The organism is Nocardiopsis sp. NPDC058789, from assembly GCF_042745575.1.
Classification (GTDB): Bacteria; Actinomycetota; Actinomycetes; order Streptosporangiales; family Streptosporangiaceae; genus Nocardiopsis; species Nocardiopsis eucommiae.
In genome coordinates, this window is sequence record NZ_JBHYOW010000017.1 from 1 (window position 1) to 54676 (window position 54676).

Sequence of the window (54676 nt, forward strand, 5' to 3'; positions counted from 1 at the left end):
TTGTTTTTCTGCCCTGGGCGGGGGGGCGCTGGCCCCCCGCCATCTACCCCCCCCCCCCCCCCCCCCTTTCGCCCGGAACCCCCCTCACCGCCAGCCCCGGGGGGGGGCCCGCCCCCCGCCCCCGCCACACCCCCGCGGCGTCGCTCGCACGGCACGCGCCGCCCGTGACCCGGCCAGTGTCAACCTGACAGGAGGTGCCCGTGAGCACCGATCCCTTGAGCAGCCAGCAGGGGAAGACCCCCTCCCCGGACCGGACCGAGGGGGTCCACTCCGCGAATTCCAATCCCACCACCTGGTGGCTGACCGGCGGCTCCGTGCTGCTGGTCGGCGCCGTCGTCGCCTTAGTGGTGTTCTTCTTCGGGAGCGGGGACGACCAGGTCACCCCGGACCCGGCCCGGGTGGCGGAGCTGGAGGCCTCCGCCGACACCCGCCACGTGGACCAGGTGTCCAGCCTGATCGGCCACACCAGGGCCGCGCACGAGGAGCTGGTCCCGGCCCTGGAGTCCCTGAACGGGGTCCTGCCCGCCGACGGCTCCGCGCCCTCCGAGGACTTCCCGGACGAGGAGGAGATCGACGGCTGGCTCGGCACCGTCCGCGACGCCGGGGCCCACTTCGCACTCGACGACTCCGGCCGGACCGACTTCAACGTCACCCTCGCCGGGCTGGACGGCTCGGTGGACCTGCTCGGTTCGGCGGTGAGCGCCTACCAGGCCGCCGCGCAGGCCGACGGGGACCAGCGGACCGAGCTGCTCGACCTCGCCGCGGACCTCCGCGACCAGGCGGTCACGGCCTGGTCGGTGGCGGCCACCCAGCTCGACATGGTCAGCGTCGACGCCGGGCACGGCCACATCCACCTGTACCTGCCCTCCGAACCCGGCAGCGGAGCCCTCCAGCCGGACGAGGCCGAGGAGGGCGAGGGGGCGACCGGGGACGGTCCGCCGCCCGGACACGACGGCCACTGACCCGAGGTCCACCGGGACGAGCACGACAACCATCAGGGGAGCACATGACACGCATCGGAGTGTGGTTGGTCGGGGCGCGCGGTTCGGTCGCCACCACGGCCGTCCTGGGCGCGTTGGCCGTGCGGGCGGGCGCCGCCGAGCGGACGGGGTGCGTGACCGAGCGCCCGGAGTTCGCCGAGGCGGGCCTGCCCGGCCTCGGCGACCTGGTCTTCGGCGGACACGACGTCGCGGACACCCACCTGTCCAAGAGCGCGGAGCCGCTGGCCAGGTCGGGTGTGATCCCGCCGCACCTCCCGGAGGCCTTCGCTGAGGAGCTCGACGCCGTGGACCGGCGCGTCCGCCGGGGTGTGGATCCGCGTCCCGAGGGGTTCTCCCGCCGCGACACGGACCGCCTGGAGCGGGACCTGCGCGCCTTCGCGGAACGCGAGGCCGTGGAGCGCGTCGTGGTGGTCGACCTGTCCAGTACCGAGCCCCCTCCGGAACGGGTTCCCGAGCTCGCGGCGCCCGATCTGCTGGAGGCCGCCCTGGAGGCGGGGACCGCACGGATCCCGGCGAGCTCGGTCTACGCGTACGCGGCCCTGCGGGCGGGGTGCTCCTTCGTGGAGTTCACCCCGAACGCGGGGCCGCGCCCGCCCGCGCTCGCGGCCCTGGCCGAGGAGCTGGGGCTGCCGTGGGCGGGCTCGGACGGCAAGACCGGGGAGACCCTGGTCAAGAGCGTCCTGGCGCCGATGTTCGCGGCGCGGGCGCTGCGTGTGCGCTCGTGGTCCTCCACGAACCTCCTGGGCGGCGGTGACGGGGCGACCCTGTCCGACCCCGCCAGCAACGACAGCAAGACCGCCTCCAAGGCCCGGGGCCTGGAGCACCTGCTGGGGCATCCGGTGGACGGGCCCCTGCACATCGACTACGTGCCCGACCTGGGCGACGCCAAGACCGCGTGGGACCACGTGTCCTTCGAGGGGTTCCTGGGTGCCCGGATGAGCCTCCAGTTCACCTGGTCCGGCTACGACTCGGCGCTGGCCGCGCCACTGGTCCTGGACCTGGCCCGGCTGGCCGCCCACGCCCACCGGACGGGCCGCGCGGGTCCCGTCCCGGAGCTCGGGTTCTTCTTCAAGGACCCGGCCGGGAGCGACGTGCACGGGCTGGCCGCGCAGTGGGAGGCGCTCACCGCCTGGTGCGCCGGTCCGGCGGAGGGGGTGGGGCGCGGATGAGTCGGAAGCTGAGGTCCCTGGCGCGGCTGGTGCGCCTGCCCGCCGCGTTGACCGTGCTCGGTGACTCCCTCACCGGTGCCGCCGCGGCCGGTCGGCTGGGCCGGCCCCGCGCCTGGGCGCTGCCCGCCGCCTCGGTCTGCCTGTACTGGGCCGGGATGGCCCTCAACGACTACGCCGACCGCGACTTGGACGCGGTCGAGCGCCCCGAACGCCCGCTCCCTTCGGGGGAGGTGACTCCGGGTGGGGCCCTGGCGGTGGCGACCGGGCTCACGGCGGCCGGGGTGGGGATCGCGGCGCTGGCCGGGGGCGGTCGGTCCGCCCTGGTGGCGTCCGCGCTCGCCACCACCGTGTGGACCTACGACCTCGTCCTGAAGCCCACGCCGCTGGCCCCGCTGGGCATGGCGGTCAACCGGGGGCTGGACGTGCTGCTGGGCGCCGGTGACCGGACCGGCGCGGCGATGCTGCCCGCCGCCGCGATGGCGGTGCACACCTACGGGGTGACGACGCTGAGCCGGGGCGAGGTCCACGGCACCCGACCGGAGGTGGCCGCCGGGGCACTGGTCTGCACCCTGACCGGCGCCCTCGTGGCGGCGTACCCGTCGCGCACGGCTCCCGCCACCGCGCGCGGCTCGGTGGGCGAGCTGGCCGCCGGCGCCTTCGCGGGCTCGTTCGCGACCACGGTCGGGCTGGCCCAGGCCCGGGCGCTGGCCGAACCGAGCGCCGACCACGCGCGCGAGGCGACCGGGACCGGCATCCGGGGGATGATCCCGCTCCAGGCGGCGCTGCTGTCCCGCTACGGGGCGGTGGGGACGGCCTGCGCGCTCGCGGCCGGGGCCCCGGTCACCGCGCGGGCGGCCCGGGCGGTGTCGGTGACATGAGCGAACACCTCAGGCTGGGGTACGGGACGAACGGGTTCTGGGACCACCGGCTGGACGACGCCCTGGCGATCATCGCGGACCTCGGGTACGAGGGGGTGGGGCTGACCCTGGACCACCCGCACCTGGACCCGTTCTCGTTGGACGTGAACGCCCGCGTGGCGGCGGTGGCCCGCAGGCTGGACGCGCTGGGACTGGCGGTGGTCGTGGAGACCGGTGCCCGGTACCTGCTGGACCCGCGCCGTAAGCACGAACCCACCCTGGTCTCCGACCGGGACCGCGACGTGCGGGTGGACCTGTTGCGCCGGGCGGTGCGCGTCGCCCACAGCCTCGGGGCGGAGGCGGTGTCCTTCTGGTCGGGAATCCTGCCCGCCGGTGCCACGCGGGAGCAGGGGCGCGACCGGCTCCTCTCCGGGGTGGAGAAGGTCCTGGTGACGGCGGACGAGCTCGGCGTGGACCTGGCCTTCGAGCCCGAGCCCGGCATGTTCGCGGAGCGCCTGGAGGACGTCCTGGAGCTGCGGCGCGCACTGGGCGACCCCGCGCGGCTCAGGGTGACGCTGGACGTGGGGCACGGGGTGTGCAACGAACCCGACGGCCCCGAGGGCACGGTGGCCCGGGCCGGGGGCCTGATCGCCAACGTGCAACTGGACGACATGCGCCCGCACGTGCACGAACACCTGGAGTTCGGTGAGGGCGACCTCGACCTGGCCGGGGTACTGGGCGCCCTGGACCGCGCCGGGTACACGGGGCTGGCCTCGGTGGAGCTGCCCCGGCACGGACACGCGGCGCCGCTGGTCGCGGAGCGCTCCAAGCGAGCGCTGGACGCCGCCTGGGCCCGGGTCGTGACGGATCGGGGTGCGCCGGAGTGAGAGGCACGGGGCGCACGGGAGTGAGCGGCACGGGTGGCCGGACCGGAGGGAGCGGGACCGTGGTGGACGTCGGAGACCTGTTGGCGGAGGGGGCCCGCGCCGAACTGGCCGCGCTCCGCACCGAGCTGGTGGAGCGCCCGGGGCGCGTCGCGGTGCTCTTCCCCGCCGCCGCACGCCGGGTGGCGCGCGGCGCCGGACCCTCCGGCGACCCCTCGGGGACGGAGGGCCCCACACTCGACGACCTGGTGCGCGCGGACCTGCTGCGTGAGCTGGCCCGGGTGCTGCCCCCCGCCGAGCTCGCCGGGGAGGTGGAGGCCCTCTACGAGTACGGCGACGCCGAGGAGCGCCGCGCGGTCCTGCACGCGCTCGGTCACCTCGACACCCGGGAGCACGAGGTGGCCGCCGCCGCCCGCCGTCTGCTGGCGGACGCCCTGCGGACCAACGACACACGGCTGGTCGCGGCGGCGGCCGCCAGCGCGGCCCAGGCCCTGTTGGACGACCACTCCTGGCGCCAGACCGTGCTCAAGTGCCTGTTCGTCGGGGTGCCGTTGCGCCTGGTGGCGGGGGTGGACGAGCGAGCCGACACCGAACTGGCCCGCATGTGCGCGGACTTCGCCCGGGAACGCGAGCGCGCGGGCAGAGCGGTACCCGCCGACGTCCACCGGGTGCTGGACCGCCTTCCCGGAACCACCGGCCCGGACCGCCCTCACCGTCCGGACCCCCGCTCATAGGAGGCGTCATGCGTATCTTCGACCCGCACATCCACATGACCTCGCGGACCACCGCCGACTACCAGGCCATGTACGACGCCGGGGTGCGCGCCCTGGTGGAGCCCGCGTTCTGGCTGGGGCAGCCGCGCACGAGTGTGGGCTCCTTCCGCGACTACTTCGACGGCCTGGTCGGATGGGAGCGCTTCCGGGCCGCCCAGTTCGGCATCCGCCACCACTGCACCGTCGCGCTCAACCCCAAGGAGGCCAACGACCCGCGCCTGGCCGGGGTCCTCGACCTCCTCCCCCGCTACCTGGCCAAGGACGGGGTGGTGGCCGTGGGCGAGGTGGGGTTCGACTCGCGCACCTCCGAGGAGGAGAAGGCCTTCCGGCACCAGCTGGACCTGGCCCGGGAGTTCGCCCTGCCCGTGCTGGTGCACACCCCGCACCGGGACAAGGTCGAGGGCACCCGGCACACCCTGCGGCTGGTCGAGGAGTCGGGGATCGCGCCGGAGATGGTCCTGGTGGACCACCTCAACGAGACCACCGTGGAGATGGTGCGCGACTCCGGGTGCGTGCTGGGCTTCTCCATCTACCCGGACACCAAGATGTCGCCGGAGCGGATGGTGCGCGTCCTGTCCGAGTGGGGCCTGGACCGCATGGTGGTGAACTCGGCGGCCGACTGGGGGCACAGCGACCCGCTGACCACCCTCCACACGGGACTCCGGATGCTGGACGCCGGGTTCACCGAGGACGACGTGGACCGTGTGCTGTGGCGCAACCCGGTGGAGTTCTACGGACGCAGCGGACGCCTGCTGTTGGAGGACGGTACGGGTCCGGCGGCCGGGGCCACCTTCTCCGGCAACTCGATCCTGCGCGGCGAGCGACCGGAGGCGGAGCCGCCGGAAGGCGCGGCGGAGGACCCGCGAGGGGGCGCCGCGTGAGGTTCCGGCACCCCGACGGCACCGTCGTCCACCTCGCGTACTGCACGAACGTCCACCCCGCCGAGGACCTGGACGGCGTCCTGCGCCAGATCCGGGTGTTCGGCGGCGGGGTCCGCGCCGCCTTGGGCGCCGACCGGCTCGGGCTGGGCCTCTGGTTGCCCGCGCCCCTCGCCCGCGAACTGGCGGCCTCTCCCACGCTGACCGACCGCCTGCGCGCGGGGCTGGCCGCGGCCGGTCTGGAGACCGTCACCCTCAACGCCTTCCCCTACACCGGGTTCCACGCGCCCGTCGTCAAGCACGCCGTGTACTCCCCGGACTGGACCGAGCGCGCCCGCCTGGACTACACCGTGGACTGCGCGCGGGTGCTCGCCCGGATCATGCCCGACGACGCCGCGCGGGGCAGCGTCTCCACTCTCCCCCTGGCCTGGCGGGAGCCCTGGGACGCCGACCGCCTCGCCACCGCCAGGGCCCACCTCTCCGAGCTCTCCGCCGTGCTGGACGGGCTGGCCGACTCCGGGCGGCCGGTGAGGGTCGGGCTGGAACCCGAACCCGGCTGCGCCATGGAGACCACCCGGGACGCCGCCCTGCTGCTCGCGGACCCGCCGCCGCACGTGGGCGTGTGCCTGGACACCTGCCACCTGGCCGTGGGGTTCGAGGAACCCGGAGCGGCGCTGGACCGCCTGGCCGCCGCCGGACTTCCGGTGGTCAAGACCCAGGCCTCGGCCGCCGTGGAGGCGCCCGACCCGGCCGACCCGGCGACCCGCGCCGCCCTGGCCGCGTTCACCGAGGACCGGTTCCTGCACCAGACCCGTGAGCTGGCCGACGGCCGCCTCCGGGCCCGCGACGACCTGCCCGAGGCCCTGGCCGGGCCCCGCCCCCTCGACGGCGGAGGCCCCTGGCGCACCCACTTCCACGCGCCCCTGCACTCCCCCGCCGCCGCGCCCCTGCGCGGCACCACCGACCACCTCGACCACACCCTGTCCCTCCTCCTGGGCCCCGGCGGCGCCCGCACCGACCACCTGGAGGTGGAGACCTACACCTGGACGGTGCTGCCCGAGAACCGGCGGCCCCACGGCGAGGAGGGGCTGATCTCCGGAATCGCCGCCGAACTGGCCTGGGCCCGCGACCGGTGCACCGCCCTCGGGCTCACCCCGCTCTGACGGCCGCCACCGCGCGCCAGGGACCACCTAGGAAGGGAACGCTCCCATGACCAGCCGCCTCCTCGTCGTCAACGCGGTCGGGCTCACCCCCCGCCTGCTCGAACACGCCCCGCGCCTGCGCGCCCTGGCCGAACGAGGATGGCGGGCGCCGCTGGACACCGTCCTGCCCGCCGTCACCTGCACCGTGCAGTCCACGTTCCTGACCGGGTCCGCCCCCGCCGAGCACGGCGCCGTCGCCAACGGCTGGTACTTCCGGGACCTGGGCGAGGTCCACCTGTGGCGCCAGCACAACCGGCTGGTCCAGGGGGAGAAGGTCTGGGAGACCGCCCGCCGACACCGCCCGGACTTCCGCACCGCCAACGTCTGCTGGTGGTACGCCATGGGTGCCACCACCGACTGGACGGTCACGCCCCGGCCGGTCTACCACGCGGACGGCCGCAAGTCCCCGGACTGCTACACCCGGCCGGTGGAGCTGCACGACGAGCTCACCTCGGAGCTGGGCCCCTTCCCGCTCTTCAACTACTGGGGGCCGACCGCGTCGATCCGCTCCACGGAGTGGATCGTGGCCGCCACCCGCAGACTCCTGCCCCGTGCCGACCTCACCCTCTGCTACGTCCCCCACCTGGACTACGACCTCCAGCGCTTCGGGCCGGACTCCGAGGAGGCCCGGCGGGCCGTCCGCGACCTCGACGCCGCGGTCGCCCCGCTGCTGGACGACGCCGAGGCGGCCGGGGCGGCCGTCCTGGTGCTCAGCGAGTACGGGATCACGCCCGCCGACCGTCCCGTGCACGTCAACCGGCTCCTGCGGCGGGAGGGGCTGCTGGAGGTGTACACGCAGGAGGGCATGGAGTACCTGGACCCGTGGACCTCGCGGGCCTTCGCGGTCTCCGACCACCAGTGCGCGCACGTGTACGTCCGCGACCCCGCCGACCAGCCGAGGGTGGCGGAACTGCTGCGGGGACTCGACGGGGTCGACCTCGTCCTGGACCGTGAGGCCCAGGCAGGGTACGGGCTCGGCCACGAGCGCTCCGGGGAACTGGTCCTCTTCGCCGAGCCCGGGGCCTGGTTCACCTACTACTACTGGCTCCGCGACGGGTCGGCCCCCGACTTCGCGCGCGGCGTGGACATCCACCGCAAGCCCGGGTTCGACCCGGCCGAGCTCTTCCTGGATCCCGCCGACCCCCTGGTCAGGGCCCGGGCGGCGGCCAACCTGGTCCGCAAGAAGGCGGGCCTGCGCTACACGATGAACGTCGTCCCCCTGGACCCGGGCTGTGTCCGGGGCACGCACGGGCGCCCCCACGACGACCCGCTGGACGGTCCCCTCGTGCTGTGCACCGACCCCTCGCTCTCCCGTGACCGCGTCGCCGCCACCGAGGTGCGCGACCTCATGCTCGGCCTCGTCGGTGTGCCGGCACCGGCGGGGCCGACCCCGCGCTGATCCGACCGGCGCTCCGGGGCCCGGTCGTCCTGCCGGGCCCCACCCCGACACTCTGGAGGCAGCACGATGACCCGACCGGTCACTCTCTTCACCGGCCAGTGGGCCGACCTGCCCTTCGAGGAGGTGTGCGCGCTCGCGTCCTCCTGGGGCTACGACGGCCTGGAGATCGCCTGCTGGGGCGACCACCTGGACGTGACCCGCGCCGCCGTGGACGACGCCTACGTCCGGGAGCGGCGGGAGATCCTCGAACGGCACGGCCTCGGCGTGTGGGCTATCTCGAACCACCTCCTCGGCCAGGCCGTGTGCGACGACCCGATCGACCACCGGCACCGGGACGTCCTGCCCTCCCGGGTCTGGGGCGACGGCGAACCCGAGGGGGTGCGCCAGCGCGCGGCCGAGGAGATGAAGCTGACCGCCCGGGCCGCCGCGAGGCTGGGCGTGTCCACGGTGGTGGGCTTCACGGGTTCGGCGATCTGGAAGTACGTGGCGATGTTCCCGCCGGTCGGCGCGGACGTGATCGAGGCGGGCTACCGGGACTTCGCGGACCGCTGGAATCCGATCCTGGACGTGTTCGACGAGGTGGGCGTGCGGTTCGCGCACGAGGTGCACCCGTCGGAGATCGCCTACGACTACTGGTCCACCCAGGCGGCGCTGGAGGCCGTGGGGCACCGGGAGGCCTTCGGGTTGAACTGGGACCCCAGCCACATGGTGTGGCAGGACATCGACCCGGTCGGTTTCCTGTGGGACTTCCGCGAGCGCATCTACCACGTGGACTGCAAGGACGCCCGCAAGCGCGTGGGCAACGGCCGCAACGGGCGTCTGGGCTCCCACCTGCCGTGGGGCGACCCGCGCCGGGGGTGGGACTTCGTGTCCACCGGTCGCGGTGACGTGCCGTGGGAGGCGTGCTTCCGTGTGCTGAACTCGATCGGGTACGCGGGGCCGATCTCCGTGGAGTGGGAGGACGCGGGGATGGACCGTCTGGCCGGGGCCGCCGAGGCGGTGCGGTTCGTGCGGGCCAACGCGTTCGACGCGCCCGAGGCCTCCTTCGACTCCGCCTTCGGGTCGGACTGACCCCCGGGAGGGTGTCCGGTGCCACGGCGTTCCCGTGGCACCGGACTCACATCATCGGCGCGATGACCACTCTGTAGTGTCCGCCGTCGGCGGTGACCACGTCGTGGCGGAAGTCGTTGATCCGATTGACCGAACGCTGCACCGCGTCACTTCCGAAGGCACTGGTGTCCACCGAGGGGAGGTGCTCCCGGAGGGCGTGGACCGCCTCGTCCACGGACAGGGCGGTTCCCCGGTGTTCGGGGGTGATGCGTCGACCCTCGTCGGTGAGCCGACTGATCGCGATCCGGAACATACCGGGTCTCCCTGCACTGCTGGGGGAAGGTCACCGGCATTCTCCCCCATACTCGGCGGGCTGGCCAGTGGGATCAGAGCCAGGAGACCTTGGAGTCCTCCAGGCCGTAGCGGGCGGACACGATCTCCAGCTTGCCCTCACTGACGAACCCGCCCAGTTCGCTGTCGTCGCGCAGGCGCTGCGCGATGTGCTCGGCGTTGGCCCGGACGCAGTCGTCCAGGAAGTCCGTTCCGTCGTCGGGGGTGGACTCGACGACACCCAGGATCTCCCCGACCAGTCCGCCGATGTGGCCGTGCGGGAGCTGGCCGGTGCGGTGGGCCTCCACCGCGGCGTCGACGGCGCCGCAGGTCTGGTGGCCCATCACGACGATGAGCGGCGTGTGCAGGTGCTCCACGGCGTAGGTGAGGCTGCCGAGCACGGACCCGTCGAGGACCTGGCCCGCCGAGCGGATGGTGAAAAGGTCGCCCAGCCCCTGGTCGAAGACGAGCTCCGGGGGGACGCGGGAGTCCGAGCAGCCCAGGATGGTCGCGAAGGGGGCCTGGCCCTCGACCATCTGCTCACGGCGCGCTCTGCCCTCGTTGGGGTGTCTGGACAGGTACCGGGACCAGCGACGGTTGCCCTCCTTGAGGAGGCGCAGGGCCTCCCGGGAGTCCCGGGCGACGGGGGGAACGGGGGGTGCGTCCGCCCAGGCGAGGGAGGCGGGGATCGTGGTGGCGACGGCGGCACCGACACCACCGAGCAACGACGCCTTGAAGGCGCCGCGACGGGTTATGGCCATGTGGGGCTCTTTTTCCGTTTCACGAAGAAAGTGACTTTTGCCAGCAAAGCGGGTAAAAGCTACTCCCGGTGCACGGAGCCTCACAAGGGGATTGACGGCTTCCTAACGGGTTCTGGCCACATTCAGCCATCCGGGAATCAGCCGGGCCTCGGGGCGGACCCGCTGGGCGGGGTCCGGGGTGACCGACCGAACGATCGTGCTGTCCACGCGCTCCGACGCGGCCGCCCGGGCGGCCCCGCGCACGTCCGCCCCCGTCACGAGGTAGATTCGACAACCGTGTCCCGATCTTCCGCACCCGAACCAGCCACCCCGAGACCGACCGGCAGGCGCCGCTCCGGACGTCCGGGGCACGACGCCGACTCCGTGCTCCGGGTGGCCGCTCGCGTGTTCAACGAACGCGGCTACGACGGAACGAGCATGGAGGACCTGGCCCGCGCCCTCGGCGTGACCAAGTCCGCGATCTACCATCACGTCACCGGGAAGACCGAACTCCTGCGCCAGTCCCTGGACCTGGCCATGGACGCGCTGTTCGAGGTCACCCGCGAGGAGGGCGCGACCACCGGACCGGCCATCGCGCGACTCGAACACGTGATGCGCGGCAGCGTCCGGGTGCTCGTCGAGGAGCTGCCCCACGTCACCCTGCTGCTGCGGGTGCGCGGCAACACCGAGGTGGAGAAGCACGCCCTGGAACGGCGCCGCAGGTTCGACCACCTCATCGCGGACCTGGTCCGCGAGGGCGTGGTCGACGGTGACATCCGCAGCGACGTCGACCCGGCGGTCGCCTCCCGCCTCCTCTTCGGCATGGTCAACTCGGTGGTCGAGTGGTACAAACCGGACCGCGGGATGTCCTGCGAGGAGATCGCTGACTCCCTGTGCCACATCGCCTTCGAGGGGTTGCGGTCCCACCGGGACTGACTCGCCCCAGCCGCCCCACTGGCCACATCAGGCCAGCGGATCGGCGGCGCAACCCTGGCCATGGGTGACGAAGGTCCCTACGCTCCATGAACAGAGGTCACGAAAGTGACCCACATCATGGAAAGCAGAGAACAGGGACCGTGTCCGAACTCCTCCCCCAAGGCTGGATGACTCCCTCGATCGCCTACGCCATCTCGGCGGTCGGTGCCTTCCTGGGCCTCTCCTTCGCCGCCAGGGCCCGCCGAACGACCGGCTTCTTCCGATGGCAGTGGCAGGCCCTGGCCGCACTCGCCCTCGGCGGGATGGCCGTGTGGGCGATGCACTTCGTCGCGATGCTCGGCTTCACCATCCCCGGAACGCCGCTGCGCTACGACGGCCTCCTGACCGCCGTCAGCGGTGTGATCCCCATCGTGGTCGCGGCCCTCGCCCTCCAACTGGTGCTCCGCACCGCCACCGCCGTCCGTGTCCTGGCCAGCGGCCTCCTGCTCGGTGTCGGCATCGTCGCCATGCACCACGTCGGCGTGGCCGCCATGAACCTGCACGGCACCCTGCACCACGACCCGTTCACCGTGGCGCTGTCCGCCGTCATCGCCGTGGTCGCCGCCACCGTCGCCCTGTGGTGCGCCGTCCAGCTGTCCGGTCCGACCGCGACCGTGCTCGCCTCCCTGGTCCTGGCGGGCGCGGTCACCGCGACGCACTACACGAGCATGGCCGGGACGCACGTCGTCCCCGCCGACTTCACCCCCGTGGCCGCGCCCGACGGCGCCAAGGCGTGGGACCTGCTGCTGCCGGTGATCACCGGCCTGTTCGTCCTCCTGCTGATCTGCAGCCTCTTCCTCCTGCTCGGTGACGACGAGTACGAGCGCGGGAACCGTTCCCCCCGTCGGGCGACGGAGGAGCGGGAGGCCGGGGAGACCTACACCCCCCGCCACGGCGTCCCGGTGGTGCCCAGGCCCGGGGACGACGTGTGGACCCGTCGCCGCTGAGCGGCGGCCACGAGAAAACCACTGGCACCGCACCGAGGCCCCGTCCTAGAGTCGGTGCGTGCCGTGCGGTCCGCGCCGGCCGCTGACGAGAGGAGCACGCCATGGCCCGCCTCATGCCTGGCCCCGGTTTCCGAACTTCCATCGTCAGCGAGCCCTAGGTCGCGTCCAGCGGCGGCTCGCGCTCCTCAGAGAGAGCACTGTGAGTCACCCCAGCACGAACACATCCGAAGAACTCCCCGCCCACCCGCTCGCGGGTCTGGGCTGGAACGCCCGCGTCGAGGCGGCCTTCGACGCCGTCGCCCTCGACGGACCGGACGTCCTGCTTCCCGCACGGGTCTCCGAGGCACGTCGCGGCGCGGTGGGCGTCCGCATGCCGAACCACGAGACCGCCACCCTGTCACCCACGGTGCGCAGGGCGGCGGAGGCCGACCCCTTCACCGCCCCGACCAGCGGGGACTGGGTGGCCGTCCGCCGGTCCGGCGACACCTGGCTGGTGGAGGCGGTCCTGGAGCGGTCCGGAACCCTCGTCCGCCAGGGCGTGGCCAAGGACTCCCACGACCAGGCCCTGGCCGCCAACGTCGACGCCGTCCTGATCTGCGAGGCCGCCGACCAGGGTCCCAACGTCGGGCGTCTGGAGCGGTTCCTCAGCCTCGCCTGGACCAGCGGCGCCGCCCCGGTCGTGGCCGTCACCAAGGCCGAACTCGCCGGTGACCGTCTCCCCGAGGTGGTCGAACTGGTCGCGTCGGTCACCACCGGGGCCGAGGTGCACGCCGTCAGTGCCCACACGGGCCTGGGGCTGGAGGCGCTGGCCGCCCAGCTGCGTCCCGGGGCCACCTGGGTCCTGCTCGGTACCTCGGGTGCCGGGAAGTCAAGCCTGCTCAACGCGCTCGCGGGCCGGACGGCCATGGAGACCGGCGAGATCCGTGACGACCGGCGCGGCCGTCACACCACCACCCACCGCCAGCTGATCCCCATGCCCGGGGGCGCGCTGTTCCTGGACATCCCGGGGGTGCGCCGCATCGACGTGCCCGGGGACGGGACCGGCGTGGACCGCACCTTCTCCGACGTCAACGAGCTGGCCGATCGGTGCCGGTTCCGCGACTGCTCCCACGGCACGGAGCCCGGGTGCGCGGTCAGGTCCGCCGTGGACGAGGGGGAGCTGGACTCCGGGCGCCTCGAACGCTGGTTCCGACTGCGCCGCGAGGCCGAGTGGAACCGGTCCCGGAGCGACGCCCGCGTGCGCGCGGAGCGGCGCAAGGAGTGGAAGCGCAACACCCGCGAGGGCCGGGAGGCGGGCCGACTCAAGCGCGGCCACTGATCCCGGTCAGTCCCGTCCCAGCTCCGCACGGCGCGGGTTCTGACCGGTCCTGGCCGGTCAGAACCCGAAGGCCCGGCGGGCGTTGTCGGCGACGATCCCGGCCAGCTCGTCCTCGCCGAGGCCCTTGGTCTCGGCCAGCACCCGCAGTGTGAGCGGGATGAGGTAGGGGGCGTTGGGGCGGCCCCGGTAGGGCTTGGGGGTGAGGAAGGGGGCGTCGGTCTCCACCAGCACCAGTTCGGGTGGGGCGACCTTCGCCGCCTCACGCAGGGGCTCGGCGCTGGCGAAGGTGACGTTCCCGGCGAAGCTCATGAAGTAGCCCCGCTCGGCGCACACCCGGGCCATGTCGGCGTCGCCGGAGAAGCAGTGGAAGACCACCCGCTCCGGTGCGCCCTCCTCCTCCAGGACGCGGAGGACGTCCTCGTGGGCCTCGCGGTCGTGGATCATGAGCGCCTTGCCGTGCCTCTTGGCGATCGCGATGTGGCGGCGGAACGACAGCTCCTGCGCGCGGGCACCCTCGGGACCGGTGCGGAAGGTGTCCATCCCGGTCTCTCCGACCGCCACCACCTGCGGCAGCGCCGCCAGCGCGTCGATCTCGGCCAGCTCGGCCTCCAGGGCCTCGATCCCCCCGGCGGGGCGAGCCTTCCCCGCCCAGTCGGTGTCGTCGGCCTCCACGCCCTCGGCGCCGTCGCCGTGCACCACGCGGGGCGCCTCGTTCGGGTGCAGGGCCACGGCGGCCCACACCCTGCCGGGGTGCTTCGCGGCGGTCTCCGCCGCCCAGCGCGAGGAGGACAGGTCGACGCCCACCTGCACGAGCGGGGTCACTCCCACGGCCTCCGCCGCCGCGATGACCTCCTCGACCTCGGGGGTCTGCATGTCCATGTGGGTGTGGCTGTCGGCCACCGCGACCCGCAGCGGCTCGGGTGCCGGTGGCGGGGTCTGCGCGTTGCGCTCCCTGACCGCACTGCCCTTGCGTCTGCCCATGTCATGCCCCCATCACGTGTACTGCGTGCGCCGTGGAGATTCTAGGCGGCCCCGGCCGTCGGATCGGCCGGTCACGACCCGGCGGCCGTCGCCCCGGCCCGCAGCCGAACGCTCGCGGCTCCCGGTACACGCCGGAGGAGGCAGCACGGGCCCCGGAGCGGGCCTGACCGGGGCCCGGCCCCACGAAGGCGGGCACCGGTCCGCGTGGACCGGTGCCCGGGCGTCGGGTCGGAACCTACTCGGCGTCACCGGCCAGGCGGGCCAGCTCCTCGTCCACCACGGACGGGTCGAGCTTGGTGAACAACGGGGTGGGGCGGCTCAGCGGGGTGCCCACAGCGATCGGCACCGACTCCCAGCGGGCCGCGTTGTCGGCGTAGTCCCCGGTGATGACCGGGTAGTCCACCTTCTCCTCGGAGCCGCCGATGGTGTCGTGGCCGGACTCGATGCGCGGCATCCCGGTCCAGGTGCCGGTGCCGCCGAGCATCGCGTACACCTTGTTGGCCGACTCCGGCAGGAACGGCGTGAGCAGGGTGTTGGCGTCGCTGACCAGCTGGAGGGCGACGTGCAGGACGGTCGCCATCCGCTCCGGGTCGGTCTTCTTGAGCGCCCACGGAGCCTGGTCGGAGATGTACTTGTTGGCCTCGGCCACCGTACGCATGGCCTCCTGGAGACCGGCCTTGAACTGCGACCTCTCCAGACGGGCGCCCACGGTGGCGAACGCCTCCCGGGAGGCGGCCAGGACCCTGCGGTCCTCGTCGTCGAGCTCGCCGGCGGCGGGGATCTCACCGAGGTTCTTCGCCGCCATGGAGACGGAGCGGTTGACCAGGTTGCCCCAGGCCGCCACCAGCTCGTCGTTGTTGCGGCGGACGAACTCGGCCCACGTGAAGTCGGTGTCCTGGTTCTCCGGGCCCGCGGCCATGATGTAGTACCGCAGCGCGTCGGCGGAGTAGCGCTCCAGGAAGTCGCGCACGTAGATCACGACGCGGCGCGAGGAGGAGAACTTCTGCCCCTCCATGGTGAGGAACTCGCTGGAGACCACCTCGGTGGGCACGTTCAGCTCACCGAACGGGCCGACCTCGCCGCCCTGGTCGCCCCTGCCGCTCGCGCCGAGCAGGATGGACGGCCAGATGACCGAGTGGAAGACGATGTTGTCCTTGCCCATGAAGTAGAAGGACTCGTTGTCCTCCCCCTGCCACCAGCGGCGCCAGGCCTCGGGCTCACCGACGCGCTGGGCCCACTCGATGGACGCGGACAGGTAGCCGATCACCGCGTCGAACCACACGTAGACGCGCTTGGCCGCGTTGTCGCTCCACCCGTCCAGCGGGATCGGCACGCCCCAGGTGAGGTCACGCGTGACCGCGCGCGGCTGGAGGTCCTCCACCAGGTTCAGGGAGAACTTGAGGACGTTGGGACGCCACTCGCCCTCCTTGCCCTTGAGCCACTCGGTGAGGACGTCCGCGAAGGCGGGCAGGTCGAGCATGAAGTGCTCGGTGTCCACGAACTCCGGCGTCTCGCCGTTGATCCGCGAGCGGGGCGAGAGGAGGTCGATCGGGTCGAGCTGGTTCCCGCAGTTGTCGCACTGGTCGCCGCGTGCGCCGTCGAAGCCGCAGATCGGGCAGACGCCCTCGATGTAGCGGTCGGGCAGCGTGCGGCCGGTGGACGGGGAGATCGCGCCCTTGGTGGTGCGCGTGAAGACGTAGCCGTTCTCATAGAGCGTGGTGAACAGCTTCTGGACGACGGAGTAGTGGTTACCGGTGGTCGTGCGGGTGAACAGGTCGTAGGACAGACCGAGCGCGACCAGGTCCTCCGCGATGATCCGGTTGTAGCGGTCGGCCAGCTCCCGGGCGCTCACGCCCTCCTGGTCGGCCAGCACCTGGATCGGGGTGCCGTGCTCGTCGGTGCCGCTGACCATCAGCACGCTGTTCCCCGACATTCGCTGGAAGCGCGAGAAGACGTCGGAGGGGACTCCGAAGCCGGAGACGTGGCCGATGTGGCGCGGGCCGTTGGTGTAGGGCCAGGCGACCGCGGTCAGGATGTGGCGATTCGACGACATGCCTCAAGACTAAAGGTGGCACGGGGCGTCCGAGCACCAAACGGCGCCCGGGTGCCGGCTCGTCCACAGGGGCGACCACGTGATTCCCCCGGGAGGGTACCTACCCGTATGCTCTGCTGGATGGAGCCGCGTGCCCCCGGGGCACCGGCCCAAGCCAGCACGACCCTCCAACCCGGCTCCGAGGCGGTGGTCACCACGGTTACCCGTGCCCTACCCCGTCCTGCCCTGCGGACCGGGTCGCTGATCACCAGCGTGGTCCTGCTGGTCATCCTGTCCTTCCCGGTGGCCTCCGGCCTCTCCGGAGAGAGGGACACCGTCGCCCTGCCCTCACACGGAGGGCACAGCGCCCCCGAGCGCGACGCCGCGCACGCCTCCTCCGACGACCCCTCGGGTCCGTCGGAGGAGGCGCAGCCCTACCGGGGGACCGAGACGGTCTCGCTCGGGCCGCCCGTCTCCGTCTGCGACCAGCGGTCGGTGCTGCGGGACCTGCCCGACGCCGTCCCCACGTGCGCACTGCGCCTGGCGGTGTGGGACCAACCCTGGTGGCCGCTGCCCCCGCCGCACCACGATCCCGTTCCCGAACGGGTCGACGCGGAGGAACTGCCGCCCACCCGGGCACCGCCTCTCACCGCGCACACCCTCGTCTGACCATCCCGGTCGGCCGCCTCCCGGAGCCCGACGGCGCCGGGACCGGCCCCACGCACCCCCCGCCCGGCGCCGCCGGGCACGCGACCGGTACCCACCATCCGCAGTGAGAGGTTCACCCCTTGTCCAGTCAAACGGGAGCAGGGGCGCGCTGGACACGCGCGCTCATCTCCCTCCTCGTCATCCTCGTCGCGTTCGGCGCGGCGTGGTTCATCCCACCGCGGTTGGGTCTCGACCTCAGCGGCGGCACGCAGATCGTCCTGGAGACCCAGGACGGCACCGACGGCACCCAGGCCAACTCGGAGAACACCGACAAGGTCGTCGAGGTGCTGCGCCAGCGCATCGACCGCCTCGGTGTGGCCGAGGCGACCATGTCCCGTTCCGGTGAGAACCGGATCATCGTCGAGCTCCCCGGCGTGCAGGACCCGGCGGAGGCCGCGCAGATCGTCGGCCAGACCGCCCAGCTGTCCTTCCACGAGGTCCTGGGCGTCGGTGAGCAGGGCGGCCAGGGCGTCCAGGCCCCTGGCGGCGGCGACTTCGCCAACGCGCCGGCCGACGAGGCCCGTGCCCCGTCCGACGGCCAGGAGGGCGCCCCCGAGGGCGGCGGCGAACTGCCCGAGGGCATGGAGGGCCTCGAGGGCATGGAGGGCCTGGAGGACATGCTCGGCGGCCAGGGCGGGATGCCCCAGGCTCCCGCGGGCCCGTCGGCGGAGAACCCCGAGGACGTCGCCCTGACCCTGCCCGACGAGCAGGGCACCATGCTCCAGCTGGGTGAGACCTTCATCCAGGGCGACCGGGTCTCCACCGCCGACGCCGGCCTGGACAGCGCCAACCGCGCCCAGTGGGTCGTCAACGTCAGCTTCCGTGGCGAGGGCCGCGACCAGTGGCGCGAACTCACCGGCCAGGCCGCCTGCTACAACGACGGCGACCCCCGCCGCCGCGTGGCGATCGTGCTGGACGACCAGATCATCTCCGCCCCGCAGGTGGGCCTGGAGATCGGCTGTGAAGCCGGGATGTCCGGTGGACAGACCACCATCAGCGGCAACGACTTCACCAGCGAGAGCGCCAACGAGCTCGCCGTGCTGATCGAGGGCGGTTCGCTGCCGCTGCCGGTCACCGAGGTCCAGCGCCAGACGGTGGGCCCGACCCTCGGTGCCGCCGCCATCGAGGCCAGCGCCATCGCCGCGCTCCTCGGCATCGCCTTCACCGCCCTGTACATCACGGTCGTCTACCGCCTGGTGGGCTTCCTGGCGTCGATCGCGCTGGCGTTCTACACGCTGATCGCGTACGGAGCGCTGGTCGCCTTGGGGGCCACGCTGACCCTCCCGGGTCTGGCCGGTTTCGTGCTGGCGATCGGTATGGCCATCGACGCGAACGTGCTGATCTTCGAGCGCGCGCGTGAGGAGTACCAGCGCCAACAGCGGACGTACGAGGCGAACAAGTCCGCCGGGATGAAGGACGCGGGCGACTCCGAGGGGACCAAGGCCGAGGGCGGAGCCCTGGCCCGCCGTCGGCGCCGCGCCATCGCACCCAACCTGGAGAAGGCGTTCGTCCAGGGCACCCAGAAGGCCTGGAGCGCGGTCCTCGACACCAACGTCACCACGTTCCTCGCCGCCGGTCTGCTGTTCTTCTTCGCGTCCGGCACGGTGCAGGGCTTCGGCGTCACGCTGAGCATCGGCACCATCGCCTCGATGATCTCCGCGCTGATCATCGCGCGCGTGTTCGTCGAGTGGGCCGTGCGGCGCGCGGTCATCAAGAAGCACCCGTCGATCACGGGGCTGGACCGCATCGGCCCGGTGCGCACCTGGCTGGTCCAGAAGAACCCGCAGCTGATGGACCACCGCCGCACCGGTCTGATCGTCGCGGCGCTGATCGTGCTCGTCGCGATCGCCGCCCCGCTGGTCCGCGACACCAACCTGGGCGTCGAGTTCACCGGCGGCCGGGTCCTGGAGTACGAGATCACCGGCGACGAGTCGCTCTCGGTGGACGAGGCGCGCTCGCTCATCTCCGGCCTGAACTTCCCGGGTTCGGACACGGCCGTGGTGCAGGAGTCGGGTGACGGCGACATCGCCGTGCGCACCGGAGACATCTCCGACCCCGAGGCCGCGACCATCGCCGACGCCCTCGCCGAGGAGACCGGCGGCGTGGAGCTGGTCAGCGACGAGCTGATCGGCCCGAGCATGGGCGACGAGCTGCGCAACCGGGCCCTGATCGCCCTGGGCGCGGCCCTGGCCCTCCAGATGATCTACCTGGCCTGGCGCTTCCGCTGGTCCTTCGGTGTCTCCACCATGTTGTCGCTGGCCTTCAACATGCTGCTGGTCATCGGGCTGTTCATCTGGCTGGGCAAGCCGATCGACGGCGTCTTCCTCGCCGCGATCCTGAGTGTCATCGGCTTCACCGTCAACGACACGGTGGTGGTGTTCGACCGTGTCCGGGACGAGTGGGCGAGGGACGAGAAGTCCTCGTTCAAGGAGATCGCCAACCGCGCGGTGCTCAACACCCTGCCGCGTACGGTCAACACGACCGTCGGCGCGTGGATCATCCTGGGCTTCCTCACCTTCCTCGGTGGGTCCTCGCTCCAGGACTTCTCCATCGCGATGCTGGTCGGTCTGACCACCGGTGTGGTCTCCACGGTGTTCGTCGCGGTGCCGCTGGCCATCTGGCTCCAGAAGTGGGACCGGACCCCGGCCCCGCACGTGCTCAAGGAGCGCAAGGCCAAGGAGAAGGTGGCCGCCAAGGCCGCCCGCGACGCCGACGACGGCGCCGTGGTCTGACCCGCTCCACAGGCACGGGAGGGGCCCCGGGCCGCGCGATGTGCGCGGCCCGGGGCCCCTTCCCGTTTCGGGGGTTCGACCGTCTCCCCCGGGGCCAGCAGCGGCGCCTCGGGGGTCCAGACGGTGTCCGGAGGCCGCCCTGGTCAGCCCTGGGGCTGCGGCACCGGGGCGCCCTCCGAGGCCTGTACCAGCACGAAGCCCTGCCCCTCCAGCGAGAGCTGGAAGGCCTCACCGCTGCCGCGCCCGATGATGGCCCCCGCCTTGGCCGTGCGCCGGATGCCGGTCCGCAGCGTGCTGGACCACGCCACGGCGGCGTCGGTGTCGACGAAGGTGGGCTGGTCGATGTTGAGCAGCACCGGTGTGCCGTGGCAGGCGACCGCCACCCGTCCGTGTCCGCTGAACACCGTGTTGAACAGGCCCCCGGCCATCATCCCGGCGCCCTGCACGCGGCGGATGTCCCAGTCCAGGCCCGGCTCGAAGGCCAGCACGTTCTCCCCGCTGACCGTGATGGAGTCCCCCTCCAGGTCGATGAGGTGGACGTCCCAGGCGTCCCGGGCCAGGAACACGTCGCCCCGCCCGGTGACCCGCATCAGGGGCATGCCCTCCCCGGTGAAGGCCTTCTTGAAGAACTTCCCCACGCTCCCCGCGCCCTGGTAGGAGAAGTCGATGTCGCCCTGGTAGGCGACCATCGAGCCCTGCCTGGCGAGGAACTCGCCGTTCAGGCCCACTCTCAGCATCTTGTGGTTCTGGAGGTGCATGCCGGGCCGCTGGGTCTCCTGGGCCTGCTGGAAGAGTTCGCTGCGCATGGTCGGATTCTCGTTCCTGTCGCCGGGTACTGACAGGTTCGACGCTCTCCGCCCCAGAAGGTTCCCACCCGGGACGAAGGTCTCACTCCGCCTCGACGACCCCGTGCACCAGGTCGTACACGCGGCGCTTGGGCACCCCGGTCTCCTTGGCGACCCGGGTGATCGCCTCCTTGCGGCGCACGCCCTCCTCCTCCAGGGCGGCCACGGCCTCCACCAGGTCCGTGTCACTGGTGCGCTCGGCCCGGGGACGGGCACCCTCCACGACCACGGAGATCTCGCCGCGCACGCCCTCGGCCGCCCAGGAGGCCAGCTCTCCGAGGCCGCCCCGGCGCACCTCCTCGTAGGTCTTGGTGAGCTCACGGCACACCGCTGCCCGGCGGTCCGCGCCGAAGGCCCCGGCCATCGCCTCCAGGGTGGCGGCGACCCGGTGCGGGCTCTCGAAGAACACCATCGTGCGGCGCTCGTCGGCCAGCTCGGTCAGGTACCCCTTCAGCCCCTTGCGCGGCGGGAAACCCTCGAAGCAGAATCGGTCGGTGGGCAGTCCGGACACCACCAGGGCGGTGGTCACGGCCGACGGGCCGGGGATGGCCGTGACCGGGATCCCCTCGTCCGCGCAGGCGGCGGCCAGGCGGTAACCGGGGTCGGAGACCCCGGGCATCCCGGCGTCGGTGACGACCAGGACCTCCTCGCCGTTCCGGAGGTCGTCGAGGAGCTCCTCGCTCCGGCGGGTCTCGTTCTGGTCGTAGTAGGAGACGATCCGGGCACCGGTCGCACCGCCCAGCCGGAACCCCACACGGGAGGCGAACTGCTTGAGCCGACGGGTGTCCTCGGCCGCGATCACGCGCGCGTTCTCCAGCGCGCGCAGCAGTCGGGGCGGCGCGTCCTCCTGGTTTCCGATGGGAAGGCCCGCCAGCACGAGCCTCCCGACGCGCCGCGTCCCGTCAACGTCCTCAACCACTGTGATCCCCGTCCTGTCGCGCTACGGTTGGCTCTATCGCGCCACCCGAAACCCGGTTTCGCGGCCCGTCCGCAACGGACCCCATCTCTGACCCCAACCTACGAGCCGAGATGACCACCACCGCACTTCACAGCGAGGTACCGCCCTCGAACCCCCCGGCCGCGGCCCAGCCGCCCACGCTCCGTTCCCGTTTCTCACCCCGCCTCCCCAGCCCCTGGTGGCTCGGCTGGCTGGGTGCCCTCGTCGTCGCGGGCTTCGCGGGCGCGCTGAGGTTCTTCAACCTCGGTCAGCCGGACCGCATCTACTTCGACGAGACCTACTACGCCACGGACGCCCACTCCCTGTGGAGGTTCGGGTACGAGCACGACACGTCGGAGAACTCCGACGACCTGCTGAGCAACGGCAACCCGGACATCTGGACGGGGGCGGGTGACTTCATCGTCCATCCGCCCGTCGGCAAGTGGATGATCGCGCTCGGTGACTGGCTGTACTCGATCATGCCGTTCGGCTCGGCCGTGACGCCCGAGGGGTGGCGCGTGGCCTCGGCCGCGGCCGGGGTCCTCTCGGTGCTCATCCTGGTACGGCTCGCCACCCGGATGACCCGCTCGGTGCTGCTCGGGTGCACGGCCGGGCTCATCCTGGCGCTGGACGGCCTGCACTTCACCCTGAGCCGCATCGCCATGGTGGACATCTTCCTCACCCTGTGGGTCCTGGCCGGGTTCGCCTGTTTGGTGATCGACCGGGACAAGACGCGGGAACGGCTGGTGCGGCTCGCGGAGGCCGGGGCCGACGTCACCACTGTGGGCTGGCTCGGGATGCGCTGGTGGCGGCTCGCGGCGGGGCTGTGCTTCGGTCTGGCGATCGGCACCAAGTGGTCGGCGCTGTTCTTCGTGGCCGCCTTCGGCCTGCTCACCGTGGCGTGGGACTACGGGGCCCGCCGCAGCGTCGGCCAGCAGCGCCCGCTGGGCCGGTGGTTCGGCTTCGACGCCGTCCCCGCGTTCGTGCAGACCGTGGTGGTGGCGGGCGCCGTCTACCTGGTCTCGTGGTCCGGGTGGCTCCTCACCCGTGGCGGCTACAACCGGGACTTCGCGGACGGGCTGCTCCCCGGCTGGATCCCCGGGTTCCTGCGCTCCCCCATGGAGGCGCTGTGGAGCCTGTGGGACTACCACGGCCGCATGATGAACTTCCACTCCAACCTGAGCAGCGACCACTCCTACATCTCCGCGCCGTGGGAGTGGTTGGTCATGCGCACCCCGGTGCTCTTCCACTACAACGGCCAGGCCGTGGGGTGCGACACCGGGAACTGCGTGACCTCGGTGGTGTCCATCGGCACGCCGGTCGTCTGGTGGCTCAGCATCATCGCCGTGACCGTGATGTTCGGCTGGTGGATCACCTTCCGGGACTGGCGCGCGGGCGCGGTGCTGCTCGCGGTCGCCGCGGGCTGGCTGCCGTGGTTCGCCTACCCCGAGCGCCCCATGTTCCTGTTCTACGCGCTGCCGATCCTGCCCTTCCTGGTCCTGGCGATCGTGCTGGCGCTGGGGCTGGTCATGGGAGCGGGCGAGGACAGTCCCCGGTTCGCCCCGTACCTGCGGGCGTTGGGCGGGGTGGTCTTCGGCGTGGTGGTCCTGCTGACCATCGCCCACTTCGCGTATCTGTACCCGGTGTTGTCGGCGTATCCGATACCCGAGGAGACCTGGCGGGACCGGCTCTGGTTCGACGTGTGGGTGTACGGCCGGGACGCTTCCTGACCCCCTCCGGGGAACGGGGTAATACCGTTCCCCGGAACACATCTCCATTAGTGGCAGAAGGGCTGGAAAGCAACAGTTTCGAGTTGCCGAAACAGGACACTCCGGAAACGCGGATTCCTGCCGGAAAGGCCTCGGCAGGGCCCCACTCCCCCTGGTACTGTCTGCAACTGGTTGCTGTTGTTGTTTCCATGGATGCCCAAGGCGCCTCGCGGAACTTCACGTGGGCGCTTGTCGATTCGGGATTACCCTTCGTCGGTCGGCGCCCGGCGACCCGGGACCAGCAGGGTGCGGTCCCGCCGTAGTCCCCAAGGGAGAGCACATGGCTCAGGGCACCGTGAAGTGGTTCAACTCTGAGAAGGGTTTCGGGTTCATCGCCGTCGAGGGTGGTCAGCCCGACGTGTTCGTGCACTACTCAGCGATCGCGGGCACCGGCTTCCGGAACCTGGAAGAGGACCAGAAGGTCGAGTTCGACATCATCCAGGGCCCGAAGGGCCCGCAGGCGGCGGACGTTCGCGCGGTCTGACCGTCACACGTGCGTCTTCCCAGCCCTCCGCTCTCCGAGCGGGGGGCTGGACCGCGTTCCGGGGGCGTCGTGGCTGGTCGGGAGCGCCGCGCCGCGCCGGGAGCGGCGAAGGGGGTACGCGGTTACCCAAGCCCGGCGATACCGGTTAACCTGCTTGAAGCCGGTCGGTACACCAAGAGCGAGGACTGAACATGTTCGGCATCAGTGGGGGAGAGTTCGTCCTACTCCTTCTGCTCGCTCTCCTGATCTTCGGCCCCGACCAGCTCCCCAAGGCCGCCCAGCAGGTCGGCCGGGTCCTGCGCCAGCTCCGCACCATGGCCAACTCCGCCTCCGCCGACATCAAGGAGGGGCTCGGCCCGGAGTACAAGGACTTCGACGTCCAGGACCTCAACCCCAAGCGCTTCATCCAGAAGCACTTCTGGGAGGAAGAGGAGGAGGCGGACCGCAAGCCCGCCTCCCAGCTCAACGGCAAGCGCCCGCCCTTCGACGACGAGGCCACGTAGGGCCACGCCCTCAGCCGACGAGCATCAGGAAGAAAGCTCCCAGCGCGAGCAGCACCACCGCCCCGATGATGATCGCGGGCGATCCCAGGGTGACGATCAGGATCTCCACCGTCACGGCGCCGCCCACCGCCGCGGCGATCCACGGCCACCGGGCCCGGGGCGCCCAGTCGTGGCGACGCTCGCGTGCCGCGGAGACCAGGAACGCCAGCCCGATCAGGAGCCAGAAGCCCAGGTGGGCGGCGATCCGTGTGCCCGGCTCGACGTAGTCGGCCATGCCGCCGACGATCATCACGTAGAAGACGGTGCCGACGGCCAGGTGCCAGAAGCCCCGGCTCCGTTCCACCGGGATGACCTTGCTCCTGGCCCGGGTGGTGCGTCGGAAGCGTTCGGCGGCGACCGGCGGCTCCCGCTCCCCCGGTCCGGGTTCCGGCCGGGGACCGGGGTGACGCGGCCCCGGCTCGGGTGGGGTGGGGCGGACGTGCCCGCCCGTCGGCTCTGGTTCCTCTGGCTGGTATCCGCCTGGGTACTGGGGGGAGTCGGACACGGAGGTTCCGCCCCTTCACGGTCGGTCCGGACCTGACTGTCCTGTTGTCGTACCGGCTACCTACCCGTCACTGTCGGGGGTCAAATCCCCGACACGCGCGTTCCGGGGGACACGGAAGGGGCCCGCCGACGCCGTCGGCGGGCCCCCTACACGTGAGTTCACTGAAGAACACACGGCGGTCTGGTTACCACCAGGCCCAGCCGTTGCTCTTGCGAGAGGCCTTCGCGTGCGTGGTCATGGCATCCACCTTTCCATCGATGTCTCCGGCCCATCCCGCCAACCAAGATGTCCCATGCGGGCGGGCTCCACAAGACCCGTGCTCGAATATTCGACATTCCGTGGTCGACATACGACCAAAGATTGCAGCAGTGGCCTACGAAAGCCCACTGAGATCACTGTCGTCGCAGTTCAGGCAAGTCCCCTTTGCCCACGCCAAACACACCCTCCCCGATGACCTGCAAAAACAAGACCGGCGTGGAGCAAAATCCCCGAAGGCGAACATAACAGAGTGTGATGGTATCGCTATTGCGGTTTGGGCGCTGCGAAACGGCGCAATCGCCCTCGCGGGGACCGGACTCGACACGGAGACCCGCGCCATTACAGGGACAAGGAGCTAGAAACCGACACAGACCATCGCTTCCTGGGCTTATCACCAGAAGACGGACGATCACGCTTCGTGTCCACGGAGGGACGCCCACCCTCATGGAAGTCGGTCCCCTTCAGCACCCCGAGACCCGGTTTCGGCCTCTCACTAACAGCGGTAATCCCCGCCGCTTATCGGCGCGAACGGCCCCGGCTCCGTCCCGGGCGGAAACGGCGGTCAGACCGCCGTCAGGCCGCCGAGGATGAGCGCGACGCCCGCCGCGACCAGGCCGATGACCAGGCTCGTCGCGCCCACGGGGATGAGCAGCCGCCACCGGTTGGGGGTACTGGGGTTCCGACCGACCACCGACAGGAAGAACCCGGCCGGCATGAGGATCGCGGCCAGGAGCACCAGGTCCCCGAGGAGCCGCCCCCAGTCCGGAACCGTGGGCTGGTCCAGCAGAAGCCGCACGACCAGTCCGAGGATCACCAGAACTCCCGCGTGCGCGTGCCCCGCGCGGAAGTAGGAGCGCTGGAGTTCGTTGGCGGGGAAGGCGCCGTTCACCACGCGGAGCAGGAACGTGCCCCCGTAGGCGATGCCGACCACGGTGAGCAGGACGACGCCTGAGGTGACGAGCGTTGCGGATGACATGGTCACTCCTGAGCTGGTGAGGGGGGTGGTTCCGGGGAACCGAAGAGAAGCCCGGCGCTGCGCCGGGTGACGGCCAGCAGGTCGGCGTCCCCGAGCAGCGCGCGCACCCCGGAGCTGTCGAGGTTGCCGGTCAGCGCCAGGGTGGCGATACCGTGCACGATCGACCAGCCCGCCACCACCCCGGCGGCAGGGTCCTCGACGCCGTCGGCCAGGGAGGCCACCCCGGAGCGCAGTTCGCCGAAGGCCGCGCCGCGCGCGGCCGAGAGCGCCGGATCGTCCTGGTCGAGCAGGCTCGGCGCGAACATCACCTGGAAGTGGGCCGGGTGCTCCATAGCGAAGCGCACGTACTCGACTCCGGACTCCAGGAATCCGCCCTCCGCCTCCCGGTTGGCCGCCAACCTGCGGGCCAGCTCGGTGAATCCGTCTGTGGCCAGGGCGTTGAGGACACCCTCCCTGCTGCCGAAGTGGTACCTCGGGGCCGTGTGGCTCACTCCCAGGTCGGCCGCGAGCGACCGCAGGCTGAAGGCGTAGGGGCCCTCCTGTTCGATGACCTCGGCGGCTCGCGCGAGCACGGCGGCCCGCAGGTTCCCGTGGTGGTATCCGTCTGCCATACGGCGACCATACACCGGAAAGTTTTCACTGTATAGATTCGGTTGTGGAGATCGGCGGTCCCTGACCCATAGGACATCCGGACTCACCGGGGTACTCTGGGGTACACACCGGTCACCCGCCTGAGGGTATAGACGCTTCGCCGGTGACACTCGGGGCTCCGGTCCGGACGACCGCCCGCCGCAGGGAACAGCAGCATCCGTCCAGGACGACCAGAGACACAGTCGAAGGGCCCGGTTCATCGAACCGGGCCCTTCGACTGTGTCCGGGGCTCCCGGACCCAGGGGGTCGCCCCCCTGGGGAAACACGAAACGACCCCGCGAGGAGGCCGCAGGCCCCCGAGCAGGGTCGCCTCAGAGCAACCGGGGGCTCAGGGGGTCGCCCCCCTGGGGAAACACGAAACGACCCCGCGAGGAGGCCATAGGCCCCCGAGTAGGGTCGTCTCAGAGTGAAGTGGAGCTATGGGGATTTGAACCCCAGACCCCCTCGATGCGAACGAGGTGCGCTACCGGACTGCGCCATAGCCCCTGAAGACGTTTGAAAGACTATCAGGAGATTGCGGGTGGTCCGAACCGAAGCCCGGGGTCAGTCTCCGGCGGCCCTCAGCCGGGCGTCCGCGTACTGGTCGTAGACCTGGCTGCGGCGTTCGATGAAGGCGATGATCTGGGCCTCGCGCTCGGCCTCGCGGGCCTGCTCCGCCTCGGCGCGGCGGGCCCGACGGACCGCCTGTCGCCGTGCCCTGGCGACGGCCTCGCGGCGCTCCGCGTCGGCCTTGGCGGCCTCGCGCAGCAGGGCCACGTGCCCGACGAGCAGCAGGACCGGCGGGGCGATCACCCACCAGGGGCCGAGGCCGAAGGCGACCGCCACGACGGTGCCGAGGTTCAACAGCGTGAGCACGGTGGTGCGTCGGCGCCGACGGGCGATGACGCGGGACCGGGGCTCGTGGCCGACGCGTTCCTCGGCGACGGGACGGCTCCGCTCGGGAACCTCCTCCTCGGCGCCGTGGTCGCCCCTGACGGCGGGACGGTGGATCACCTGGGTCTCGGTGAGGTCCGGGTCCCCCTCGTCGCCTGAGGCGTCCTCAGCGCGCTGGTCGGCCTCCTCGTCGGACTCGGGCGCCTCGACGTCCTCGTCCTCGCGCCGGGCGTCCTCGGGGACGGTGTCCACCGCGTCCTTCCGCAGCAGCATCGGGACGAGGACGATGAGCCAGACCACCACGATGGCCAGGTACAGAGGAGAGCTGCTCATCACCCCTCCTCACGATGACGGCCACTGAACGTTGGTCGACACTTCGTCGACACCGCCCCGCGTGTGGCTGGACGTACTCCCGGAAGTAGAGACGTCCTCCGGCTGGACATCGTTCCTGGCCCTCGTCGGACCGGGGTCGATTCCCGTGTGCCATATCCACGCGTTGCCCGCATCGTCAATGCGTCTATGTTCCGCACGGTACGACCCCGTGTCCATAAATGCGCCACATTCCGACCGGAGTGTCGCAAGATTGTGGACCCTCAGTTTCGGTCGTCAGACCCTCCTGAACGAAAGAGCAGGTCAGGCGGTGACTGCGGAGCGCAGTGCCAATTCAACGCAAAGTAATGAATCATTGTGCTTAAAGAGGGGTTTAAGATCCGGGCGCATCCGTGATCGTGCCATGTTCAGTGCGATCCCGGGTACGGACTCGCCGGATCCCACGGATCACCGCCACCGTTCGGGCCCTCTGGCCCCAATGCCGAACCAGGGCCGGAACCCCCCTCCTCGGGCGGACCGGAAGGCGTCCCGTCGTACCAGCGGCGCAGCACACCCCGGGGGACCTCCTCCGCCGTGAGGCCGTAGCAGATGTGGTCCCGCCAGGCACCGTCGATGTGGAGCTGACGTCTGCGCACCCCCTCGTCACGGAATCCCAGCTTGGTCACCACTCGTCGGCTGGCGCGGTTCTCGGGACGGATGTTGGCCTCGATCCGGTGGAGTCCGACAGTGAAGAAGGAGTGGTCGACGGCCAGGGCGACGGCGGTGGGGGTGATCCCCCGCCCCGCGTAGGCGCTGTCGACCCAGTAGCCGACCTGCGCGGACCGTGCCGAACCCCACACGATGGCGCCCACGGTGAGCTGACCGACGAAGCGGCCCTCGTAGGTGATCGACCACGGCATCGACAGACCCTGCCTGGCCTCGCGGCGGATCGCCTGGAGCATGGCCACGTAGGGCGTCAGCCCGGTGGTGCGCAACGGCATCTCCGGGTAGGTGGGTTCCCAGGGCCGCAGCCACTCGGCGTTGCGCGCCCGGGTGTCCCGGAGCACGGGGGCGTCGCGAAGGCGCAGAGGGCGAAGCGCGATCGGCCCCTCCTGAAGGGTGGCGGGCCACCCCTGTCTGCGGTTCACGTCCGTCCTTCCGAGCCCTCCGGACCGCCCTGCGCGGTCGCACCACCGCCCCTCGGTACTCGTGGAGCACCCGGTGTCGGTGACGCCTTCCAGTATTCCACTCCGTCGGTGTGAGGTGGCGGGCGTCACCCCCACAGCACGAGAATCGGATGTTGCCAAACTCCATTCAGGCCAGCACCGAAAACCGATACCAGGTCAAGGAATTCTCCGTCTCCGGAATGCCCCCGATGTGATTCCGGTCATTGTTGGGTGTCATTCGGGCCGAGGGTGGTCCCCGCCACGGAGCTGGTCGATCGCGTGGCCCAGAACCGGCTCCAACACGTCCATCCCGTCGCGCACCCCGCCCCTGGAACCGGGCAGGTTGACCACGATCGCCCGGTGTCCGGAACGCTCCGCGATCCCCGCGAGGCCGCGCGAGAGGATGGCCGTGGGCACGCCCTTCTCCCGGCCCGCCGCCCGCAGCGCCTCCGCGATCCCGGGGATCTCCCGTGTCAGGAGGGGCCGTGTGGCCTCGGGGGTGAGGTCCTGCGGCGTGAGCCCGGTGCCCCCGGTGGTCAGGACGGCGTCCACGCCCTCGTCGAGGGCCCGCGCGATCGCCTCGGCGACCGGTGCGCCGTCCGGCACCACCCAGGGCCCGACGACCCGGAGGCCCATGGCCCGGAGGCGTTCGACGATCACGGGACCGGAGCGGTCCGGGTACACCCCGGACGCCGCGCGGTTGGACGCGGTCACCACCGCGACCCGGTGCGCGGCGTCACTCACCGCGCCTCCAGTGGCCCTTCTTCCCACCGGTCTTCTCCTCGACGCGCACCCGGGTGACCTCGGCCTCGGGGTCGATCGCCTTGACCATGTCGACCAGGCCGAGGGCGGCGGTCATCACACAGGTGAGCGCCTCCATCTCGACGCCGGTGCGGTCGGCGGTGCGCACCGTGGCGCTGACGTCCACCCCGTTGTCGGTCACCGTCAGGTCCACGTCGACGCCGTGCACGGCGATCGGGTGGCACAACGGGACGAGGTCCGGGGTGCGCTTGGCCCCCTGGATACCGGCGATCCGGGCGACGGCGAGGGCGTCGCCCTTGGGGACCGCCCCGTCGCGCAGGGCGGCGACCGTCTCCGGGCTGAGCAGGACCCGGCCGGTCGCCGTGGCGGTACGGGCGCTCACGGACTTGGCGGAGACGTCCACCATGCGCGCGGATCCGGACTCGTCGAGGTGCGTGAGGCCGGAGGGGTGCGCCTCCGGGCGTGGGGTGTCGGTCATCGCTGTGGAGCCACTCATCGTCTCGTGCGGGCTCGCGGCCGCCCGGAACGGTCGGCCACGGGGTCGCGTGGTGACGCGTCCAAGGACGACCGTACTCCTCCGGGACGACAGCCGCCCCCGCCCTCCGTCGACCGGCCTCCCGCGCCTCCGCCACCACCGCGCGGGGCGCGGCCAGGAACCGCGCTCCGGTGACCCGCGCCCCGGGGTGCCGGTCGTCGCCACGAACGGATCCGCGTCGGCCCGCCTCGGCGCCCCGCCCTCGCCCGGGAGCGACAAGAATCCGGAACGGCACCGCCCCGGTGCCGCTCGCGCCGGGGCCGCGCGCGTCAGTGCTCGGGCAGGACCAGCACCTCGACCAGGTCACCGGCGGCAAGCTCCGTGACCTCCTCCGGAACGACCAGGAGCCCGTTGGCCTCGGCCAGCGCGGACAACTGGTGGGAGCCCTGCCGAACCGCCGGGGCCACGGAGGGCACCGGGTCCAGGGCGGTGGGGTCGGAGAGCACGGCGCGCAGGTAGGAACGGCGGTCCCGGGGCGAGCCGACCGGGGTGGCGAGTCGGGCCCGCACGCTCGGCAGAGGGGTCGTGGGCAGGCCGCGCAACCTGCGCAGGACCGGCCGGACGAACAGGTGGAAGGACACGAAGGCGCTCACCGGGTTGCCCGGGAGCGTGAGGATCGGCGTGTCGTCGGGGCCGATCGTGCCGAACCCCTGGGGCTTGCCGGGCTGCATGGCCACCTGGGTGAACTCCACGGTGCCCTTGCTGGAGAGCACCTCCTTGACCACGTCGTAGGCGCCCATGCTGACGCCCCCGGTGGTGACCACCACGTCCGCGCGGACCAGCAGGTCCTCCAACGTGTCCCAGACGGTGACCGGGTCGTCTCCGACGAAGCCGTGGCGGTACACCTCGCAGCCCTCGTCCCGGGCGGCTGCGGCCAGCATGTAGCTGTTGGACTCGTAGATCTGTCCCGGGCCGAGGGGGCGCCCGGGCTCGACCAGTTCCTCACCGGTGGAGAGCACCACCACGCGCGGCCGGGGGCGGACCGGGACGGTGCGACGCCCGACCGCCGCGAGCACCCCCATCTCCCCCGACCCGATGCGGACCCCGGCGCCCAGCACCGTCGCGCCCTCCCGCACGTCCTCGCCGCTGCGCCGGACGAACGCGCCCTCCCGCGCGGGGCGGTCGATCGCCACCTCGACGGTCCCGCCGTCGGTCCACTCCACAGGAACCACGGCGTCCGCTCCCTCGGGCATGGGGGCGCCGGTCATGATGCGGGCGCAGAGCCCGGGCCGGATCGCGGTGGGGTCCGCGTCGCCCGCCGGGATGTCGGCCACCACCCGCAGCCTGGTCGGGGCGTCGGCGGTGGCCCCGGCCAGATCGGCCGCGTGCACGGCGTACCCGTCCATCGAGGAGTTGTCGAAGCCCGGCAGGGACACCGGGGAGACGACCGGCTCAGCCAGCACCGTTCCGTGTGCCTGGAGCAGGTCCAGCTCGATCGGCTCGGCTACGGCGACCAACCCCAGGAGGTCGGAGATGTGCTGTTCGACGCTCTTCATGAGGTCCTTCCGGGTCGTGGACGCGCTGGGGGCCTCCCCCGTCACGGGAGGAGGCTCCGGACCCATTGTGACCATGACCGGAGCCGACGTCCCGGACCCGGCCTCCCGGGTCAGCCCCGGAGGCGTTCCTGGCGGTCCAGGAACTCCCGCAGCCAGGGCAGGAGCTCGTCCGCCAGATCCGGGCGGCGGCAGGCGAACTCCACCACGGTGCGGATGTACTCGGCCTTGTTCCCCGTGTCGTAGCGGTTCCCTCGCAGGAGCACGCCGTGGACGCCGCCGCCCTGGTCGGGGCTGGTCCGGGCCAGTTCCTTGAGGGCGTCCGTCAGCTGGATCTCGCCGCCGCGTCCGGGCGCGGTGTCGTGCAGGACGGGGAAGACGGCCGGGTCGCACACGTAGCGGCCGATGATCGCCCAACGGCTCGGCGCCTGCTCGGGGGAGGGCTTCTCGACGAGGTCGGTGACGGTGACGACGTCGGCCTCGTCCGTGGGCTCCACCGCCGCGCAGCCGTAGAGGGAGACCTGTTCGGGCTCCACCTCCATGAGCGCGACGACGCTGCCACCGTGGGTCCGCCGCACCTCGATCATGCGGCGGAGCAGGTCGGCGGACTCGATGATGTCGTCGCCGAGGAGCACCGCGAAGGGGCTGTCCCCCACGTGGGCCTCAGCGCACAGCACGGCGTGGCCCAGGCCCCGGGGCTCGCCCTGGCGGACGTAGTGGACCTGCGCGAGGTCGCTGGACTCGCGGACCGAGTTGAGCTTCTCCTTCTCGCCCTTGGCGGCCAGCGCCTCCTCCAGCTCGTAGGCGCGGTCGAAGTGGTCCTCGATGGAGCGTTTGCTGCGCCCGGTGATCATGAGGACGTCGCTGAGCCCGGCTTCGACGGCCTCTTCCACGACGTACTGGATCGCGGGTTTGTCCACGATCGGCAGCATCTCCTTGGGAGTGGCCTTGGTGGCGGGCAGGAAACGGGTGCCCAGCCCCGCCGCGGGGACGACCGCCTTGGTCACGGCGGCGTCGGTGCGGGGTCGCTTCTGGTCGGTGTCGGCGCTCATGAACGGCACTTTAGGACAGACAACCGCCAGCACGTGGACCGATGGCTTCCCGTGGCCGAGAAGTCCCCGTCGTTTCGGGCGAAGTCGTGGTAACCGCAACCGAGTGTTCACCCCTCGGGGAGGCGGGGGCCGGGTGCCACACTGGGCTCATGGGTGCCACGAACGAACACGACCGCGACGCCAAGCGCGCGCTCCGCGCCCGGCTGCTCTCCGCTCGGCGGGAGAGGGACGCGGCGGAGCGCTCCCGCGTGGGTTCCGCCGTCCGCGACACCCTCATGCAGCTGCCGTGGCTCGCCATGGGCGGGACCGTCGCCTGCTACTACTCCGTGGGCGGCGAGCCCGGCACCCGTGGCCTGGTCAACGCGCTGTGGAAGCGCGGCACGTACGTGCTGCTGCCGATCTTCCTGCCCGACGGGACGCTCGACTGGGCGGCCTACGACGGCCCCGACGGGCTCGCGTCGGCCGGGCACGGTCTGGTGGAGCCGACCGGGCACCGCTACGGACCGGAGGTGCTGGCCCGCGCCGACGCGGTGATCTGCCCGGCCGTGGCGGTGGACCGCCGTGGCACGAGGATGGGTCGCGGGGCGGGCTGCTACGACCGCGCGCTTCCGCTCAGGGGCCCGCACACGCCCGCGATCGCCGTGGTCCACGACGAGGAGTTCGTGGACGAGTTGCCCGCCGAGGCGCACGACCGGCCGGTGGACGCGGTCGTGACCCCGGGCGGCGGACTCCACGTGTTCGACCCGGACTCGGCGGTCTGGCCCGGAGGCGCCCCGGACGGCCGCCCTGGGTGAGGCCCGTGGGGCGGGGGAAGCGGAGCGAGGGGGCGGGTCGGGGGCGGGGACGCGGAGCCGAGGGGATTAAGCCGCCGGAGCGGAGCGTTATGGCTGGCGGTCGTGTCCCGGACCCGCCCCGGTACGCGCGTTCCCCCCGGCCCTCGGCCCGGTGCCGCCCGACCCACGGGACGCTCCGCGCCGCAGCGGTGAGGGGTTGTCGCGGCCGTGGTCGGCGAACGCGTACTATTTAGCAGTCGACGGGTGTGAGTGCCAGCAAGGAGGACCCGGAACAGTGCCTACGTACCAGTACGCGTGCACCGAGTGTGACGCCCAGATGGAGGTCGTGCAGAGCTTCAGCGACGACTCGCTGACGGTCTGCCCCGAGTGCGAGGGTCGCCTGCGCAAGGTGTACTCCGCGGTCGGCATCGTCTTCAAGGGCTCGGGCTTCTACCGCACCGACAGCGGTAAGTCCACCACGAACAGCTCCGCCCTGACCGGTTCCAACACCGACGGCGGCTCCGAGGGCAAGAGCGAGAAGTCCACCGACTCCGCCAAGCCCTCCTCCGACTCCGGTGGCACCGGCACCCCCGCCGCCGCCACCGCCAGCACGGGCGGCGGCGACAAGTCGAGCAGCAAGAGCACCAGCGGCAGCACCGCCGCGACCAGCAGCTGAGCCACCGCACCGTTGACCGTGGCCGCGCCGCCGAGGCCCCTCGGCGGCGCTTTCGTCGTCTCCGGGGTTCCCGGACCCGGCGGGATCCGAGCGCGAATCCGCCCTGTGGACAACCCTCCGGGGCCACCTCCCCCGGCCTAGCGTTGGAGGCATGAGCCACCCCCCGCCCCCGTTCCGGCACCGGCGCGGCCCGCTCCGCCTCCTCGACCGTCACCGCCGCGCCGTCGCCTCGGTCCTGACCGCCCTGGCCGTGGTCTGCGCGGTCCTCGTCCTGCGTCCCCCGCCCCAGCCCGAGGCGGAGGTGCTCGTGGCGGCGAGGGACCTCGACCCGACCGCACCGCTCTCCGGGGACGACCTCGCCCCCGTGGTCGTGGCCCAGCGCTCCGTCCCGGACGGGGCCCTCTCGCCCGGGGACCCCACGGCCGGGCTCACGTTGAACGCTCCGGTGCGCCGGGGCGAGGTGCTGACCGACGCCCGGCTGAGCGACCCTCCGGCGGCTCGCTACGGCGCGGACATGGTCGCGGTGCCGGTGCGGGTCGCCGACGCAGGGGTGGTCGGCCTGCTCTCCCCCGGCAGCCGGGTGGACGTACTGGCGGCCACGGGCGCCGACGAGTTCGGCGGGCCGCCGTCCGGGGCCGGACCGGCCGTCGAGGTGGTCGGGGACCGGCCGGTGCTGGCGGTTCCGGCGGAGGAGGGTCCGAGCGGGGAGGTGGGATCGCTGGTCGTCATCGCTGCGACCAGCGAGGAAGCCAGAACCCTGGCAGGGCACGCGATCTCCTCGCGACTGTCTGTCACGATTCGCGGTTGACCGATGACCAGGGGTGGTGAAAGCTATCCCGGGCGCCCCACCGGGCGCATCCACCACTCACGAACACGTAGGGCAGTTCCATGGAAGGCTTCAAGAAGTTCCTGCTCCAGGGAAACCTGGTGCAGCTGGCGGTCGCGGTCGTCATCGGCTCCGTCTTCGCCGGTCTCATCTCGGCGTTCACCGAGGGGTTCATCACCCCGCTCCTGGGGATCTTCGGCGGTATCCCCACCTTCTCCGACCTCTACTTCGAGATCAACGGGAGCAGATTCCTGTACGGGTCCTTCGTGGACGCCCTGGTCTCCTTCCTGATCACCGCCGCGGTCCTGTACTTCTTCGTGGTCCTGCCCATGGGCAAGCTGATGGAGAAGTTCATCAAGGCCGAGGAGGCCACCACCCGCGAGTGCCCGCACTGCTTCTCGGATATCAACAAGAAGGCCAGCAAGTGCGCCCACTGCACCAGCGAGGTCACCCCGGAGATCGTTTCGTAGGGCGCTCAGGGGCTCGCACGGCCCCCGCCGCGACACACGTGAGGGCGGCCCCGCGGGGCCGCCCTCCGGATCGCCTGACGGGCCGGTCCGAAACCAGCGCGCGCCCTAGCCCTCGTACTCCCAGTGCCAGGGTTCGAAGGGGCTGGACTTCGCCCAGGCGGGGTGGATCCAGTTGTACTTGGCCCCGTTGGTCTCCATCCAGTTCCACCGTTCCGAACGGAAGTTCTGGATGCCGCACCCGAGGTCGATCGCCTGCCCCAGACCGTGGTTACTGGTGCCGGGCACGGCGGCGAAGCCGGGCGGCTCCTGCGCGTAGACGCGGTGCTGGTTCGGCAGGTCGCGGTAGGCGCTGGTGATGCACATGTTCTCGCCGAACTCCTCCACGTACTCGACGTTCAGCTGGAGGAACTCGACGGCGGCGTCGGCCCTCAGGAACTTGTCGTCGTACAGCGAGCAGAGGGCCTCCTGCGGGAGCAGCCCGTTGGGGTAGCCGCCCGCGTTCGAGGCCGCGCTCGGGTCGCAGTCGGCGGCCGCCATGTACGCCTCGGGGTCCAGACCGCGCGACTCCAGCTCGTCCGTCAGCTCGGTCATGCTCGCCTCGGACTGTTCACGCAGTGAGTCCACCTCGGCGGCGAGCTCGGCCTGTTCGAGCTGGGTGAAGGTCTGGAGTTCCTGGGCCTCGCCCGCCAGACCCACCTGCTCCTCGCGCAGGTTGGTGGCGTCCTGGATGAGCGCCTGGTTGTCCTCCGACAGCTTGGCCGCGTAGGACTGCGTCTGGAGGTCGTCGTCGAGGTCGCCCGCCGCGAGGATGCCGAGGACACCGGCGTCGGGCTGCTGGTACATGGTGCTGGCCAGGCGCGCGAGAGGCTCGCGCATCTCGTTCAGGTCGCCCTCGATCTGCTGGAGGTCGTGGAGCGTGGAGATCAGCTCCTCCTGAGCCTCCTCCAGCGCGTCCTGGCGCTCGACGTACTCGTCGGTCGCCTTCTCCAGCTCCTCGGCGGCGGACTCGGCGCGCTCGCGCAGGTCCTCCAGGCTCGCCTCGGCTGGTGGAGCCAGGGGTACGGACCCCGGCACGACGAACAGGGACGTGACCAACATGAGTGTCAGCGCCTGCGCGATCCGGACCCGGTGGTGTGCCCCCAGGACGGTCAGCACCCCGCTACCCGGTGCGCGGGACCTACGCCGCGCCGACTCGGAAGTGAACGGCACGAATGATCCTCCGGCTGCATTTTCCTCGAACACCTACTCGTGGCCGCAAGGCAACGTACTACATGTCCACATGCGGACACACTGGACCGTACGGCCCGACGGCCGAACCCGTGGACGGTTGGTCGCCGCCCTTCCGGCCGTCTCGCACGGCCTCTGGAAGAAGGCCTGGTCGTCGGGGTGCGGTGACCGATCACACCCGCCCGCCCAGAGTGACCGAAGCGCGCGGGCGGCTCTCATCACGACACGCGAAATGAACAACATCACACCGCAACCAGGACAACCAATCGTAGGTCAGCGTACTGTGCCGCGCACGCAGAGTGCCTCGGCCGCACCCTCCAACACCAATCGACACCCCACGCACACCCATCCTGGGTTAGGCTTGGCCCCGTGGCCGGGTAACGTCCGGCCACGGGATCACCCATGGCTCCATAGCTCAGGGGATAGAGCACCGCTCTCCTAAAGCGGGTGTCGCAGGTTCGAATCCTGCTGGGGCCGCCTCGACGCAGGGGCGCCCCTCTCCACCGAGAGGGGCGCCCTTCGTCTTTTCCCGCGTCTGGAATCCGTCCCGACACCGTCAAGACGTCACAAGTCCCCACGAGACGCTCCGGGGTCACGAGAAAGTTGGCGGACCCCTCCGTGTCGGGCGACGGCGCCCGCGCCCTTCCGAGCCATCATGGACAGCGAAGGTCCAGGCAGGAGACGTGCGCGAGCACGGACGGGGGTGGCCGGATGGCGGACGGGGACGACATGGACGAACTCGGGGCCGACACCAGGGGGCGCCAGCGGGGCGGGTCGCCCTCCGCGATCTCCGGGGCACTGAAGAGGGACCCCCAACCCGGCCCGCAGCACTGGGGCGGGCCCCGGCCCCGCAGGGCCGACCCGGACCGCTTCTTTCCCAGGAAGTTCCCGCGACTGTCCCCGAAGGACGTCTGAACCGGACCCTGCGGCGCGGACCGCGCTCAGGTGGCCGAGCTCACAGGAATCCGCGCCAGGGGGCCAGGACGATCTCGCTGAACTTGGCCGCGAACGGGCGCCCGCGCCACTCCTCCTCGGTCAGCTCGCGGGCGTTGGTGAGGTCGGTCTCGAAGACCTTCTCCAGGTGCCGGGCGACGCCCTCGTCGAAGATCTCCACGTTGATCTCGTAGTTGCCGGTGAGGCTGAGGCGGTCCACGTTGGCGGTGCCGATCGTGCTCCACCGGCCGTCCACCGTGGCGGTCTTGGCGTGCACCATGGCGTCCTCGTAGAGCCACAGCCGCACCCCGCCTCGCAGCAGCTCCGAGTACCGGCCGCGCGCCATCCAGTCCGCGACGACGTGGTTGGAGTTCTCCGGAACGAGCACGTTGACGTCCACGCCCCGACCCGCCGCCTCGATGAGGACGTTGGCGAGCTCGCGGTCCGGGATGAAGTAGGCCTGGGTGAAGATCACCCGTTCCTTGGCCCGGTCCACCGCCTCCAGGAACATCGCCCGGATCGGGAAGATGATCAGCTCGGGGACGTTGCGGTGGACGCGGATACGCGAGTCCCACTCCGCCTCCCCCATCCCCCGCAGCTCGGGCTGGTCCGCGCGCCGGTTGGTGTTCCAGAAGTCCACGAAGGCGTTCTCCAGCTCCCACACGACCGGGCCGACGACCCGCAGGTGGGTGTCGCGCCACTCGATGGCGTAGGTGGAGCCCACGTTGAACCCGCCGACGAAGCCGGTCTCCCCGTCCACTGTGAGGATCTTGCGGTGGTCGCGGCCGGACTTGCGCACGTTGAGCAGGAGGACGCCGGGGCGGAAGGCCGGGTAGCGCATGACCCGCACGGAGGGCGGGAAGCGGAAGAAGGAGCGCGGTACCACGAGGTTGGCGAAGCCGTCGTAGATCACGTAGACCTCGACCCCGCGCTCGGCCGCCTCGATCAGCGCGGCCTTGAACTCCTGTCCCACCGCGTCGGACTTGAAGATGAAGGACTCGAACAGGACGCGGTGGCGGGCGCCCCGGATCGCGGACAGCATGTCCTCGAACAGGTCCTCACCGTAGGTGTAGACCGTGGCGGTGGTCTCGCCCACCGGCACCGAGGCGGGGTCGGTGCGGGGGAAGTTGGCCCGGTGCGGCCGCACCCGCTTGCGCCAGTGGTCGATACCGACGAGGGTCGCGACCACGGCGACCTGGGTGGCCAGCAGCCCCAGCAGCCCCCGTCTGACCCAGGTCGTGATGGTCGAGCGTGTCACCATGCGGTCGCCTCCCGAACGGACCGTCCGCCGCACCCCCGGAACGGCGGCCACCCGGCACCAAGGTGGAGCACCACCGTAACCCGGCGCCCGCCCCGGTCCCGGGCACGAACCGCGTTCCGGGGCGAACTCGACTTCACCCCCCGTTCGTCCCGAACCAGGACAGAAAGTCACCTACTGCCCGGGGTCGGTCACCCCCGGGACCAGGTGTCTCCTCGGGGTCCGGGGATCAGGTGTCCTCGCGGCGGCGGAGCACGAGGAGTTCGGTCGTGGGGCTCTCCCGGCGACCGCGCACGAGCCTGCGGTCCACGCGGTACAGGAGCGCCCCGGCGAGCCACCCCGTCGGCGCGGTGACGGTGGCGGCGCGCAGCACCCCGCCCCAGACCTTGCGCCACGGCAGGGAGGCGTCGACCTGGGCGTTCATCAGCATCAGCATGGGCACTCGGTGCACGATGTCGAACCCGGCCTTGTCGGCCAGCGAGGCGATCGTCTCCAGGGTCCGGTTGACCTGGTGCTCTCCGCGCTGCTCGGGACGCTGGAGGCAGTTCTCGGAGATCACCAGGGTGCCGCCGGGGCGCACGACCCGGCCGAGGGACCGGAAGGCGGCGGCGTACCGGTCGTCGTCGGTGATGTGGAAGAGCACGTCCATGCAGGAGGCGGCGTCGAAGCTGGCGTCCTCGAAGGCGTCCAGTTCGGACACGTCCTGGCGGAGGAAGCGGTGGTTCGGGAACCGGCCGCGCAGGCGCTCGACGGCGGCGTCGGTCATGTCGCAGCCGGTGACGTCGCCGGCACCCAGGCGCTCCCACTGGCTCACGTAGAACCCCGTGCCGCTGCCCGCGTCGAGCACGCTGGCGCCCTCCAGCCCCAGCTGGCCGACCTCGCGGAGGAAGACCTCCTCGCGCACCCGGTACATCCAGGTGTTGAAGGGCCGTCCGAGGGCGCGGTAGCCGACGCCGCTCTCGGTCCAGTCGCCTTCGAGCCGGTGTTCCCAGAAGTCACGGAGTTCACTGTGCGTAGCCATGCGACCACTTTCACATCGCGATCCGCCGTTGTCCTGCCGCACCGCCGTGGTCCCGGCGGCGGGTCGCCCGGTCGGCGGAGATCCCGTGTCCACACCTGTGGACAAGTCCGGATCGCCCTTGTCAGCTGCTAAGAAAGAGGAATCCGCCCGCATCGGGGCGTTCACGGCCTTCGCACCGAGCCGCCGTGACGGTCCGGGACGGGTGCCCCACGCCGGTCTGTCACCCTCCGCTGCTAGAACCTGTGGCACACCCCTCGGCCAGGACGGAAGGCTCCCCTCCATGATCCGCGAACACCTCACCGAGCACGCCGGACTCCCCGTGGTCGAGTTCCTCGACGCGGAGGCGGAGGAGCACTACCTCCACCTCGCCGGGACACGTCCGGGCTCCGGACGGGGCACCCGCCCCCGCTCCTCGGAGCACGTGCGCATGGAGGAGGCCAGGGAGGACCCCGGCTCCGTGGCGTGGCGGCTGCGCCTCGCCGGCTACGCCGAGGAGTTCGTGCCCTACCTGGACCGGTTCGTCGCGGAGGTGGACACGTCGCGGGTGTCGGCGCTGGTCATCGGTGACTGGGGCTTGGAGGACGACTGCGAGGTCCCCTCCGTGGACGCCCGCGACGCGCTCGTCCGTCACGCGGACGCCTTCCCCGCGCTGCGCTCGCTCTTCCTCGGTGACATCACCTTCGAGGAGAACGAGATCTCCTGGATCCACCAGTGCGACCTCGCTCCCCTGCTCGACGCCTACCCCAGGCTGGAGGAGCTGACCGTCCGGGGCGTCGGTGAGACCTACGGCGGCGGCGAGACGCTGTCCCTCGCGGTCGGTGGCCACCGGTCCCTGCGCTCGCTCACCGTCCAGAGCGGCGGCCTGCCCGGACGGGTGGTGCGCGAGATCGTCGCGGCAGACCTGCCCGCGCTGGAGCGGCTGGAGCTGTGGCTGGGTGTCGCCGACTACGGCGGCGACACCGCCGTCGAGGACCTCGCACCGCTGCTCCGGGGCGAGGCCCTGCCCGCCCTCCACCACCTGGGAGTGCGCAACTCCTGGCGCACCGGCGACTGGGTGCGGGCCCTGGCGGAGGCCACGCTCACCTCCCGTCTGCGCTCGGCCGACCTCTCCCTGGGCACCCTGCGCGACGACGACGTCGAGCACCTGCTGGCCTCGGTCCCGGCCCTCGCGCACCTGGAGAGCCTGGACCTGCACCACCACTTCCTGAGCGAGGAGGGGGCCGAGCGCGTGCGGGCCGCGTTCACGCGGGCCGGGGTCCGCGTCGACCTCTCCGACGGGCGCGGGTCCCCGACCGACGAGGACGTCGACTACTACCCGGCCGTCGGGGAGTGAGCCCCGCCGTGACCGCCCCCGTCCCCGTCCCCGTCCCACCCCCGACAGGATTCCCATGCCCAACAGCAGCCATCTGACCGAGTACGCGGGCCTCCCCGTGGTGGAGTTCACCGGGTGGGAGGCCCTCCGCACCGAGTTCCACATCGCCATGTCGTGGGCGAGCAACCGAAGGGAGCGCCACCCCGACCTGCCGTCCTCGTACGAACCGCTCTTCGCGGCGATCGCCGCCCCCGGATCGGTGGCGTGGCGACTGCGCGCGGAGGAACCCGGTTACCACCAGCGGACCGCGCAGACCCTCTCCGAGTACCTGGACGAGTTCGAGCGGCTGGTCCCGCGGGACGAGGTCCGGGCCCTGGTCGTCGGGCACGTCGAGGACGAGGCCCGGGTGACCGGGAACCTCCTCGACGAACTGGTCGGCCGCGTGTTCGCGTACACCGGCCTGCGGTCGCTCTTCTTCGGGGACGTCACGCGGGAGGAGAACGAGATCTCCTGGATCGAGCACGGGGACCTGGGCCCGTTGCTGACCGCGCTGCCGCACCTGACGGCGTTCACCGTGCGCGGCGGGAGCGCCGGCCTCGACCTGACGATCACCGAGCCCCACGGCCTCCGGAGCCTGACCGTGCAGTCCGGCGGGCTGCGCCCCGAGGTCGTCCGGACCGTGTGCGCCGCGCCCCTGCCCGAGGTGGAGCACCTGGAGCTGTGGCTGGGCGCGGAGGAGTACGCCGGGGAGCACACCACGGAGGCGGACCTCGCCCCGCTCCTCTCCGGGACCGCGTTCCCGAAGCTGCGCTCCCTGGGGCTGCGCAACGCCGAGAACGCCGACGACTGCGTGGCGGCCCTGGCCGAGGCCCCGGTCACCCGGAGCCTCTCGGAGCTGGACCTGTCGCTCGGGGCCATGACCGACCGGGGCGCCCGGATCCTGCTGGACACCCCCGTCTTCCACGGTCTGCGCCGCCTCGACCTGCACCACCACTACCTGTCCGAGGAGATGGCCGACAGGCTGGGGGCCGCCCTGACCGCCTCGGGGGTCGTGCACGACCTCTCCGGGCGCCTGGAACCCGAGGAGAACCCCTACGCGGACGGCGGCCTCTCCTACTACACGGCGGTCTCCGAGTGACCCGGGACCGGTCGCCGCTCGACCGTCCGCTGGTGGTGGTGTGCGTTCCGGGCAACCGTCGCCTGGCGCTGTTCACCGAGGCGGCGCGGGCGGCCGGGCTCCCCGCCCCGGTCCCGCTGGCCTGGCGCGACCTCGCGGACCCGGCGGCCGGTCCCGTCACCCTGCCCGAGGGCGCGCTGGTGCGCGTGGACTCGGCGGGCGAGGACGTCGCCACCGCCCGTCTGCTGCGCGGCTGGCGGCACGATCCCGACCTCCACCGGGTCGAGGGCGGGGCCGATCAGCACCGCGGGTTCGTCCGCGCTTTGGGGCGGCTGTCCGAGGCCGTGGCGGCCACCCCCGGGGCACACCTCCTCCAGGACGTGAACGACCTGGCCGACCTGTGCGACAAGCGCCGCTGCCACGCGAGGCTGGCCGCGGCCGGGGTGCCGGTCGCCCCGGCCCTGCCCGGGCCGGTGACCGGATACGCGTCCCTGCGCTCCGCGATGGCCGGGGCCGGCTGGCGGAGGGTGTTCGTCAAGCCCGCGCACGGCTCGTCGGCCTCGGGGGTGGTCGCGCTGGCCACCGCCCCGGGCGGGCGGATCCGGGCGGTCACCTCGGCCCACCTGGTGCGCGAGGGCGGGTCGGTCGAGCTGTACAACGTGCTGCGGCCGCGCACCCGCACCGACGAGGCCGACGTGGCGGCGATCGTGGACGCGCTCGCCCCCGACGGACTGCACGTGGAGCGCTGGGTCCCCAAGGCGGGGTTCGAGGGGCGGGTGATCGACCTGCGCGTCCTGGTGGTCGCCGGTCGGGCCACGCACGCGGTGGTGCGCTCCTCGCGCTCCCCCATGACCAACCTGCACCTGGGCAACGCCCGGGGCGACCTGTCGGCGCTGCGCGAGAGCATGGGCCCGCACGCCTGGCGGGCGGCCACGGCCACGGCGGAGGCCGCCGCCCGGGTCTTCCCGCGAACGCTGCACGCCGGGGTGGACCTGCTGGTCTCCCCCGGCTGGCGCCGCTTCACGGTCTGCGAGGTCAACGCCTTCGGTGACCTCCTGCCCGGGGTCCTCCACGAGGGGCGGAGCACCCAGGCCGAACAGCTGCACGCCCTCGCCACCGGCCGGTTCCCCCTCCCGGCACCGCGCCCGACGTCCGAACACGCACTCTCCGGGGGACGCCCTTGACCACCGACGCCACCTCCGAGCTCCCGACGCCGGACATGAACACCGTGGTGGGCACGCACGACATCCTGCTCCTCACCCTGGACACCCTGCGCCACGACGTGGCGGTCGAGCTGGCCGAGGCCGGACGCACCCCGAACCTGGCCCGGCTCCTGCCGCCCGGCGGGTGGGAGGAACGGCACTCCCCCGCGAGCTTCACCTACGCCTCCCACCTGGCCATGCTCGCCGGGTTCCTGCCGACCCCCGCCGCGCCGGGGCCGCACCCGCGCCTGTTCGCCGCCGCCTTCCCCGGCAGCGTCTCCACCGCGCCGGGGACCTGGACCTTCGACACCGCCGACCTCGCCTCCGGGCTGGCCCGGAAGGGTTACCACACGGCCTGCGTGGGCGGCACGGGCTTCTTCAACCGCAGGTCGGAGCTCGGGTCGGTGCTGCCGAACCTGTTCGCGGAGAGCCACTGGGAGGAGTCGTTCGGCGTGGCCGACCCGCACTCCTTCGAGAACCAGGTGGCCCGCGCGGCGGAGGTGACCGCCGCCGTGCCCGCCGAGCAGCCGCTGTTCCTGCTGCTCAACGTCGCCGCGCTGCACCAGCCCAACTGGTTCCACCTGCCCGGCGCCACCCGGGAGGACGGAGACACCCTGGCCAGCCACGCGGCCGCCCTGGAGTACGTCGACCGCCACCTGCCCCCGCTGCTGACCGCGATGTCGGCCCGTCGGCCCTGCTTCGCCATCGTGTGCTCGGACCACGGCACCGCCTACGGCGAGGACGGCCACACCGGGCACCGGATCGGCCACGAGACCGTCTGGACCGTCCCCTACACCCACGCCGTCCTGCCCCACGGCCACGGCACCGAGGAGAGCCCCGCGTGAGCGTCACACCGAGGGCCGAGCCCGTCCGCGCGGACTCCCCCTACCGCTCGTACGTGTACGCCTACCCCCACAAGAGCGCCTACCGCCCCTTCACCGAGCGCCCCCACCTGTACGACCTGTGGATGCGCGAGGACACCCGCGCGCTCTCGCTGTACGCGCACGTGCCGTTCTGCGAGATGCGCTGCGGGTTCTGCAACCTCTTCACCCGATCCACGCCCCCGGCCGAGCAGGTCACGGCCTACCTGGACGCGTTCGAGCGCCAGGCGGAGACGGTCGCGGCGTGCCTCCCCGAGAACACCGCGTTCGCGCGTCTCGCCCTGGGCGGGGGCACCCCCACCTACCTCACCGCCGACGAACTGGCCCGGGTCTACGACACCGTCGAACGCCACTTCCCGCTCGACCCGCGCACGGTCCCGGTGTCCGTGGAGACCTCCCCCGCCACCGCCACCCCGGACCGCCTCCAGGTCCTGGACGCGCGCGGGATGACCCGGATCAGCATGGGTGTGCAGAGCTTCCTCGACTCCGAGGCGCACGCCGCCGGTCGGCCGCAGAAGCGCGCCGAGGTGGACCGGGCCCTGGCCGCGATCCGCGAGCACGCCGGGGCCGACCTCAACCTGGACCTCATCTACGGCATCGACCGCCAGACCCCCAGGACCTGGGAGTACTCGTTGGACACGGCGCTCTCCTGGGGACCGGAGGAGATCTACCTGTACCCGCTGTACGTCCGGCCGCTCACCGGGCTGGGCCGCCGTGCCCGCGCCTGGGACGACCACCGGCTGGCGCTGTACCGACAGGGGCGCGACCACCTGCGCGAGCGCGGCTACGAGCAGGTGTCCATGCGGATGTTCCGGCGGGCCGACGCCCCGGAACCGCTGGCCTCCGCTCCGGACCACAGCTGCCAGACCGACGGCATGGTGGGGCTGGGCTGCGGCGCCCGCTCCTACACGGGCACCACCCACTACTCGTTCGACTACGCGGTGGGCGTGGGCCGGGTGCGGTCGATCATCGCGGACTACGTGGCGCGCGACGCCGCCGACTTCGCGCGCGCGGAGGTCGGGTTCGTGCTGGACGAGGACGAGCGGCGCCGCAGACACGTGCTCCAGTCTCTGCTGCGCGTGGAGGGGCTGGAGGTGGCCGACTACGCGGCCAGGTTCGGTGCGCACCCGGCCGCGCACCTCCCGGCGGAGTTCGCGGCCCTGGCGGAGCGCGGCTGGCTGGAGGACGGGGCCCCGGGTTCCGACACGGTCCGGCTCACCGAGGAGGGACTGGCCCACTCCGACTCCGTGGGTCCCGACTTCTTCTCCCCCCGCGTCAACCGCCTGACCGCCGAGTACGAGGCGTCGTGAGCCCCACCGTGGACCTGCCCGACCCGCTGCGACGGCGGCCGGACACCGCCCTGCCCGACCACCTGACCCTCCTGTACCGGGGTCCGCTGGCCAGCTGCGACTACGACTGCCCGTACTGCCCCTTCGCGAAGCGCCGGGACGGACCCGAGACCCTGCGGGCGGACCGCGCCGCCCTGGAACGCTTCACCGACTGGGTGGCCGGGCGCCCCGGCACGCGCTTCTCGGTGCTGTTCACACCGTGGGGTGAGGGTCTGACCCGCTCCTGGTACCGCCGCGCCCTCATCCGGCTGAGCCACCTGCCGCAGGTGGAGCGGGTGGCGATCCAGACCAACCTCAGCGGCCGCACGGCCTGGCTGTCCGGCTGCGACCTCGCCTCCGTCGCCCTGTGGACCACCTACCACCCGGGGGAGGTCGCACACGACCGCTTCCTCGGCAAGGCGCGCGCGCTCACCGCGCTCGGGGTCCGGTTCAGCGTGGGGGTGGTGGGCCAGCCCGAACACCTGGCGGCCGCGCGCCGCATGCGCGCCGACCTCCCCGAGGACGTCTACCTCTGGGTGAACGCCGCCGAGGGACTCACCTACACGGACGCCGAGGCCGAGGCCTGGCAGGCGATCGACCCCCACTTCCACTACAGCCGCGACCCGCACCCGAGCCTGGGGGCGGCCTGCCGCACGGGTGACGGCGTCCTGTCCGTCGACGGCGACGGCGAGGTGCGCCGCTGCCACTTCGTGGACACCCCGCTCGGCAACCTCTACGACGGGTCCTTCGCCGCCGCCCTCGGTCCGAGCCCGTGCCCGCTCACCACCTGCGACTGCCACATCGGATACGTGCACCTGGAGACCCTGGACCTGTACGACGTGTTCCGTGGCGGGGTGATCGAGCGTGTCCCGGCCGTCATGCCCCCGCGCGCCCCCGGGCCCCCTCAGGAGGCCCCGCACCGGCCGACGCCCCCGAGGGCCGACGGTCGTCCCGGCCTCAGCGCGCCTCCGGGATCGGGATGGTGACACAGCCGGTCCCGCCCAGGTCCAGGACGACTCCCCGCGGGGTCCGCACCAGACGGAGCACCAGCACGGCGCAGTTCGGGCAGCGGGCGACCAGTCCGGGTCCGTCCGCGTAGACGAGCAGCTGGGCGCACACGCCCTCGTCCCCGCAGACGGCGCATCGGCGCACGGCGGTGGTCAGGTCCACGCTGAAGACCTCGGACAGGGGACCGGCGAGCACGTTCCCGTCCAGGTGGGTCGGTTCGGTCATCGTCCGCCTCCGCTGCCGTAGCGTTCGGTTCGGATCCCGCGCGGGTCGTGGCCCAGCGCGACGAGCGCGTCCGCGACGGTCTCGACGAACCCGGTGGGTCCGCACACGTAGCACCGCGGGGCGAACTCGGCCGGGAACCCGTGGGTGTTCAGGTCCGCCACGCCCACCCGCCCGGGCCCGCGCGCCGAGCCCGGCGGGGCCTCCCGCGTGTAGGCGAGGAAGACGTCCACGCCCGGGTCCGAGGCGGCGCCGAGCTCCTTGGCGTAGTAGCGGTCCTCGGGTGTGCGCAGCGAGTACAGGACGCGGAACAGGGCCCGGCTCCCGGTTCGTCGGCGTTCGCGCACCATCGACGCGAGCGGGACGACACCGGAGCCGCCGCCGATGAGCACGACGGGGTCGGTGTCGTCCGACCGCCAGACGAACCAACCCCCCAGGGGTCCGCGCACCCACACCCGGTCCCCGGGCCGGAAGTCCCGGACCAGGTACGGGGAGACCTCCCCGTCCGGTACCAGCTGGACGGTGAGTTCCAGGCGGTCCGGCCCGGAGGCCGACGCGACGGAGTAGGAGCGCTCGGCGGTGTACCCGTCCTCCGCCCTCAGCCGCACGTCCACGTGCTGTCCGGGCCGGTGCCCGGTCCAGCCGGGCACCGAGAGCACCAGTGTGCGGGCGGTGGGGGTCTCCCACCGGTCGGACTCCAGGACCGCCGGCGTCCATGAGGGCATCGGTCAGTCTCCCCGGTAACGCTGTTCACGCCAGGGGTCGCCGTAGTCGTGGTACCCGCCCTGCTCCCAGAACCCCGGTTCGTCCTCCTGGGTCAGGGTCAGGCCCCGCACCCACTTGGCGGACTTCCAGAAGTACAGGTGGGGTACGAGCAGGCGGGCGGGGCCGCCGTGCTCGGCGGCGAGCGGCTCCCCGTCGAAGGTGTGCACGACCCACGCCCGCCCGTCCGTGAGGTCCTCCAGCGGCAGGTTCGTGGTGTAGCCGCCGTAGGAGTGGGCCAGGACGTACTCGGCGGTGCTCTCCACGTCCGCGAGCAGTGTGTCCAGGGAGACGCCGACCCAGTCGGTGTCGAGCTTGGACCAGCGGGTGACGCAGTGGATGTCCACGTGCGGCCGCTCCTGGGGAAGTCCCAGGAACTCGTCCCAGGTCCAGCTGTGGGCGGCACCGGTCTCGGCGGTGACGGTGAAGGTCCAGTCGTCGGTGTCGACGCGCGGCGTGGGGCCCACGCTCAACACCGGGAAGTCGTCGGTCCGGTACTGCCCTGGCGGAACGCGGTCGGACTCGGCGGTGCGCCGACCCTGGAACCCGCGCGTGAACATGTTCATGCTCGACCCCTGTCGTGTGTGACGTTCCGACGGAGCGCGCGGCCGTGCCGGGGGCGGGGCGGACGGCGTGCCCGCCCCGTCCGGACTTCACCCTCGTCCCACGCCGCGCGCCCGGGACGGTCTAGCGGACCCCCGCGCCGGTGGAACGCGCGGCCTGTTGGCGGGGCACCGACGAGCGGGTGCCGAGGACGTCGCCGAGGAAGTCCCCGGCCAGCACCAGGGCCGCCTGGTTCGCGTGGGTGTCGCGCAGGCTGTCCACCATCATGAAGTCGTGGATCATGCCCTGGAAGCGGACCGCCGTCACCGGCACTCCGGCCTCGCGCAGCTTGCGGGCGTAGGCCTCGCCCTCGTCGCGCAGCACGTCGGCCTCGCCGTTGAGCACCATCGCGGGCGGCAGTCCGCGCAGCTCCTCCAGCGAGGCCCGCAGCGGCGAGGCGTGGATCTCCGCGCGCTGCGCCGGGTCGGGGGTGTACTGGTCCCAGAACCAGATCATGCCGTCCCTGTTCAGGAAGTACCCGAAGGCGAACCGGTGGTACGACTCGGTGTCGAAGTCGGCGTCGGTCACCGGGTAGAACAGCGCCTGCCCCCGGAAGGCGACGTCTCCGCGTTCCTTGGCCATGAGCGTCAGGACGGTGGCCATGTTGCCGCCGACCGAGTCACCGCACACCGCCATCCGGCCGCCGTCGAGGTTCCTCTCGGCGCCGTGGCGCACGACCCACTGGGCGGCCGCGTAGTTCTGCTCGATCGCGGTGGGGTACCTGGCCTCCGGTGAGCGGTCGTACTCGGGGAAGACCACGGCGGCACCGGTACGGGTGGCCAGTTCACGAACCAGCCGGTCGTGGGTGTTGGCGCTGCCGAACACCCAGCCCGCGCCGTGGACGTAGAGGATCACCGGCAGGACGCCCGTGGCGCCCGCGGGACGGACGATCCGGATGGGCACCTGGCCGGTCGGGCCGCCCTCGACGGTGATCCACTCTTCGGTGATCTCCGGCTTGGGCACCCCCTCACCGCTCTGCACACCCTCCAGGACGTCCCGGCCCTGTTCGGGAGGGATCTGGTAGATGAACGGCTCGTTGGCGTTGGCGTCGGCGAACTCCTGGGCTTCCCTCTCCAGGACCACCTTGTTCTCGGACATGCCTGCTCCATGGGTACGGCGTCAGCACGGGCCGGGTCTCCGAGCGCGCACTCCGTCCCGGAACCCGGGAGAGGGGATGCCCGACCGCCTCGGCCGGGTAACCGGGTTTTCGCAAGATTGGACGCCCGCAAGACAGAAATTGGCGGCGGCACGAACGGTGTTCCCGGCGTACGGGCCCCGGGTGTGAGATGACCCGAAACCCCTTCGAATCCGTCACTCCCCGACGCCATAATGTGCCCATGGCCCTTCCTCGCGTGATCGCCACCGACCTTGACGGAACCCTCCTCGACCAGAACGGCCTGGTATCCCCCCGCAACCACCGCGCCCTCACCGCCGCCGTGGAGGCCGGGATCAGGGTGGTCATCGTGACCGCCCGTCCGCCGCGCACCACCGAAGCGTTCGCCGCCATGTTCGACTGCGCCGCCGTGGTCTGCGGCAACGGCGCCCACACCCAGCTGCCCGGGGAGGCCGAGCCGCTGGTGCGGGCGATCGACCGCGACACCTCGGGAACGATCGTGGAGCGGCTGCGGCACTCCCTGCCCGGCCTCGGGTTCGGAGTGGAGACGGGCACGGACTTCTACCACGACACCGACTACCACCTGGAGCCGTGGATCCGGAGCGAGTGGGTCAGGGGCGTGCTGGAGGGCACCGACGCCCTGCTGACCGCCGCGACCCCGGTCACCAAGCTCATCGCCCGGTCCAACCAGTACCCGGTGCAGCGCATGTACGAGGCCGCCGTGGACTCCGTCGGCACGCTCGCGGAGCCGACCTACTCGGGCGGGGCGGGCCTGGTGGAGATCAGCGCGGTCGGGGTCAACAAGGGGAGCACGTTGGCGATGCTGTGCGAGCGCTGGGGGGTGGACCGCGAGGAGGTCGTGGCCTTCGGGGACATGCCCAACGACCGTTCCTCACTGACCTGGGCGGGGACCGGGTACGCGATGAGCAGCGGGCACCGTGACCTGCTCGACCCCGCTCTCGGCCTCAGGGTGGCCCCGTCCAGCTTCGAGGACGGCGTGGGCCGCGTGGTGGAGGAGATCCTGGAGCGGGCCTGACCGACGGTTCCGGACGGATATTCACTGGCCGGGGTCGCGGCGCGGCTCCTACTGTGACGGGGTCCGATCGACCTCCGTCCAGAGGAACCGCCGTGCCGCACCCCGCTCAGCTCGTGTCGTCGCTCTCCGCCCCCGAACGTCTGTCCCTGTTCGCCAGGGTCGTCACCTCCGGGCCCGAGGGCCTGGACCGGGAGGAGGTCCGGGGAACCGCCCGACACCTGTCCCGGCTCCTCCGGGACGGGCTGGTACGCGAGGAGGGCACGCGGATCGTCGCCGTGCCCGGAGTCTTCGGCGAGGCCATGCGCGAGCACAAGGAGGGGGCCCGGGTCACCGACCCCGTGGACGCGCTCTTCCACGAGGGGCGGCTCACCTCGATGCCCGCCCGCCGCGAGCTGCGTCTGGCGGCCCTCGGCCGTGTCACCGGGCGCCTGTTCGCTCCGGAACTGGAGTACACGGAGAAACAGGTGAACACGGCACTCCTGACCTGCTTCGACGACCCCTCCGCCCTGCGCCGCTACCTGGTCGAGGAGGGTTTCCTGGAGCGTGAGGACGACGGCAGCCGCTACCGCCTCGCCCGGAGGTAGCGCGAAGGGTGCGGTCAGGAGCCCTGGGGGTCCGGCTCGACCAGGCAGAACTCGTTGCCCTCGGGGTCACGCAGAACCTGGAACGAACCCTCCTCCTCGGTGACCACCTCCCCCACAGTGGTGGCGCCGTGGTCCACGACGGAGCGGACGGACGCGGAGAGGTCCTCGACGATCACGTCCGCGTGGACGCGGTTGGGGCGGGCCTTGAGCTCCGGGGTCGGTTGGAACGACAGCCGGGGCTGGCCCGCGGCTCCGTGGAGGACGGCCCAGCCGTCCGCCTGGAGCTCGACCTCCCCACCGATCACGAAGGCCCAGAAGCGGGCGAGTGCGGGCGGGTCGACGGCGTTCACGACCCACTGGGCGACGGATCCGACAGTCATGGCGGCACAGTAACACCGCGTGGGGCGTCCGCCGGGGCACCGAACCACGGCGGACGGGAGACGGGGGCGTGTTCCTCGGAGCGGGTCCTAGTGGAGGACCTTCAGTCCGACGACGCCAGCGACGATGGCGAGCAGGCAGAGGGCCTTGGGCACGCTGAAGCCCTCACCGAGGACGAACATGCCGATGAGCGCCGTACCGACGACACCGATGGACACCCAGACGGCGTAGCCGGTGCCGAGGGGGATGGTGCGCAGGGCGAAGGCCAGACCGGCCATGCTCAGGGCGAGGGTGACACCGAAGATCACCGAGGGCCACAGGCGGGTGAAGCCCTGTGAGGAGTGGAGCGCGGCGGCCCACGCGGTTTCGAGAAGACCGGAGATCACGAGAACGACCCAGGCCATGACTGGTACCTCCCAGACGTGCGAACTGTGGTTCGCGCCGTCTTGTCTTGACCGGGTACGGCGCGCCTCGTCCGGAGTCTCGGGTACGCAACCTACAACCACCCTCGGGAGGCGGTGCTTCCGGGGTGGGCGGTCAGACGGGTCACCACGGGGTCAGGTCTGGGTGCCGTCGACTTCCTCGTGGTAGGTGCGACGGGTGCGTTCGGTGTGCTCGCTCATGAGCTCGCGGGCCCGAGCCGTGTCACCCCGCTCGATGACCTCGACCAGCTGCTCGTGCTCGTCCCAGGAGGCGGAGCCGCGGATCCGGGCCACCGGGGCGTAGTACCAGCGGACCCGGCGGTCCACCTGGGCGGCGAGCTCGGTGAGCACCCGGTTGCCGGAGGCCTCGGTGACGGTGCGGTGGAAGTCGGCGTTGGCCTTGACGACGGCGTCGGTGTCGGCCCGCTCGGCGGCGGTGCGGCCGGTGGAGACCAGTTCGCGCAGTCGGCCGATCTGTTCCGGGGAGGCGTGTTCGGCGGCGAGCCGGGCGGACTCGGCCTCCAGCATGGCGCGCACGGCCAGGAGCTGGTCCGCCTCGCTCTCGGTGGGGGTGTGCACGAACGCCCCGTAGCCGGGCCGCAGGTCCACCCACCCCTCGTTGCTGAGTCGCTGCATGGCCTCGCGGACCGGCTGGCGCGAGACCCCCAGGGTGCGGGCCAGCTCGGTCTCCACCAGGTGCTGGCCCGGGGAGAGCGCACGGGTGGTGATGAGGTCGAGAATCGCCTCGTAGACGGCCTCGCGCAGCGGAACCGGGCGCTGGATGCGTCCCGCGACGGCGTTCAATCCCTCCGAGGGCATGAGGAGTCTCCAGTGTCCGGCTGCACGGTCAGAGTCGTTGTAGACAGTGTACGAAGTCCGGTGTGTGCGTGGGTCACGCCGGAACCCCGACGAGTTCGACGAGGCCGGGGACCCGGCCGGGCGGGACCACCGCGAGGGCGTCGGCCACGGCGGCCGCGCGCAGGTCGGCGGAGCCGCTCGCGGGCAGCTCCACCGCGAGGTCGCGGCTGACCCGCACCGGGACCAGCCGGGTGTCGCGGGCGTGCGGGAGCACGTCCCCGACCAGCCGGACCCGCCGCCCCGTGTGCGCGGGGTCCCGCCGGTCGGCGCGCCCGCTGAGCACGGGCACCAGCAGGGTGAGGGCGGCGGCGAGGGCGGCCCCGGGGTTGCCCGGCAGCCCCACGACCACGGCGCCCGAGGGCAGGACGGCGAGCAGCTGCGGGTGTCCGGGTCGACAGGCCACGCCGTCGACCACGAACCTCGCCCCGAGGGCGGTCAGGGCCGGGCGCAGGTGGTCGGCGGGACCCGCCGAGGAGGAGCCGCAGACCGCCACGGTGTCCGTCCCCGCCACGGCGTCCAGCCGCTCCTCCAGGGCCCCGGCGCGGTCGGGCACCGCGACGCCGGGTTCGCCGCGCCCGCCCGCCCAGGCCACCAGCCCGGGCAGGATCGGGCCGATGGCGTCACGGACCGCGCCGGGGCGCGGCACCCCCTCGCCCACCACCTCGTCGCCGGTGACCAGGACGCGCACGCGCGGGCGCAGCACCGTGAGGGTGTCACGGCCCAGGCTGGCGGCCAACCCCAGGAGTGCGGGGGTGACCGGGCTGCCCGCGCGCGCGGCCACCGTCCCGGCCCGGGTGGTCTCGCCCCGGCGCCGGAGGTGCCGCCCCGGAACGACCTCGCCGCTGAGGAGCACGCCGGGCTGTCCGGGCGGCCCCGGCCGGGGGGCCCGCGTCCGGCCGCTTCCCCACCGGGGCGCGCCCTTCGGCGGGAACGGTCGCCCCGCCTCGTCGGCCCGTCTCCCGGGCGCACCCTCCGGCGCGGTGCCGTCCTCCCCCAGGCGGGCGAGGGTGGCGTGTTCGTGGGGGAGGACGGCGGTGGTCCCGTCCGGCGTGACGGCACCCGTGGCCGTCTCCACCGCCTCCCCCGGGTGCAGGCGCACGACCGGGCCGCGATGCCCGGCGAGCGTCCGACCGACGACGGTCCAGGGGCCCTCGCCACAGACGGCGTATCCGTCCATGGCGGCGCTGTCGAGGACGGGGACGTCGATGGCGGAGACGAGGTCGGCGCCCAGGGTGGCCCCCCGGGCGGCGGACAGGGGCACGTCCTCGGCCTCCGCCCCTCCCCCGGCTCCGACCTCCCTGGCCAGCTCGCGGGCCCGGGGCCAGGGGGTGGGCGCGTGGTGTCCGGAGGGGCGGCGGTCACGAAGAAGCGGAGAAGTTTCCCAGGCACCCGAGTCGGGCATTCCTTCTCTCCCTGCCGTGGTGAGGGGACGGATGCGAGCGAGCATACTGTATACAGTATGGAATAGGAAGGAGTCCTCATGCGCATCGCCATCCTGGGCGCCGGTGCCATCGGCGCCTACGCGGGGGCCG

General features: G+C 72.1%; 57 protein-coding genes, 2 tRNA genes and 1 riboswitch (1 of these 60 cut by a window edge). Of the genes, 32 read left to right on the forward strand and 27 right to left on the reverse strand.

Features of this window, described 5'->3' with window-relative positions:
- Window positions 1–200 precede the first annotated feature (200 nt).
- From ACFW3L_RS22240 to ACFW3L_RS22280, 9 genes are all read left to right on the forward strand, one after another.
- On the forward strand, window positions 201–962 hold the full coding sequence (locus tag ACFW3L_RS22240; RefSeq protein ID WP_378743443.1) for a hypothetical protein: 762 nt from the start codon (window positions 201–203) through the stop codon (window positions 960–962).
- Between the two features lie 44 nt (window positions 963–1006).
- Window positions 1007–2170 carry an inositol-3-phosphate synthase gene (locus ACFW3L_RS22245; protein ID WP_378743444.1) on the forward strand — a complete coding sequence of 388 codons (1164 nt, stop codon included), beginning with the start codon at window positions 1007–1009 and terminating at the stop codon, window positions 2168–2170.
- Window positions 2167–3048, forward strand: coding sequence for an SCO3242 family prenyltransferase (locus ACFW3L_RS22250; protein ID WP_378743445.1), 882 nt, complete (start codon window positions 2167–2169; stop codon window positions 3046–3048). Before ACFW3L_RS22245 ends, ACFW3L_RS22250 begins: the two co-directional genes overlap by 4 nt.
- Complete coding sequence (locus ACFW3L_RS22255) at window positions 3045–3914, forward strand: sugar phosphate isomerase/epimerase family protein (RefSeq protein WP_378743446.1); 870 nt, start codon at window positions 3045–3047, stop codon at window positions 3912–3914. The genes ACFW3L_RS22250 and ACFW3L_RS22255 overlap by 4 nt, the downstream gene beginning before the upstream one ends.
- Window positions 3915–3973: 59 nt before the next feature.
- A complete protein-coding gene (locus tag ACFW3L_RS22260; RefSeq protein WP_378743447.1) occupies window positions 3974–4645 on the forward strand; it encodes an EboA domain-containing protein in 672 nt (223 codons plus the stop codon).
- An 8-nt stretch (window positions 4646–4653) separates the two neighbouring features.
- Window positions 4654–5565 (forward strand): TatD family hydrolase, encoded by a 912-nt coding sequence (locus tag ACFW3L_RS22265; protein ID WP_378743448.1) that lies wholly within the window; start codon window positions 4654–4656, stop codon window positions 5563–5565.
- Window positions 5562–6725 carry a metabolite traffic protein EboE gene (gene eboE, locus ACFW3L_RS22270; RefSeq protein ID WP_378743449.1) on the forward strand — a complete coding sequence of 388 codons (1164 nt, stop codon included), beginning with the start codon at window positions 5562–5564 and terminating at the stop codon, window positions 6723–6725. The genes ACFW3L_RS22265 and eboE overlap by 4 nt, the downstream gene beginning before the upstream one ends.
- Before the next feature lie 46 nt (window positions 6726–6771).
- Window positions 6772–8163, forward strand: a complete 1392-nt coding sequence (locus ACFW3L_RS22275; protein WP_378743450.1) for an alkaline phosphatase family protein — start codon at window positions 6772–6774, stop codon at window positions 8161–8163.
- A gap of 66 nt (window positions 8164–8229) precedes the next feature.
- Complete coding sequence (locus ACFW3L_RS22280) at window positions 8230–9234, forward strand: sugar phosphate isomerase/epimerase family protein (protein ID WP_378743451.1); 1005 nt, start codon at window positions 8230–8232, stop codon at window positions 9232–9234.
- Window positions 9235–9280: 46 nt separating this feature from the next.
- Here ACFW3L_RS22280 and ACFW3L_RS22285 read toward each other — a convergent pair whose 3' ends face one another.
- The gene (locus ACFW3L_RS22285) at window positions 9281–9526 is read right to left on the reverse strand and encodes a hypothetical protein (protein ID WP_378743452.1); all 246 of its coding nucleotides are present in this window, start codon (window positions 9524–9526) and stop codon (window positions 9281–9283) included.
- 73 nt (window positions 9527–9599) lie between these two features.
- Complete coding sequence (locus ACFW3L_RS22290) at window positions 9600–10304, reverse strand: carbonic anhydrase (protein ID WP_378743453.1); 705 nt, start codon at window positions 10302–10304, stop codon at window positions 9600–9602.
- Window positions 10305–10676: 372 nt separating this feature from the next.
- Between ACFW3L_RS22290 and ACFW3L_RS22295 the strand changes: the two genes are divergently transcribed.
- From ACFW3L_RS22295 to rsgA, 3 genes are all read left to right on the forward strand, one after another.
- Window positions 10677–11219 (forward strand): TetR/AcrR family transcriptional regulator, encoded by a 543-nt coding sequence (locus tag ACFW3L_RS22295; RefSeq protein ID WP_378743518.1) that lies wholly within the window; start codon window positions 10677–10679, stop codon window positions 11217–11219.
- Between the two features lie 167 nt (window positions 11220–11386).
- Window positions 11387–12205, forward strand: a complete 819-nt coding sequence (locus ACFW3L_RS22300) for an MHYT domain-containing protein (RefSeq protein WP_378743454.1) — start codon at window positions 11387–11389, stop codon at window positions 12203–12205.
- A 199-nt stretch (window positions 12206–12404) separates the two neighbouring features.
- Window positions 12405–13523, forward strand: a complete 1119-nt coding sequence (gene rsgA, locus ACFW3L_RS22305) for a ribosome small subunit-dependent GTPase A (protein ID WP_378743455.1) — start codon at window positions 12405–12407, stop codon at window positions 13521–13523.
- Between the two features lie 57 nt (window positions 13524–13580).
- On the opposite strand, the gene ACFW3L_RS22310 is transcribed toward rsgA, so the two are convergent.
- Both ACFW3L_RS22310 and metG read right to left on the reverse strand, forming a co-directional pair.
- Window positions 13581–14504, reverse strand: coding sequence for a TatD family hydrolase (locus ACFW3L_RS22310; protein ID WP_378743456.1), 924 nt, complete (start codon window positions 14502–14504; stop codon window positions 13581–13583).
- Window positions 14505–14739: 235 nt separating this feature from the next.
- Window positions 14740–16557: a methionine--tRNA ligase gene (metG, locus tag ACFW3L_RS22315; protein ID WP_378743457.1), complete on the reverse strand. Its 1818-nt coding sequence runs from the start codon at window positions 16555–16557 to the stop codon at window positions 14740–14742.
- Between the two features lie 252 nt (window positions 16558–16809).
- On the opposite strand from metG, the gene ACFW3L_RS22320 reads away from it, so the two are divergent.
- A complete protein-coding gene (locus ACFW3L_RS22320; RefSeq protein ID WP_378743519.1) occupies window positions 16810–17205 on the forward strand; it encodes a hypothetical protein in 396 nt (131 codons plus the stop codon).
- Between the two features lie 119 nt (window positions 17206–17324).
- Complete coding sequence (gene secD, locus ACFW3L_RS22325) at window positions 17325–19976, forward strand: protein translocase subunit SecD (RefSeq protein ID WP_378743458.1); 2652 nt, start codon at window positions 17325–17327, stop codon at window positions 19974–19976.
- 143 nt (window positions 19977–20119) lie between these two features.
- On the opposite strand, the gene ACFW3L_RS22330 is transcribed toward secD, so the two are convergent.
- The gene (locus ACFW3L_RS22330; protein ID WP_378743459.1) at window positions 20120–20782 is read right to left on the reverse strand and encodes an AIM24 family protein; all 663 of its coding nucleotides are present in this window, start codon (window positions 20780–20782) and stop codon (window positions 20120–20122) included.
- Between the two features lie 82 nt (window positions 20783–20864).
- Window positions 20865–21740 (reverse strand): 16S rRNA (cytidine(1402)-2'-O)-methyltransferase, encoded by an 876-nt coding sequence (rsmI, locus tag ACFW3L_RS22335; protein WP_378743460.1) that lies wholly within the window; start codon window positions 21738–21740, stop codon window positions 20865–20867.
- A 110-nt stretch (window positions 21741–21850) separates the two neighbouring features.
- On the opposite strand from rsmI, the gene ACFW3L_RS22340 reads away from it, so the two are divergent.
- The 3 genes from ACFW3L_RS22340 (at window position 21851) to ACFW3L_RS22350 (ending at window position 24514) form a co-directional block, all read left to right on the forward strand.
- Complete coding sequence (locus tag ACFW3L_RS22340; protein ID WP_378743461.1) at window positions 21851–23488, forward strand: dolichyl-phosphate-mannose--protein mannosyltransferase; 1638 nt, start codon at window positions 21851–21853, stop codon at window positions 23486–23488.
- Window positions 23489–23807: 319 nt separating this feature from the next.
- Window positions 23808–24011, forward strand: coding sequence for a cold-shock protein (locus ACFW3L_RS22345; protein ID WP_017543917.1), 204 nt, complete (start codon window positions 23808–23810; stop codon window positions 24009–24011).
- 191 nt (window positions 24012–24202) lie between these two features.
- Window positions 24203–24514, forward strand: a complete 312-nt coding sequence (locus ACFW3L_RS22350) for a sec-independent translocase (RefSeq protein WP_378743462.1) — start codon at window positions 24203–24205, stop codon at window positions 24512–24514.
- A 10-nt stretch (window positions 24515–24524) separates the two neighbouring features.
- Here ACFW3L_RS22350 and ACFW3L_RS22355 read toward each other — a convergent pair whose 3' ends face one another.
- From ACFW3L_RS22355 to galU, 10 genes are all read right to left on the reverse strand, one after another.
- On the reverse strand, window positions 24525–25058 hold the full coding sequence (locus ACFW3L_RS22355) for a hypothetical protein (RefSeq protein ID WP_378743463.1): 534 nt from the start codon (window positions 25056–25058) through the stop codon (window positions 24525–24527).
- Window positions 25059–25878: 820 nt separating this feature from the next.
- Window positions 25879–26292 carry a hypothetical protein gene (locus ACFW3L_RS22360; RefSeq protein ID WP_378743464.1) on the reverse strand — a complete coding sequence of 138 codons (414 nt, stop codon included), beginning with the start codon at window positions 26290–26292 and terminating at the stop codon, window positions 25879–25881.
- A gap of 2 nt (window positions 26293–26294) precedes the next feature.
- Window positions 26295–26903 carry a TetR/AcrR family transcriptional regulator gene (locus tag ACFW3L_RS22365; RefSeq protein WP_378743465.1) on the reverse strand — a complete coding sequence of 203 codons (609 nt, stop codon included), beginning with the start codon at window positions 26901–26903 and terminating at the stop codon, window positions 26295–26297.
- 452 nt (window positions 26904–27355) lie between these two features.
- Window positions 27356–27429 (reverse strand) — tRNA-Ala (locus ACFW3L_RS22370).
- A 57-nt stretch (window positions 27430–27486) separates the two neighbouring features.
- Window positions 27487–28149, reverse strand: coding sequence for a hypothetical protein (locus ACFW3L_RS22375; protein ID WP_378743466.1), 663 nt, complete (start codon window positions 28147–28149; stop codon window positions 27487–27489).
- A gap of 404 nt (window positions 28150–28553) precedes the next feature.
- Window positions 28554–29273, reverse strand: a complete 720-nt coding sequence (locus ACFW3L_RS22380) for a GNAT family N-acetyltransferase (protein WP_378743467.1) — start codon at window positions 29271–29273, stop codon at window positions 28554–28556.
- Window positions 29274–29525: 252 nt separating this feature from the next.
- Window positions 29526–30035: a molybdenum cofactor biosynthesis protein B gene (locus ACFW3L_RS22385; RefSeq protein ID WP_378743468.1), complete on the reverse strand. Its 510-nt coding sequence runs from the start codon at window positions 30033–30035 to the stop codon at window positions 29526–29528.
- Window positions 30028–30531 (reverse strand): cyclic pyranopterin monophosphate synthase MoaC, encoded by a 504-nt coding sequence (gene moaC / locus ACFW3L_RS22390; protein WP_378743469.1) that lies wholly within the window; start codon window positions 30529–30531, stop codon window positions 30028–30030. Before moaC ends, ACFW3L_RS22385 begins: the two co-directional genes overlap by 8 nt.
- Window positions 30532–30857: 326 nt before the next feature.
- Window positions 30858–32084, reverse strand: coding sequence for a gephyrin-like molybdotransferase Glp (gene glp / locus ACFW3L_RS22395; protein WP_378743470.1), 1227 nt, complete (start codon window positions 32082–32084; stop codon window positions 30858–30860).
- A gap of 110 nt (window positions 32085–32194) precedes the next feature.
- Window positions 32195–33133: a UTP--glucose-1-phosphate uridylyltransferase GalU gene (galU, locus tag ACFW3L_RS22400; protein ID WP_378743471.1), complete on the reverse strand. Its 939-nt coding sequence runs from the start codon at window positions 33131–33133 to the stop codon at window positions 32195–32197.
- Window positions 33134–33282: 149 nt separating this feature from the next.
- Between galU and ACFW3L_RS22405 the strand changes: the two genes are divergently transcribed.
- The 4 genes from ACFW3L_RS22405 (at window position 33283) to ACFW3L_RS22420 (ending at window position 35878) form a co-directional block, all read left to right on the forward strand.
- Window positions 33283–33927, forward strand: a complete 645-nt coding sequence (locus ACFW3L_RS22405) for a 5-formyltetrahydrofolate cyclo-ligase (RefSeq protein WP_378743472.1) — start codon at window positions 33283–33285, stop codon at window positions 33925–33927.
- Window positions 33928–34201: 274 nt separating this feature from the next.
- A complete protein-coding gene (locus tag ACFW3L_RS22410; protein ID WP_378743473.1) occupies window positions 34202–34582 on the forward strand; it encodes an FmdB family zinc ribbon protein in 381 nt (126 codons plus the stop codon).
- 151 nt (window positions 34583–34733) lie between these two features.
- A complete protein-coding gene (locus tag ACFW3L_RS22415) occupies window positions 34734–35390 on the forward strand; it encodes an SAF domain-containing protein (protein ID WP_378743474.1) in 657 nt (218 codons plus the stop codon).
- An 80-nt stretch (window positions 35391–35470) separates the two neighbouring features.
- Window positions 35471–35878 (forward strand): MscL family protein, encoded by a 408-nt coding sequence (locus ACFW3L_RS22420; protein ID WP_378743475.1) that lies wholly within the window; start codon window positions 35471–35473, stop codon window positions 35876–35878.
- Window positions 35879–35983: 105 nt separating this feature from the next.
- Here ACFW3L_RS22420 and ACFW3L_RS22425 read toward each other — a convergent pair whose 3' ends face one another.
- Complete coding sequence (locus ACFW3L_RS22425) at window positions 35984–37087, reverse strand: D-alanyl-D-alanine carboxypeptidase family protein (protein ID WP_378743476.1); 1104 nt, start codon at window positions 37085–37087, stop codon at window positions 35984–35986.
- Between the two features lie 422 nt (window positions 37088–37509).
- Here ACFW3L_RS22425 and ACFW3L_RS22430 point away from each other — a divergent pair.
- Both ACFW3L_RS22430 and ACFW3L_RS22435 read left to right on the forward strand, forming a co-directional pair.
- Window positions 37510–37582 (forward strand) — tRNA-Arg (locus tag ACFW3L_RS22430).
- Window positions 37583–37816: 234 nt separating this feature from the next.
- Window positions 37817–38020 (forward strand): hypothetical protein, encoded by a 204-nt coding sequence (locus ACFW3L_RS22435; protein WP_378743477.1) that lies wholly within the window; start codon window positions 37817–37819, stop codon window positions 38018–38020.
- A gap of 40 nt (window positions 38021–38060) precedes the next feature.
- On the opposite strand, the gene ACFW3L_RS22440 is transcribed toward ACFW3L_RS22435, so the two are convergent.
- Together ACFW3L_RS22440 and ACFW3L_RS22445 are read right to left on the reverse strand one after the other, a co-directional pair.
- Window positions 38061–39299 (reverse strand): phosphatidylserine/phosphatidylglycerophosphate/cardiolipin synthase family protein, encoded by a 1239-nt coding sequence (locus tag ACFW3L_RS22440; protein ID WP_378743478.1) that lies wholly within the window; start codon window positions 39297–39299, stop codon window positions 38061–38063.
- A 226-nt stretch (window positions 39300–39525) separates the two neighbouring features.
- Complete coding sequence (locus ACFW3L_RS22445; RefSeq protein ID WP_378743479.1) at window positions 39526–40317, reverse strand: class I SAM-dependent methyltransferase; 792 nt, start codon at window positions 40315–40317, stop codon at window positions 39526–39528.
- Between the two features lie 280 nt (window positions 40318–40597).
- Between ACFW3L_RS22445 and ACFW3L_RS22450 the strand changes: the two genes are divergently transcribed.
- The 6 genes from ACFW3L_RS22450 to ACFW3L_RS22475 are packed head-to-tail and all read left to right on the forward strand — an operon-like array spanning window position 40598 to window position 47143.
- The gene (locus tag ACFW3L_RS22450; protein WP_378743480.1) at window positions 40598–41650 is read left to right on the forward strand and encodes an STM4015 family protein; all 1053 of its coding nucleotides are present in this window, start codon (window positions 40598–40600) and stop codon (window positions 41648–41650) included.
- A gap of 55 nt (window positions 41651–41705) precedes the next feature.
- On the forward strand, window positions 41706–42767 hold the full coding sequence (locus tag ACFW3L_RS22455; protein WP_378743481.1) for an STM4015 family protein: 1062 nt from the start codon (window positions 41706–41708) through the stop codon (window positions 42765–42767).
- Entirely contained in the window at window positions 42764–43930 is a 1167-nt protein-coding gene (locus tag ACFW3L_RS22460) for an STM4014 family protein (RefSeq protein WP_378743482.1), read from the forward strand. The genes ACFW3L_RS22455 and ACFW3L_RS22460 overlap by 4 nt, the downstream gene beginning before the upstream one ends.
- Window positions 43931–43965: 35 nt before the next feature.
- On the forward strand, window positions 43966–44793 hold the full coding sequence (locus tag ACFW3L_RS22465) for an STM4013/SEN3800 family hydrolase (protein WP_378743520.1): 828 nt from the start codon (window positions 43966–43968) through the stop codon (window positions 44791–44793).
- Entirely contained in the window at window positions 44790–46139 is a 1350-nt protein-coding gene (locus ACFW3L_RS22470; protein ID WP_378743483.1) for an STM4012 family radical SAM protein, read from the forward strand. The genes ACFW3L_RS22465 and ACFW3L_RS22470 overlap by 4 nt, the downstream gene beginning before the upstream one ends.
- A complete protein-coding gene (locus tag ACFW3L_RS22475) occupies window positions 46136–47143 on the forward strand; it encodes an STM4011 family radical SAM protein (protein WP_378743484.1) in 1008 nt (335 codons plus the stop codon). Before ACFW3L_RS22470 ends, ACFW3L_RS22475 begins: the two co-directional genes overlap by 4 nt.
- Here the strand turns inward: ACFW3L_RS22475 and ACFW3L_RS22480 are convergent.
- From ACFW3L_RS22480 to ACFW3L_RS22495, 4 genes are all read right to left on the reverse strand, one after another.
- Window positions 47115–47390, reverse strand: a complete 276-nt coding sequence (locus ACFW3L_RS22480) for a DUF6510 family protein (protein WP_378743485.1) — start codon at window positions 47388–47390, stop codon at window positions 47115–47117. The genes ACFW3L_RS22475 and ACFW3L_RS22480 overlap by 29 nt on opposite strands.
- Window positions 47387–48112 (reverse strand): ferredoxin reductase, encoded by a 726-nt coding sequence (locus tag ACFW3L_RS22485; RefSeq protein WP_378743486.1) that lies wholly within the window; start codon window positions 48110–48112, stop codon window positions 47387–47389. Before ACFW3L_RS22485 ends, ACFW3L_RS22480 begins: the two co-directional genes overlap by 4 nt.
- A 3-nt stretch (window positions 48113–48115) precedes the next feature.
- A complete protein-coding gene (locus ACFW3L_RS22490; protein ID WP_378743487.1) occupies window positions 48116–48715 on the reverse strand; it encodes a sulfite oxidase-like oxidoreductase in 600 nt (199 codons plus the stop codon).
- A gap of 121 nt (window positions 48716–48836) precedes the next feature.
- On the reverse strand, window positions 48837–49850 hold the full coding sequence (locus ACFW3L_RS22495) for an alpha/beta hydrolase (RefSeq protein ID WP_378743488.1): 1014 nt from the start codon (window positions 49848–49850) through the stop codon (window positions 48837–48839).
- A gap of 239 nt (window positions 49851–50089) precedes the next feature.
- Between ACFW3L_RS22495 and ACFW3L_RS22500 the strand changes: the two genes are divergently transcribed.
- The gene (locus ACFW3L_RS22500) at window positions 50090–50902 is read left to right on the forward strand and encodes an HAD family hydrolase (protein WP_378743489.1); all 813 of its coding nucleotides are present in this window, start codon (window positions 50090–50092) and stop codon (window positions 50900–50902) included.
- Window positions 50903–50994: 92 nt separating this feature from the next.
- Entirely contained in the window at window positions 50995–51486 is a 492-nt protein-coding gene (locus ACFW3L_RS22505) for a DUF2087 domain-containing protein (RefSeq protein WP_378743490.1), read from the forward strand.
- Between the two features lie 14 nt (window positions 51487–51500).
- On the opposite strand, the gene ACFW3L_RS22510 is transcribed toward ACFW3L_RS22505, so the two are convergent.
- The 4 genes from ACFW3L_RS22510 to ACFW3L_RS22525 form a co-directional block, all read right to left on the reverse strand.
- Window positions 51501–51866: a VOC family protein gene (locus tag ACFW3L_RS22510; RefSeq protein WP_378743491.1), complete on the reverse strand. Its 366-nt coding sequence runs from the start codon at window positions 51864–51866 to the stop codon at window positions 51501–51503.
- An 87-nt stretch (window positions 51867–51953) separates the two neighbouring features.
- Window positions 51954–52268: a DMT family transporter gene (locus tag ACFW3L_RS22515; RefSeq protein WP_378743492.1), complete on the reverse strand. Its 315-nt coding sequence runs from the start codon at window positions 52266–52268 to the stop codon at window positions 51954–51956.
- Between the two features lie 31 nt (window positions 52269–52299).
- Window positions 52300–52364: riboswitch (guanidine-III (ykkC-III) riboswitch) on the reverse strand.
- 57 nt (window positions 52365–52421) lie between these two features.
- Complete coding sequence (locus ACFW3L_RS22520; RefSeq protein WP_378743493.1) at window positions 52422–53105, reverse strand: GntR family transcriptional regulator; 684 nt, start codon at window positions 53103–53105, stop codon at window positions 52422–52424.
- Between the two features lie 73 nt (window positions 53106–53178).
- Window positions 53179–54546, reverse strand: a complete 1368-nt coding sequence (locus ACFW3L_RS22525) for a molybdopterin molybdotransferase MoeA (RefSeq protein WP_378743494.1) — start codon at window positions 54544–54546, stop codon at window positions 53179–53181.
- Between the two features lie 78 nt (window positions 54547–54624).
- On the opposite strand from ACFW3L_RS22525, the gene ACFW3L_RS22530 reads away from it, so the two are divergent.
- On the forward strand, window positions 54625–54676 hold the 5' end (the start) of the coding sequence (locus ACFW3L_RS22530; protein WP_378743495.1) for a 2-dehydropantoate 2-reductase. The gene runs 932 nt beyond the window's last position; the window shows 52 of its 984 coding nt (coding positions 1–52); it begins with the start codon at window positions 54625–54627; the stop codon falls past the right edge of the window.

Excerpts from the sequence above, each read along its gene's own strand:
- ACFW3L_RS22245 (WP_378743444.1), top strand. The coding sequence starts at position 1,007 with ATGACACGCATCGGAGTGTGGTTGGTCGGGGCGCGCGGTTCGGTCGCC.
- ACFW3L_RS22250 (WP_378743445.1), top strand. The coding sequence starts at position 2,167 with ATGAGTCGGAAGCTGAGGTCCCTGGCGCGGCTGGTGCGCCTGCCCGCC.
- ACFW3L_RS22255 (WP_378743446.1), top strand. The coding sequence starts at position 3,045 with ATGAGCGAACACCTCAGGCTGGGGTACGGGACGAACGGGTTCTGGGAC.
- ACFW3L_RS22265 (WP_378743448.1), top strand. The coding sequence starts at position 4,654 with ATGCGTATCTTCGACCCGCACATCCACATGACCTCGCGGACCACCGCC.
- ACFW3L_RS22275 (WP_378743450.1), top strand. The coding sequence starts at position 6,772 with ATGACCAGCCGCCTCCTCGTCGTCAACGCGGTCGGGCTCACCCCCCGC.
- ACFW3L_RS22280 (WP_378743451.1), top strand. The coding sequence starts at position 8,230 with ATGACCCGACCGGTCACTCTCTTCACCGGCCAGTGGGCCGACCTGCCC.
- ACFW3L_RS22285 (WP_378743452.1), bottom strand. The coding sequence starts at position 9,526 with ATGTTCCGGATCGCGATCAGTCGGCTCACCGACGAGGGTCGACGCATC.
- ACFW3L_RS22290 (WP_378743453.1), bottom strand. The coding sequence starts at position 10,304 with ATGGCCATAACCCGTCGCGGCGCCTTCAAGGCGTCGTTGCTCGGTGGT.
- ACFW3L_RS22300 (WP_378743454.1), top strand. The coding sequence starts at position 11,387 with ATGACTCCCTCGATCGCCTACGCCATCTCGGCGGTCGGTGCCTTCCTG.
- ACFW3L_RS22310 (WP_378743456.1), bottom strand. The coding sequence starts at position 14,504 with ATGGGCAGACGCAAGGGCAGTGCGGTCAGGGAGCGCAACGCGCAGACC.
- metG (WP_378743457.1), bottom strand. The coding sequence starts at position 16,557 with ATGTCGTCGAATCGCCACATCCTGACCGCGGTCGCCTGGCCCTACACC.
- ACFW3L_RS22330 (WP_378743459.1), bottom strand. The coding sequence starts at position 20,782 with ATGCGCAGCGAACTCTTCCAGCAGGCCCAGGAGACCCAGCGGCCCGGC.
- ACFW3L_RS22340 (WP_378743461.1), top strand. The coding sequence starts at position 21,851 with ATGACCACCACCGCACTTCACAGCGAGGTACCGCCCTCGAACCCCCCG.
- ACFW3L_RS22345 (WP_017543917.1), top strand. The coding sequence starts at position 23,808 with ATGGCTCAGGGCACCGTGAAGTGGTTCAACTCTGAGAAGGGTTTCGGG.
- ACFW3L_RS22350 (WP_378743462.1), top strand. The coding sequence starts at position 24,203 with ATGTTCGGCATCAGTGGGGGAGAGTTCGTCCTACTCCTTCTGCTCGCT.
- ACFW3L_RS22360 (WP_378743464.1), bottom strand. The coding sequence starts at position 26,292 with ATGTCATCCGCAACGCTCGTCACCTCAGGCGTCGTCCTGCTCACCGTG.
- ACFW3L_RS22365 (WP_378743465.1), bottom strand. The coding sequence starts at position 26,903 with ATGGCAGACGGATACCACCACGGGAACCTGCGGGCCGCCGTGCTCGCG.
- ACFW3L_RS22375 (WP_378743466.1), bottom strand. The coding sequence starts at position 28,149 with ATGAGCAGCTCTCCTCTGTACCTGGCCATCGTGGTGGTCTGGCTCATC.
- moaC (WP_378743469.1), bottom strand. The coding sequence starts at position 30,531 with ATGACCGACACCCCACGCCCGGAGGCGCACCCCTCCGGCCTCACGCAC.
- glp (WP_378743470.1), bottom strand. The coding sequence starts at position 32,084 with ATGAAGAGCGTCGAACAGCACATCTCCGACCTCCTGGGGTTGGTCGCC.
- galU (WP_378743471.1), bottom strand. The coding sequence starts at position 33,133 with ATGAGCGCCGACACCGACCAGAAGCGACCCCGCACCGACGCCGCCGTG.
- ACFW3L_RS22405 (WP_378743472.1), top strand. The coding sequence starts at position 33,283 with ATGGGTGCCACGAACGAACACGACCGCGACGCCAAGCGCGCGCTCCGC.
- ACFW3L_RS22415 (WP_378743474.1), top strand. The coding sequence starts at position 34,734 with ATGAGCCACCCCCCGCCCCCGTTCCGGCACCGGCGCGGCCCGCTCCGC.
- ACFW3L_RS22420 (WP_378743475.1), top strand. The coding sequence starts at position 35,471 with ATGGAAGGCTTCAAGAAGTTCCTGCTCCAGGGAAACCTGGTGCAGCTG.
- ACFW3L_RS22435 (WP_378743477.1), top strand. The coding sequence starts at position 37,817 with ATGGCGGACGGGGACGACATGGACGAACTCGGGGCCGACACCAGGGGG.
- ACFW3L_RS22440 (WP_378743478.1), bottom strand. The coding sequence starts at position 39,299 with ATGGTGACACGCTCGACCATCACGACCTGGGTCAGACGGGGGCTGCTG.
- ACFW3L_RS22445 (WP_378743479.1), bottom strand. The coding sequence starts at position 40,317 with ATGGCTACGCACAGTGAACTCCGTGACTTCTGGGAACACCGGCTCGAA.
- ACFW3L_RS22450 (WP_378743480.1), top strand. The coding sequence starts at position 40,598 with ATGATCCGCGAACACCTCACCGAGCACGCCGGACTCCCCGTGGTCGAG.
- ACFW3L_RS22455 (WP_378743481.1), top strand. The coding sequence starts at position 41,706 with ATGCCCAACAGCAGCCATCTGACCGAGTACGCGGGCCTCCCCGTGGTG.
- ACFW3L_RS22465 (WP_378743520.1), top strand. The coding sequence starts at position 43,966 with ATGAACACCGTGGTGGGCACGCACGACATCCTGCTCCTCACCCTGGAC.
- ACFW3L_RS22480 (WP_378743485.1), bottom strand. The coding sequence starts at position 47,390 with ATGACCGAACCGACCCACCTGGACGGGAACGTGCTCGCCGGTCCCCTG.
- ACFW3L_RS22485 (WP_378743486.1), bottom strand. The coding sequence starts at position 48,112 with ATGCCCTCATGGACGCCGGCGGTCCTGGAGTCCGACCGGTGGGAGACC.
- ACFW3L_RS22490 (WP_378743487.1), bottom strand. The coding sequence starts at position 48,715 with ATGAACATGTTCACGCGCGGGTTCCAGGGTCGGCGCACCGCCGAGTCC.
- ACFW3L_RS22495 (WP_378743488.1), bottom strand. The coding sequence starts at position 49,850 with ATGTCCGAGAACAAGGTGGTCCTGGAGAGGGAAGCCCAGGAGTTCGCC.
- ACFW3L_RS22500 (WP_378743489.1), top strand. The coding sequence starts at position 50,090 with ATGGCCCTTCCTCGCGTGATCGCCACCGACCTTGACGGAACCCTCCTC.
- ACFW3L_RS22510 (WP_378743491.1), bottom strand. The coding sequence starts at position 51,866 with ATGACTGTCGGATCCGTCGCCCAGTGGGTCGTGAACGCCGTCGACCCG.
- ACFW3L_RS22515 (WP_378743492.1), bottom strand. The coding sequence starts at position 52,268 with ATGGCCTGGGTCGTTCTCGTGATCTCCGGTCTTCTCGAAACCGCGTGG.
- ACFW3L_RS22520 (WP_378743493.1), bottom strand. The coding sequence starts at position 53,105 with ATGCCCTCGGAGGGATTGAACGCCGTCGCGGGACGCATCCAGCGCCCG.
- ACFW3L_RS22525 (WP_378743494.1), bottom strand. The coding sequence starts at position 54,546 with ATGCCCGACTCGGGTGCCTGGGAAACTTCTCCGCTTCTTCGTGACCGC.